Raw genomic sequence first — 57,671 nt, forward strand, 5'->3', positions numbered from 1 at the left:
CCTGCGATAGAGACGCTTTCTTCTCGCAGTTTGGGCAAGTGGATAAACCATTGTTTTATGATCGCATATCCAATAAAAAATCCCTTGTATCGAATACCCTATTACAACAACTCTGTGAACTGACTGCCGCCAACGAAACTGAAATTGCCATAAACAATCCAGACTTTGTTACTCAACATGGGGTGGAGCTGGTGGACTTGTTTAAGCGTATGCAACACTTTTTAAGCCCTTGTTCCCAGCGAAAAATTCAACATGTATTTACCTCCCATATTTAACATAGATTCAATTGTGTAGACTGTTGACCACCTTATATCGGCGTTCAAGTGCCAGCATAGTGATGATGTAGAGACTGACTATAACCACAGGTATTGCTACAAATCTATGTTCTGGAAAGAGAAACCAAACAGCCAAAACCAAAAGGGTGCGACTAATAGTATGAAAGTAACCGGCCCAGTGTTGTATCGCCCATGAAAAAGGCATCCACATTAATCCACTTAATATACCTACAGTCAGTGGAATGGAGGTGTAATCTTGCATCGCGAATGGAATGGCTAGGGAAAATACCAATAGAGCCATTACCAGTCCGACCATAAATAGGTGATTAAAAGCATTATTAGGTGTGTGTTTATTAAAAAAGTCTTCTCCCAAAACTTGGGCAAGAGCCATGCCCAAATAAACAATGCTGCCGCAGCCTATCCATACTGACCAAATCTGCCAAATGGGCGGCATAGTCGCGCCTATTATACCTATGATAGTCCAGACTATGCTGCCAGCTAAAGGCATCGCTAAGAAACGTTTTTTGCTAAAAGCGCGACGCTGTTCTTCTAGTGTTTGAGTGTTGTGTTGAGTCATGCTGAATCCTCATCTTTGAATGTAGGAAAAGTGTAAGGAACAGCTAGATGTAATGTAATGGATAAAAATCATTGTTTTTAAATGACATTTGTCATGAATTTATTATTCAGTCGTATTAATCCAAAAATAATTCGGTGCTAAAGTAACGCTCGGCATTATCTGCAAAAATAGTCACAATATTTTTTCCTTGGTTTTGTATTCTTTGCCCAACCTTGATAGCGGCCCAAGCTGCAGCGCCTGATGAAATTCCAACGGGCAAACCTTCAACTTGTGCCAACATACGCGCGTAGTGAATAGAGTCTTGGTCTGAGACCGGGATGATTTCGTCTAACAACTCTAAGCATAAAACATCGGGAATGTGACCCGAACTTAAGCCCTGAATTTTATGTACACCTTTTAATCCTTTGCTTAAGACCGGGCATGAAGCCGGTTCAACAGCAATTATTTGAATGTTGGGGTTACGTATTTTTAATGCCTTTGCGATCCCTGTGATAGTGCCACCCGTGCCAACGCCAGCAATTAAAATATCCACCTTGCCAGCCGAGTCACGCCATATTTCTTGTGCGGTGCTATTAAAATGCATATCAGGATTAGCTTGATTGGCAAATTGATCCAACATCACAGCATTAGGATTTTCCAATACCATTGAACGGGCTTTGTCTATTGCTCCCTTAGTGCCTAATTCTTTGGCGGTGGTAACAAGTTGGGCGCCGTAATGTTTGATTAATTTTTGGCGCTCAATCGACATATGTTCTGGAATGACTATGGTCAATTTAATGCCTTTCATGGCGCATATCCACGCACAGGCCACCCCATTATTGCCAGATGTGGGTTCAATTATTTCGATTTGGCTGTGAAAGTCCTTTGAGTTTATCAGTGCTTCGATCATTGCCATGGCAGGACGATCTTTAATTGAACCTGCTGGATTAAAGTATTCCATTTTGGCCAGAATATTAGCCTTTAAGGCATATTTTTCAGCTAATCGACTTAGGCGTACCAAAGGAGTATTACCTATTGTTTGGGTGATATTGTCATATATTCTAGGAGCAAAAATAGCTGCAGGGCCGCTGGTCTCAATAGCTGAAATATTGTCAGATAAGGCATTAGTTTGTGCATTCATAGGTTAATACTCACAGTAAATTGTCTGTTGAGTAGTGTGCCATGGGGTGCTTGGAATAAAATTGCATATTATTTCTTATAACTTTGATATGTTAGAAAAATATTCTATTTAGTGCTTTTGGGGTGATATTTAAAATTATGGACAGATTAGATTGTGAAATACTACGGTTGTTGCAAAAAGACGCTACACAATCCGTAGCAGATATTGCTGAACAAATAGGTTTAAGCACTACGCCTTGTTGGCGCAGAATTCAGTCTTTGGAAAAACAAGGCATCATAGACAAACGGGTTGCACTACTGAATCCCGAAAAAATTGGCCTAGGCATGACCGTTTTTGTACAAGTAAAGGCATCGAAGCATAATTCTGTTTGGCTAAAAAAGTTTGCGGAACACGCCATAAATATCGAACAAATAGTCGAATTTTATCGAATGAGCGGTGAATATGACTATATGCTCAAAGTAGTAGTAGCAGACATGCAAGCCTTTGATGTATTTTATAAGAGACTGGTAGACGGAATTGATTTGTCGGACGTGACATCGAGTTTCGCCATGGAACAAATTAAATATACTACCGCACTGCCTGTTTAAGACTGACTGATAGTCCTGCAGCTCCATCTAAATAAAAAAAGTGTCATCAAAATAAGGTTTGTTTATGCATTGGTATTCCATACTCCCCCCCGTTATTGCCATCATTATCGTGTTTTGGCGCAAAGAAGTTATTTTGGCATTAATTGCTGCAATTTTGTCTGCTGAGTGGTTGCTCGCCTATCAAAATAAAACTGAAGTATTATTTACCGGCACTATAGGCTCAATCGAGCGAGTGGTTGAAATCGTGGTTTCGGCGGGTAATAGTCGTATATTGCTGTTTAGTCTTTTGATTGGAGCTTTATTAGCTTACATGCGTTACTCAGGTGGCGTCACCGCCACAGTGGAAATGCTAATCAACAAAGGGGTGGCAAAAAGTAAAAAGCAGGTTGGTTTACTGACAATGTTTACAGGCATTGTGGTGTTCATTGAATCAAATCTCAGTGTATTAGCCTCAGGTATTTTGGCTCGGGGGTTATTTGATAAATTTAAAATGAGTCGCGCTAGGTTGGCTTACGTTATCGATAGCACTAGCGCGCCTATTTGTATTCTTATTTTGCTCAATGGTTGGGGCGCATTTATTCTGGCTCTGTTGAGTAACTACGAATTTGAACAAAGCGCAGTGTCTATTTTATGGGGGACTATCCCTCTTAATTTTTATGCCATTATTGCCCTAGTAATAGTGTTATATACAATATTGGCTGACAAAGTTCATGGGCCAATGAAAGACGCTGAGCAAGAACTCGCCACTATGGAAGGGGAGCAGGTTGCGGTTCCTGCCTCTAAAGCGCGTTTTATGTTGCTGCCTTTGGCAAGTATGATTTTATCTATGGTTGGCTTTATGTTGTGGACCGGAAACGGTGACTTAGCCAGCGGAAATGGTAGTAAATCGGTTCTGTATGCCACGCTTTTTGCCTGTTTTGTTGCCTATGTTTTAATGTTAACTTCGAAACAGTTTTCCCATAAAGAGTTGGTCGATACTGGCTTCAAAGGTATGGGTGAAATACTGCCTTTGGTGACTATAGTGTTGTTTTCATTGACCCTAGGAGCAAGTTTAAAAGAACTTGGCACCGGGTTATTTGTTGCTGGCATGGTAGGTGACTATTTGCCTATTAGTTTAATTGTACCCGTGCTGTTTTTGGCAGGGGCAATGATGTCATTTAGTACAGGCACGTCTTGGGGCACCTTTGCGATACTTATTCCAATTGGGGTTCCACTAATTCAAACCATTGGATTGCCACCCTCATTGGTGATAGCCGCTATTTTAGGTGGGGGAGTGTTTGGTGATCACTGTTCGCCTATTTCTGACACCACAGCTGTCTCTTCTATTGCATCAGGTTGCGATTTATTGACACATGTACGTACTCAAATGCCTTATGCGCTGTTTGGTGGTGTGTTAGCGTTTGTTGGATATTTTATTGCTAGTCTAATAATGATTTAAATATGAAGGAGAAAATATTGATGCCTATAAGAACAATAAGAAATAAAAGCTGGGGGTTGGTCTTTCTCTCGTTAATTAGTATGTGTCTTTTGGCGTGTACGGGTCAGGTTGAACAAAAGCAACTCACAGCTGCAGCACCAGAAAAGCAAGCAGCTGTGGCTATGCCTGATAGCTACAGTGCAGACGTAGCTAGAGATGTTTTACAAAAGGGAGGCAATGCCGTCGATGCCGCCATTGCAGCGCAATTTGTTTTAGCAGTAACCCTACCCGAAGCTGGCAATATTGGAGGCGGCGGGTTTATGTTGGTATACAAAGATAAAAAAAGTGATTTTATCGATTACCGCGAACAAGCCCCTTTGTCTGCACATAGAGATATGTATTTGGATGAAAACGGTGATGTTATTCCTTATCAATCCGTAATAGGTATTTTGTCATCTGGCGTGCCAGGCACAGTAGCTGGTATGTGGTTAGCCCATGAAAAGCATGGCAGTTTACCTTGGAAAGAATTAGTACAGCCGGCAGTCACTTTGGCAGAGCAGGGATTTAAGGTGCATCCCAAACTAGCGTCATCAATTGAAAGGCATATTGCTAGATTGGAAAAACGCGGTTTTGATTTGAACTTCAAAGAGTATTTCGCCGCCGCAAAAGCAGATGAGATCTTTCAGCAATTAGAGTTGGCAGAGACCTTAAAACGTATTCGAGATCAAGGACGAGACGGTTTTTATAAAGGCCAAACAGCGCAAATCATCAGTGATTTTATGCGTCAAGAAAAGGGCTTAGTGACTGAGCAAGATTTATTGTCTTATGAAGCTAAGTCTCGCCAGCCTTTGGATGCACAATGGCGTGAATATCAGTTGCTTACATCCCCACCACCAAGTTCGGGAGGCATCGCTATTATTCAATGGTTGAAAATGTACGATCTGTTGACGCGAGAGCAACAAAAACTGACCCATAACTCTGCGGCTTACCTACATTTATTAGCGGAAATTGGTAAACGAGTGTTTGCGGACCGAGCAGAATATCTTGGCGATCCCGATTTTATTGAAGTGCCAATGGCAAGCTTAATTGCGGATGACTATCTAACAAGGCGCAGTCAGTCAGTTATGATGGACAAAATTTCAGTCACTGAATCAGTTAAACCGGGATTAAAAGAAAGCGAAGAAACCACACATTTTTCAGTGATGGATAAGTGGGGAAATGCTGTATCGAATACCACCACTATTAATCTTGGATACGGCAGCAGTGTGGTGGTCGAAGGTGCAGGGTTTTTATTGAACGATGAAATGGATGACTTTAGTTCAAAACCTGGCGTGGCCAATGTGTTTGGTGCTGTAGGTGGTGAAGCCAACGAAATCCAACCTAAAAAACGTATGTTGTCTTCTATGACGCCGAGTATGGTGTTAAAAGACGGTGAAGTGGTTTTTGTAACAGGCTCGCCAGGCGGTACCACTATTATCAGTTCGGTTTATTTGTCTATTCTAAATGCATTAGAATTTTCCATGAGCGCTGAAGACGTAGTAAACCAGCCTAGGTTCCATCATCAACTATTGCCAAAAGATGTTATTCGTTACCATGATGGAATAGATCCTGCCGTGATCAGTGAATTAGAAAAGATGGGCTACACCATGAGTAATCGCCGTTTTGGAGATATGCATGTTGTGTTAAATAAAGACGGTAAAATTGAAGCCGCTTCTGAAGCTAATGGACGGGGAAAATCTATCGTGTTTTAACTGCAAAAGGGCGCTTCTTAGTTCGTTTATCTAGATTTTTGCGAAAACGCAAAATTTAGTTAAATGACACACTAATTGGCGCTTTTCTTAAATGACCATAGCAACCTACATCGTAACTTATTGAAAATATTGATTAAAAATTTTGGCTTTAGTTTTGCTCTAGAGAGATAAAATATTAATAGTGTATTTATCAACAAGGAGTAGGGCATGTCTAACAAGAAGTTATTTTGGATTGCGTTTTTTATTTTATCATGTTGCGAATTTGGCCAAATTGCGTATTCAAAAAATATAGTAACGAGTGCCAATGTGGTTGAACCTAATGATAAAAAATTACAGTGTTCAATAGACAAAACTACAGATGATTGCCAGATGTTAATTACAAAATTATCCAGTCATAGTTTGCCGCGGTAACTTTTCAGATTCTTACATTTGCTGTATAAAAATTGCCTTTATGTGTGTTTTACAGAGAATTGAACTGGAAAAAAACAGTAGTAACAATTAAGGTTAGCGCCTATGACGCATATGCAAAGATTTTCTTTCCCTGTTATTTTTAAAGTCTCTTTTCTGGGCTTGTTTTTTGTTACCTATTCACAAAGTGTTTTGGCTGACAAAGTAGACGATTTTATTCAAAGTATTCACGTTGCGCCCTATAACTGTCCCGATGATAAATATATGCCACAAGTGGATGAATATATTAAGCGGTCCAGTGTTTTACCGTTACAGCTTGTTAAGTTAAAAATCCATAAGGCGCAATGGTTAACATGTGTGGGTAAGTATGACGAAGCACAAGTGATGCTTGAAAAGCTGTTGTTAGCCCCCGCTATGAATGAGAATTCTCAGAGTTATGCCAGTGTTCAGTATCATTTAGGGTTTATTTTTGATGTGCAGGATAAGCCCCAAAAATGTGATTATTATCGCCAATCAGAACAATTGTCTAAAGGTAAATTTAATGATATCCATTTAAGTTCGCAACTTGGCCTCATTACAGTTTGCGATCAAGATAAGCAAGATATTGGAATTAAGCTAGGGCGTTTGTTTGCGTTGCTTAAATCTTATTCTGATGGCTCGGATTTAGAATCTTTAGCGCACATTCATAATAATATTGGCTTGCTGTATGGCTCTATTGGTCAGCGCGCACTTGCAGCTGAGCAGTACGAAAAAACCTATGAAATTGGTTTAAATGTCTATGAAGAGAAAAACCAACTGGCTCCGTTGATCAGTCTTATTACTGCTTATACCGGAAGTGGTGATTATGAGAAAGCGAACCTGATGATTGAAGAGTTGGGTAGGCGCAACTTAAAAGTGAATACTCCCTTAACCAATAGTTGGTACCATTTTGCCCAAAGTCGTCAAGCTTACCGCACCGAAGACTATGAGGCGTTACGCAAAAGTTTGCGGAGTTGGGATGTTTTCCTTGAACAAATTTCTGATCAAACTATGCGTATGTTATACGAGTGGTATGTTGCTGCGCTTTGTTTACATGATAAAGACAGGACTTGTGTTAGCGATTTTTTAGAAAAACAGAGTGATGCTAATCTTGCTATGCCCTCCAGGCTATCTAAGCATATTTATTACACAGGTTTTTTAGTAAAAGCGCACTTGTTTTTGGGAGACGTTGAAGCGGCAAAAAGGAGTTTTGATAATTACTCGGCCATCGCACTAGAAAAGATTAAAAATCAACAAACCTCTGCCCGTGTTTTGGGGGTAGCTAACCTACACAATGAAATTAGTGGTCTAGAATTGAACTTGGCCAAAGCACAAGAGCAACGCTTACAGATTATATTGTTGGTGTTATTGATTCTTTTGGGCTTAATTGGTTTAGGTTATTTAACCTTAGGTAGAAACTATCTGCGCAAATTAGCCGCTGATCCACTCACGGGACTGGCAAATGAACATTCAGTTTTGGCAAAAATTAAAAAAGTAAAGGCACCTATAGATGACAAAGTTAACGCTCTAGCCCTAGTGGATGTCAGTAACTTTACTGCTGTTAACGCAAAGTATGGTTACAAGGCCGGTGAATTGGCTCTAAAACAAGTTGCGGAATCTCTAAAACAGGTCACCAGAGAAAAAGACATAGTTGGACGGGTTGGGGCCGACCAGTTTATTGTGTGTTTAGTGAATATTGAAGACGTGATTGCCGAAGAGTTATTTTCAAGAGTTCAAAATGTTTTAACCGACATCACCTTTAAAGTTGGAAGTGGCGAAAAGGTGAATGTTTGCGTTAATATGCACATATATAGCTCAGTTACCAGTCTATCCGATGCCGATGAAGTGTTAGCTGAAATTCGTAGTGTTTTGCGTAAGGCATAAGCAATTTTCTTTTCTTACTATCTATAAGTTAACCAAACATTTTCAATGAAAATATTACTGCCCCTAAAATATTACGATGAAGCTGGCAGAGTAAAACCAGCTGTCACGCTCTATATTTGTATTGGATTTTTATGCAGAAGTTTGCTGGTATTAATTGGTTCAGTTACGGTTCGCGATAATGCCGAACAATTGTTGGCATTGTTTTATTCGAACAAACACTATCTCTATATTAGTCTCGCTATTGCGATCCCGGCTTTTTTAACATTGTTGCTTTTAGGCTTTAGAGAAAAAATTTGGAAAGCAGATAGGTGTTGGATGTTTTCATATATTAAGCCGTTATTGATATTTTCTGTTTTAGCGGATTTAGCGTTACATATAGTGCTGGCAACCACGAAACATTGGCAATTTTCATGGGTCATTGCCGTTACATTGATACTTGATTCGTTATTATTGTTTTTTTTGTTAAGAGACAAACATACCCAGCTGATGCTCAAGGACTGGAAAAAAACGATACCAAACACTGCAACTGCAAAACCAATTGTTTAAGCAAGGGGAAACTGGGTTATTGTAAATTGTTTGCCAGAGCTTGGTCGAAATAACTCCTTACACTGATTTGGCTATCGTTAACCAATCTTTGGTAACAAATACCTGCAAATGCATAAGTGGCGCCCGCATAGTTTAGTACCACGTAAGGTGCGTCTGGATCGGATTCGTCATAAGTCCAGTTTCCACCGATCTTATTGCGGAAAATTTCACCAACGTAAGCCCCGTAAATATTACAAATGGTAAAGACGGCGTTTGCTTCTAATGCTTGATCTTTATAGCGCCCCAACCAGCTTAAAATAACATCATCCACTAAATCGATACTTTCATCAGAGCCATCCAAGGTAAGATTAAATTCTTCTTCTGTGGTGGTAACTGCATTTTGTGCGCTATCTATCATTAAATCTGTGAGTTCTGCTGATGTCATTTGCATAGTTTATCTCTGTCTGCTTTTTATGTGACTATTGTGTTGCTTATTGACTAGTTTGTCGATTAGAAATGTAATTTGTGTAAAGTGATTCTTGATTTACATAAACGGTTTGTGAGTGGATGATCTGTTGGCGTTTAAATCCGTATATAATAATAACCATTAAGATAGGTGTTGATATTTTTGAAGTATTCATTTGTTTTACCCTTATCAGCGCTCATAGCGCTGTGTGTATTATCAGCGTTAGTCAGTTATGAGGTGATCCCTTCTGGTTTAGAACAGTTGCAGAGTTTAGAGTCGAATTTTGAGGGGTATTTTTATCTACTGATTCTATTAATCATTTTGTTGGAATCTATTGTCTACGTTGGCTTTTATTTCCCAGGACAGTTTTTTGCCGTGGTGTTGGTTGTCTTAAATAAACCCGAACCGCAGGCTATAGTGTTTTTAACACTAGCCATGGTAGTTGCAGCAACCTTAGGTTCGAGTATTAATTATTTTTTAGGTAGAAATTTCGGTGAGGTAAAAAAAAGACAGCCAAAGTTATCAGTGAAAAGTTTGTTAGTGGCGATGATTCACATCAATTCTTTGGCATTTTTTATGTTTGCTCAAGGGGCAAACCGGCAATCCCCCAAAGTGATATTCTGGGCCGGGTTCCTTAACTTACCCTATTATTTGCTGCTCATTTGGGGCACTTCAGTATTAAGTGAACAAGTCATGCAGTTAGCAGAAAACACTTGGTTTTTAGCCATAGCGGTGAGCACTTGGTTAGCTGTCGCTTTGTTTTTGGACTACAAAAAGTATCGAACCACGAGTTAGCGTGTTTGATTACTTTGAGAATGTTTACTAATCAACTTGTCTATCACCCTTGCTGATGCAACAAAACCAAATGTGGCTGTAACAGCTACTGCAGCGCCAAAACCATTGTTGCAATCTAACTTAACACTGCCATCTGTGAGTGTTTTGTTCATACACACACTGCCATCTGGCTGCGGGTAACGAAGTTGTTCAGTTGAAAATACACAATCAATGCCAAAACGACGTTTGGGGTTGGTACTGAAGTGATAGAATCTACGTAGTTCTGAACGTAATTTTGCTGCTAGAGGATCTTGAATGGTTTTACTCAAATCAGAGACGGCGACTTGAGTGGGGTCGATCTGTCCTCCCGCTCCACCTATGGTAATGATGGGGATTTTATTACGCTTGCAATGGGCTACCATGGCGGCTTTTGCTTTGATGCTGTCGGTCGCGTCTACTACATAATCAAAGGCATTATTGATCAGGTCTGAGACATTGTCGGGGGTCACAAAGTCTTCAATTATGGAAACATCACAGCTGGGATTAATCTGTGAAATTCGTTTCGCCATCGCTTCTACCTTTGCTTCACCAACAGTGTCCTGAAGTGCATGGATTTGTCTGTTGGTGTTGGTTACGCAGATGTCATCTAGGTCAATTAAAGTGATTTTACCAACTGCCGTTCTGGCTAAACTTTCAGCAACCCACGAACCTACGCCACCAATACCAACAACACACACATGGGATTGCCGTAAAATATCGGTTCCTGATAATCCATATAGGCGTTGGGTGCCACCAAATCGTTGCTCAGATACTTGCTGCTGATCCATAAACTCACATTTCTAATACATTTTATACTGAAGGGTATTGTATCAGTGGCGTGGCATATAACTCCATTAGAGTCTGTTAACTTTTTAGAGGTATCCTTTTTTTATTAAATTGCCAATAAAGTTACCTTGTTTGCTGTTCTTGATTGAATAAGCCGCCAAGCTTTAATACTATTCATGAAGATAATTTAGCAACAACAACGTTGTTTTGTGAAATAAAAATAATCAAAAAGGAAGGTGTGATGAAACCTGTTGTTTTAGCTGGAGGAAGTGGAAGTCGTTTATGGCCAAAATCAAGAGCTGCGTTACCTAAGCAGTTTCTAAGTTTGACAAGTGATCTGACTATGTTGCAAGACACTATTGTCAGACTAGCCGGCACGGAAGCGGACCAACCCATAGTAATTTGTAATGATGCCCATCGATTTTTAGTCGCAGAGCAACTTCGTCAACAAGATATCCAGCATGGTGGTATTTTACTCGAACCCATGGGTCGTAATACCGCGCCGGCAATTGCTTTAGCAGCATTACATGCTTCTTTAAATGGTGAAGATCCGGTTTTACTTATTTTAGCTGCCGACCATTTAATCAATGACGCGCCTGAATTTCATAAAGCCATCTCACAGGCAGAAGTGTTAGCTAAACAAGGTAAATTAGTCACTTTTGGCATAGTGCCAGATTCAGCGCATACGGGTTATGGATACATCAAACGTGGCGACAAGGTTAGCAATGTAGATGTGGGTTTCGATGTGGCTAGCTTCGTTGAAAAGCCAGATTTAGCCACGGCACAACAATATGTTGATTCAGGAGAATTTTACTGGAACAGCGGCATGTTTATGTTTAAAGCCAGTCGTTACTTGCAAGAGTTAGAAAAATACGCACCTGAGATGTTGGAGATTTGTAAGAAGGCAATCGCAACTGAATCTGCCGATTTAGAATTTGTGCGAGTTGATGCCGACGTTTTTGTGACTTGTCCTGATGATTCTATCGATTATGCCGTGATGGAAAAAACCGACTCGGCTTGTGTGGTGCCTCTCGATGCTGGTTGGAGTGATGTGGGCAGTTGGTCTTCATTATGGGAAACAGCTAAGCAAAAGGATACCCAAAACAATGTAGTCATAGGCGACGCTATTCTTGATGGTGTAACCAATAGTTATATCAACTCTGAACAACGGCTGATATCAGTGGTGGGCTTAGACAATATAGTGGTGGTAGAAACTAAAGATGCAGTATTGGTCGCACACAAAGATAAAGTGCAAGACATCAAAAATGTGGTGAATCAACTTAAGACAGAACAGCGCCCAGAATGGGAATTCCATCGCGAAGTGTTTAGACCTTGGGGCAGTTATGATTCTATTGATAACGGCGAAAGATTCCAAGTAAAACGTATCACGGTAAAACCTGGCGAAAAACTCTCAGTGCAAATGCATCATCACAGAGCTGAGCATTGGATAGTTGTTTCAGGTACTGCAAAAGTCACTAATGGTGACCAGACCTTATTGTTGTCCGAGAATCAATCAACTTATATTCCAATTGGTGTTGTGCATGCATTGGAAAATCCTGGTCGTATTCCGCTAGAACTTATCGAAGTGCAATCTGGCACCTATTTAGGTGAAGATGATATTGTGCGCTTTTCTGACCGATATGGTCGTGTTGAAGCCAAGTAGGCTTACTGATACTCCTCGCTAAATAAGAGATTTTATGAAGATTACATGTTTTAAAGCCTATGACATACGTGGCAAGTTAGTGGCGCAGCTTGATGAAAAAGTAGCCTATCGTATTGGCCGTGCTTTTGCAGAATTTATGCAGGCTAAAACGGTTGTGGTGGGTGGTGACGTAAGATTAACTTCCAAGCCACTGAAATTAGCATTGTCGGCAGGTTTGATTGATGGTGGAGCAACAGTCACAGATTTAGGGATGACAGGCACTGAAGAGATTTATTTTGCCACTAAACATCTCAAGGTTGATGGTGGTATTGAAGTGACTGCCAGTCACAACCCTATTGATTATAATGGCATGAAGTTAGTTAAAACTGACTCAAAACCTGTCAGTGGCGATACTGGCTTGTTTGCAATTCGTGATTTGGCCGAAACATACGCAGATGACGATGTTCAAGCAAGACTTGAGTTTTATTCTAATGGTTTGGTAACTGAACAAGCCTTTATTCAAGGCGAAGCCTCAGTGGCAGTGGATAAACTCACGTCCACATCACAATATAGTGTTTTGGATAATATGCAGGCGTATGTGGACCATATGTTGTCGTATATTGAGACTGATAACATCACTCCTTTAAAGTTGGTTGTTAATGCTGGTAATGGTGCGGCAGGTGACGCATTAGATGCGATACAAAGTGCGTTAGAAGCGGTCAAAGTGCCTGTAGAGTTTATTAAAGTGCATCATAAGCCCGATGGTTCATTCCCAAATGGGATTCCTAATCCATTATTGCCAGAGAGTAGGGCAGATACAGCCAATGCCGTTATCGAGAATAATGCCGATATGGGGATTGCTTGGGATGGTGATTTCGACCGCTGTTTCTTATTCGATGAGAAAGGCGATTTTGTTGAAGGTTATTATATTGTTGGTTTGTTAGCGAAAGCCTTTTTGGATAAAAAACCAGGCTCTAAGATCATTTATGACCCAAGAGTTTACTGGAATACCGAAGATATTGTGTTATCTGCTGGTGGGGTGCCTATCAAAAGCAAAACTGGCCATGCCTTTATCAAAGAGCGTATGCGCGCTGATGATGCGATCTATGGCGGCGAAATGAGTGCGCATCATTATTTCCGTGACTTTGCTTATTGTGATTCGGGCATGATCCCATGGCTTTTAGTGGCAGAATTGTTATGCACCACGCAAAAACCTTTGTCGCAGTTAGTGAAAGAACGCATTGCGGCTTTTCCATCTTCAGGTGAAATCAACAGTACATTGGCTGATCCAGACGCCTCTATAAAGGCCGTACTGGATAAATATGAAGCAAGTGCCACAGTGGTGGATTACACCGATGGTATTGGTTTAGAGTTTGGCAATTGGCGCTTTAATTTACGTAAGTCTAATACTGAGCCTGTTGTGAGACTTAATGTTGAATCTAGGGGCGATATTGCATTGATGCAAGAAAAAACAGCTGAGTTGTTGGCCTTGTTGAAGTAAATCATCATTCTAAAAACTAAAAGCCCAGCTAATTGACTGGGCTTTTTAATGTCTGTTTTACACTAGGCTAAACAAAACTTATTTCACTTCCTCACCCGCAGCTTGTTTATCTGCATGGTAACTGGATCGCACCATTGGGCCAGAAGCTGCGTGACTGAAGCCTAATTCTTTTGCAACATCACCTAGCTCGTTAAACTCGTCTGGGTGTACATAACGCTTTAATGGGAAGTGGTGTTTACTGGGCTGTAAATATTGGCCTAGGGTCAGCATTTCCACATCGTGTGAGCGTAAATCTTTTAATACCTCGGTTATTTCGTGTTTGTCTTCGCCCATACCCATCATTAAGCCTGATTTGGTAGGAATATCCGGATGTTGCAGTTTGAATTTTTTCAATAGGTCTAGTGACCATTGATAATTCGCCCCGGGGCGGCATTCTCGGTATAAACGTGGAATGGTTTCAAGGTTGTGATTAAACACATCGGGTGGGCTTTGCTTGAGTATTTCAAGGGCTCTGTCCATACGACCTCTGAAATCGGGCACTAAAACTTCAATTTTGGTGGCAGGGCTGTGTTCGCGGATAGCGCTAATACAATCAACAAAGTGCTGAGCGCCACCGTCGCGCAAATCGTCACGATCTACTGATGTGATCACCACATACTTTAACTTCATTTCGGCTATCGTTTTCGCTAACTTGATTGGCTCTTCTGCACTTGGTGGTAAAGGTTTACCGTGAGCCACATCACAAAATGGGCAACGACGGGTACAGATATCACCCAAAATCATAAAGGTTGCAGTGCCATGATTAAAACATTCGGCTAGGTTAGGGCAACTGGCTTCTTCACACACAGAATGTAAATTGTTTTTGCGCAAAGTCTTTTTGATATGATCAATTTTATCTGTGTTACGTGGCAGCTTTATTTTGATCCACTCAGGTTTACGCAACATCTCTGCCTTTTCAGTAGGCATTATTGTGATAGGAATATGTTTAACTTTTTCGTCATCCCGAAGTTTTACTCCGGCCTGCGGGCGTGCGTTAGTCATTGAAGCCTTCTCTGTATTCTGGATTTTTTATGCCTAATAAGGCAGATAAATTTTCAATCAGTTTAGTGCCTGCTGCATCAAGCGAATCAGGACCGTTAAGTTGTGCGCAATCTACCATTTCCAGGCCGGCATAACCACAGGGATTTATGCGTTTAAAGGGGCTTAAATCCATATTGACGTTTAAGGCCAGTCCATGAAAAGAACAACCTTTGCGAATTCTTAAACCAATAGAACACACTTTTTTACCATTAACATATACACCTGGGGCATCTGCTTTAGGGTAGGCACTTATTGAATATTCTTTAAGTGTGTTAACCACAGACTCTTCCAGTGCAGTGACTAAGTCTCTTACACCTAGTTGATTACGTTTAAGGTTTAGCAAAACGTACAACATTTGTTGTCCGGGTCCATGGTAGGTGACTTGACCACCTCTATCCACTTTGACCACCGGAATATCGCCGGGCATAAGCAAATGTTCTTCTTTACCCGCTTGTCCTTGAGTGAAGACCGCTGGATGCTCCACTAACCACAATTCGTCGGCTGTGGCAGCGTCTCTACTATTGGTGAAGTCTTGCATTGCTTGCCAAGTAGGCAAGTATTCCTGAAGGCCTAATTGCCTGACGATTAATGTAGGTGACATTATATGAGGCAAATGCTTTCTACAGTACCACTTTCACTAGCTCTAATTTTGCTAGTTCAACATAAAGGGTTTCCATGTGTTCTTTGCTGGTCACGGTAACACTCAGTGAAATGGAGTGATAAGTGCCTTTCGAACTGGGTTTTACCTTAGGCATATAGTCACCAGGTGCATGGGCTTGTAGACAAGAAATGACATCTTCTGGTAATCGTTCATGGGCTATCCCCATGATTTTAAAGGTTTGCTGGCACGGGAAGTCCAGCAGTTGATCAAATTGTGTATCCATCTCTCTCTCGAATATTGAATAAAAGGGCAGTGTATTAATTAACTGTCAAAGCCAAGTTGTAATTTGACAAAATCAACCATGCGGTCGATGAAACCACCTTCTTTTACTTCCTGTAAAGCAACCAAGGGATATTCAGCAATATCCTCGCCTTCAATTTGCAAGTAGAGTTTGCCAACAACTTCACCTTTGGAAAGGGGGGCTTGTAAGTTCTTATCTAACTTAAAGTTAGCTTTCAAATTTTTACTTTGGCCTCGAGGAATATTAATTGGGGTATCTTGTAAAATACCAAGGTCGACAGTTTCTTTGTCACCCATAAAAATACGATGGGACACAAAACTATCTCCGGCTTTATAAGGCGTGATAGTTTCAAAAAAGCGGAAACCGTATTTCAGTAACTTTTTGTTTTCAACTTTACGAGCCCGTTCACTGTCTGTACCCATTACAACTGATATTAAACGCATATCACCTTGGTAAGCAGAAGTAATCAAGCTATAACCCGCATCCGAAGTATGGCCGGTTTTTATCCCATCAACATTCAGGCTTTTATCCCACAATAAGCCATTACGGTTATATTGTTTAATATCGTTGAAGGTAAATTCTTTTTCAGCATAAATGGCATATTCTTGTGGAACGTCACGTATCAGTGCCGCTGACAAAATTGCCATGTCTCTAGGTGTGGTGTAGTGCTGAGCATCATGTAAGCCATGACTATTCACAAAATAAGTTGAGGTCATGCCGAGTTTAGATGCATGCATATTCATCATACTAGCAAAGGCATCTTCGCTACCTGCTATATGTTCTGCCATTGCGACACACGCATCGTTACCTGATTGCACAATAATACCGCGATTTAGATCAGCAACGGATATCTTTTTGCCTACTTCAATAAACATTTTTGAAGAGTCTGGAAAATTTTTGGCCCACGCATTTTCAGAAATAGTGACCATATCGGTTTCTTTGATATTACCGTTGGCGAGCTCTATGCCAATCACATAACTTGTCATCATTTTCGTCAAGCTTGCAGGCGGTATCTGAATGTCGGCGTTTTGCTCTGCGATGACATTACCGGTTTGGAAGTCCATTAATATGAAACCTTTGGCTGCGACACTTGGCGCAGGTGGGATTACCACAGCAGCAGAAACTGAAAAAGTGCATATACACAGGACTAAGCTGTTTATGAGAGATCCGAAATACGTTTTTGGTTTAAGCATTAAACTACCGTTTTTGAAAATGTTGTAAGAATAGATGTCTTAGTTACGCCTTATTCGACATAATTTATGACCTCAAATTTTGCCCAGCAATATAGCACTTTGCGTGTTAAATTGCTGCTCTACTACTAACTAATCCTCAATAATATGGAGATTTTTGTCAGCTTCAATGATGTGAGACTTAAATTTATACAAAAAGTTTAAGTTTATCCATGAAGAGGCTTTAATCAGCGTAAACTTTATAGGCACCTGGGTAGTCGTTACTTTTAAGCACGTTGAGCAATTTATCTGCTTCAAACTCGTTTGATAGAGGTCCAAGGTGTAATTTATAAATGCCTTTTTCGAGTCTGGTTTTGTGTGGGCGTTGATACAAAGAGGTTAAAGTTTTGGCCAATTTATCTATTTGGGTTTTGTTTTGTAAGGCCGCCACTTGAATAAACAGCCGTTGGTCATTTGTATTAGGGGCATCTTGGATGATTGGATTACGACCTACTGTGATATTTCCCGTCTGATCTACATGGACGACGTCGATTTTTACCTCTGCCACCCCTGTCTTTAACATATCAAGCTTTAATGCTGCAGCGTATGATAAGTCTATTACTCGACCTCTGTGAAAAGGTCCTCTGTCGTTCACTCTAACGACAACTTGTTTGCCATTTTTTAAGTTAGTGACACGTACAAAAGAGGGTAATGGCAAGGTTTTGTGTGCGCCTGACATTTGGTACATATCGTAAATTTCACCGTTAGCGGTCTGGTGACCATGAAACTTCTGTCCATACCAACTGGCGTGACCTTTATCACTGAAACCTTTGCCTGTGCTGAGTGGTTGGTATCGTATTCCTCTAACGATATAAGGACGCATGTTGGCTTTTGCGTAAGACTCGTATTTAGCAACGGCATCATGGCTTGTAACTTTGCTCGGCACCACTTTAGGTGCCGAGTCTTGATGCTGATAATAACGACCTTTGGGCGCACACCCCACTAAAGTAAGGAATATAATGGCTAAACTAAGATAACGAGCGGAATTTATCATGGCAGCACTAATTGCCCACTTTCGCTGTTATTGCTGTGTTAAAACCTTCTTTAAGTTGTTGGCTAAATTGAAATACTGCCATGGCGTATAAGGGACTGTGATTGTAGCGAGTGATCACGTAAAAATTTGGTAAGCCTACCCAATATTCTTTTTTGTTTGGTTGTGAAAATTCGAACAGCTTAACCTTCATATCTTCGCTCAAGTAGGGTTCATCAATACTGACCCCAGCTTGTTGCAATTGCGCCCACTGATGGGAGTATTTCAAAGATTTTGACAGCAATTTTGTATGTTCAGTGCCACTAACTTGTGCTTTAAAAGCAATATCGGAATCAGCTTTCCAATGATGTTTTTTAAAATAATTCGCAACACTGCCAATGGCGTCCTCAGGATTGTTTAAAAGGTCCCTGATACCGTCGCCATCAAAATCTACCCCATAATGACGATAACTAGAGGAGATAAATTGGCCCCAACCCATAGCCCCAGCATAAGACCCTTTAAGCTCGGTGATCTCAAACTTTTCTTCTTGGGCTAATAAAAATAATTGTTCTAATTCACTGCGAAAAAACTTTGCTCGCGGCGGATAATGAAATCCTAAGGTCACCAGTGCATCGAGAACTGAGTATTTGCCAATATAAGTACCATAAAACGTTTCAACACCTATGATGGCAACGATAATTTCTGCTGGTACACCACTTTCCTGTTCAGCGCGAGCTAAGGTTTTTTGGTGAGTTTGCCAGAATTCTATACCTTTGGTTAAACGTTTTTCGGTTAAAAATATCGGGTAATATTGGTGCCATGGTTTCGCTTCCCAAGGCTTGGAAATGGACTTAAGTATGGCTTCATTTTTGTTGGCTTTTGCTAAAGTTGACTCAATCACTTCTCGATCAAATTGATGTTTTTCGACCATTAAATCTATAAATTGCTGTTGCAATCCCAAAGGGGTCGCGTGAGCGCTAAAGCCGCTAATACACAAGCTCAATACTAAAAATGATCTAAACAACTGCATGGTTTCTCCTTGTAAGTTAAGTTTTTACTTAACTCAGTATCTAGGGACAGCAAACCCCATTATTCTCGGGACATGATTCTTTTTTGAGTGCTTATTGCCATCAAAATGCCAAAACCAGCCAACAGAGTCACCATTGAGGTTCCCCCGTAACTGACTAAGGGTAAAGGCACACCCACCACAGGTAAAATACCAGAGACCATGCCCATATTCACAAATACATAAACAAAAAAAGTAAGGGTAATGCTACCGGCTAAAATTTTACTAAATGCATCTTGCGCTTTTACCGCTATCAACATGCCTCGAATAACAATAAAGGCGTAGATTGACAACAATGCGACCACACCCCAAAAACCAAATTCTTCGCTGAACACAGCAAAGATAAAATCGGTGTGACGTTCGGGTAAAAACTCGAGTTGTGATTGTGTGCCTTGCAACCAACCTTTGCCTTGGGATCCGCCTGAGCCAATAGCAATTTGTGACTGAATAATATGATAACCCGAGCCTAGGGGATCACTTTCTGGATTAAGAAAGGTGAGTACTCGTTGTTTTTGATAATCCTTCATCAAAAAAATCCACATAATAGGTGTAAAAGCTGAGGCCGCTACCGCTACAAAAGAGATAAAGCGCCAGCTCATGCCCGCTAGAAACAGAGCAAACACACCTGAGCTTGCGATGAGTAGCGAGGTGCCTAAGTCTGGCTGACGAGCAATTAACAAGGTGGGTATGGCGACTAATACAAAACCAACGAGTATATGCCACGTTTTTGGTGGCAAATTAAATCGACTGATATACCAAGCTACCATCATAGGTACGGCTAGTTTCATTATTTCAGAAGGCTGAAAGCGAAATACGCCTAAATCTAACCAGCGCTGTGCTCCTTTACTGGACACGCCTATTACTAATACAGCAACTAACATTGCCACGCCAATGACGTAAAAATAAACCGACAATTTTTGATAGGCCATGGGAGGGATTTGTGCCACCACTAACATAACGCCCAAAGCCAGTGCAAGGCGTGTTAATTGTCTTTGAATGAGGGCTAAATCTTGGCCTCCGGCAGAATAAATAGTCACGAGTCCCACTGCCATTAGCACTAATAAGCCTAATAATAACAAACCATCACAATGTATCCGATCCCAAAAAGAGCGGCTGTTAGGCGCCAGTTTAGTTCTTAGCATCAAGGTTGTTCCACCTCAGGTTTAAGTTCGGTTTGAGTGAGCTCGGTACTCTGTGGTGTTTGGCCAAAATGTTCAATCACTTCATGTGGTGGAAACGTTTGATCTCTAAAATAATTATCCATCATTTTGCGGGCGATAGGTGCCGCCTCTGCACCGCCATGGCCTGCATTTTCTAATACAACTGTGACAGCAATTTGCGGCTTGTCATAGGGAGCATATCCTACATACATCGCATTATCGCGGTTTTTCTTGGAGAGCTTTTCAGCATCATATTTTTCGTCTTGTGCGATAGTCACTAATTGCGCAGTACCGGTTTTTCCTGCTGATATGTAATGCGCACCTTTGAATGCTGCACGGGCAGAGCCTTTTCGATTGACGGTACCGTACATGGCATCTAATACAATATCCCAGTTGTATTCGTCTTTAATAGCAATAGGGCGCCTCTCTCTTATGCCTTGTAATACTATGGCGTCATTTTGCATATTACCTCGAATAATTTGCGGGATAATTCGTTTACCTTTATTGACTAAAGTAACCACTGCTTGGGCCAGCTGAACAGGTGTTGCAGTCCAGTAACTTTGTCCAATGCCAATGTTGATAGTATCACCTATGTACCAAGGGCGATTAAACAAGGCTTTCACTATGCCTCTGCTGGGCATAATGCCATCCGCTTCTTCATGCAAGTCAATACCTGTATAGTCACCAAAGCCAAATTCGTTCATGCTTTCACTGATACGATCTATGCCTAGTTTATAGGCCATGTCATAGAAAAAAATATCACAGGATACTTCAATCGCCTTTGTGACATCCACCCATCCATGACCCCATGGATTATGATCTCGCCATATACGTTCAACATTTTTTAACTGGTATTTACCCACGTCATAAACTCGGCTTTCGGGTGTAATTACTTTCTCTTCAAGTCCAGCTAATGCCAAAAGAGGTTTAATTGTTGACGCAGGAGGGTATTGCCCCTGAGTGGCACGGTTAAATAAAGGCCGGTCAGAGGTGAGTAGTTTTTTATAATTCTTACTGCTGATACCATGCACAAATAGGTTGGGATCGTAGCTTGGACTGCTATATAAGGCGAGTACACCACCGTCATTAGGATCGATGGCGACTACCGTTCCTTTTTTACCATTGAAAGCCTTTTCAGCTTCAAGTTGCAAGTTCATGTCTATATTTAGGACTATATCTTGACCAGGAGTGGGTGGGCTGAAGTTTAATATACGAATAATTCTACCCTGATTATTCACTTCTACTTCTTGAAAACCTACCGCGCCGTGTAGCTTCTCTTCATGGTATTTTTCTATGCCCCTTTTACCAATGTCATAGGTGGCCGCGTAGTTGGCTTCAACCCCTGCTTCACTGAGTTTCTGTAAGTCTTTTTTATTTATCTTGGCAACATAACCTAATACATGAGTCAGCGCACTGCCATAGGGGTAATAGCGTGCCAACCTCGCTTCGACAGACACACCTGGATACTTATGTTGTTTAGCAGAAAATAGCGCGACTTCTTTAGGCGTTAAACGGTTGACTAAATTAACAGGCTTAAAACGTCTATTACCTTTTAAGTCTTTATAAAAGTCACTGACATCTTCTTCATCAATTTCTAATAAATGGCTGAGTTCGTTGATGGTGACTTCTAAGTCATCAATTTCTTCTGGAATAATTTGTAAACTGAAAACCGGGCGATTTTCTGCTAACAATATGCCATTTCTGTCGTAAATTAATCCACGATTCGGTGCTACAGGTAAAACTTTTATGCGGTTACCGTTTGCCCGTGTTTGATAATCTTCGAAGCGACTGACTTGCAAATAATATAAATTGGTCAATACCATGGCGATCATTAAAAATACCACTAACAGCCCAATAAAAGTGCGCCTTGCAAAAAGGTTGGCTTCCGCTGAATGGTCTTTTATGAGGATACGCGGAGTTGGCAAATTTATTCTCTATGGTAAGGATGATTATTATTAATTGACCAAGCCCGATAAAGGCTCTCTGCTACAATTATGCGTACTAATGGATGTGGTAGTGTAAGACTCGATAATGACCACTTTTGTTCCGCAATTTTTATACATTCAGGTGCTAAACCTTCTGGGCCGCCAATTAACAAGCTGACGTCTCTGCCGTCCATCAGCCAAGCTTCCATGGTTTTCGCTAATTTAGGTGTGTCCCAAGGTGCGCCTGTTACTTCTAAGGTTACTACTCTATTGCCTTTAGGAATGGCAGCTAGAGTCAATTCACCTTCTTTTTGTAAGATACGTTTAATATCGGCATTTTTGCCACGTTTACCCGCATTGATTTCAGTTAGCTGTAAAGGCATATCGGCAGGAAAACGTCTGCAATATTCTGAAAAACCCTGCTCAACCCATTTGGGCATTTTCATGCCCACTGCAATCATTTGAATACGCACTGGTTTAGCCCCAGAGCTTTTCCAGCTGATAGAAATCTCGGGCTTCCTCTTGCATCACATGCAAGACCACGTCGCCTAAGTCAACTAGCACCCAATCTCCAGTTTCACGTCCTTCAATACTCAAAGGTGCGTTACCTGCTTGTTTGGCTTCAACTACCACATTTTCGGCAATTGAAATAACATGACGTTTAGAGTTACCTGAGCAAATTAGCATGGTTTCGGTAACCGAAGATTTTTCTGCAACATCTAAATCAATAATGTCACGACCTTTTAAGTCTTCGACTTTTTCTATTACAAACGCTTTTAATTGTTGGTGATCCAAAGGTTTTCCTTTTGGTTGAAATTTATACGATATGAATTTGCCATAGTTTAACAGAAATCAGCACTAGGCTGATAGAGCTTATGCTGATGAATATAATCTATTATTTGAGGCGGTAAAAAATCTTTAACCGACTGATTATTAAGAAGTTGCTTTCTGATTTCAGTGGATGACACCGTAAAAGTTTGCGTATTGGCAAGGTAAATATGCCCTGCGAGACTATTATGCAGAGCCATTGGATCAATAATTTGCCTTTTGTTTAGCAGTGCTTGCAGATTCTCAGAACGCCCTTTTAGGTTTGTTACCGAATCACCTTCTCTTGTGCATACTACAAAATGACATAGAGAAAACAGTTTTTCCCAGTTGTGCCATGTAAACAAATTTTGTAACGAGTCTGTACCTATGAAAAAACACAGGGGGGTAGTGGGCATTGCTTGGCGCATTTCAGTTAAAGAGTCGACGCTAAAGGTAGGCTTTTGGCGATGAATGTCTCTTGCGTCAGCATAAAATAATGGATGCTCAGCACAAACCAGTTCTACCATCTTTAGCCTGTCGTTACTCGATGCTGTGGCAGGATCTTTATGGCTTGGTATATAACAAGGCATTAACGCTACTTTTTTGATATTGGCTTTATTTGCGCCCTCTAGCACGGGTAATATATGCCCATTGTGAATGGGGTCAAAAGTACCACCTAAAATACCTAAGGGAGGAGCGAGTTGCATAACAGCCCTAGTCTAAAATGCCATAATCTAAAGGCAGGTTATTAAGTGAACAGGGGATAAAAAGTAGACATAAATGGCATAATTCCACATAAGGACGAACCACTTGGGATTGTTTAATGGCGTTATCGAATTCAGTTAGTTTTTGCTGCAAGTCGCGCATATGTTCTAGAGATAAACGTTGCAATGCCGATTGATAGAAGGACTGCCTACTTTTCCAAATGCGGTGTTGATTCCAGTTAATTGATTTGCCTTGTTGGCGATCAAATAATAGGGATTGCAGGGTTTGCCACTCCCGTGTCAATGCCCAGACAATTATATTGGGTTCAACGCCTTCGCTTTCTAAGCGATAAAGCATTTTGACCGCTTTTTGCGCCTCACCGCTGAGTAACACATCGATTAAATGAAACACAGTGAATCTGGATTGATCCACTACCGCTTCTTCTACCTGTTCGAGGCTCGGATTGCCTTGTGGGTAGAGCAATATTAACTTTTGAATTTCTTGTTTGGCTGCAAGTAAATTACCTTCACAATAGTCGACCAGCAACTGTACAATGGGTTGCGAGGCTTGCATGCCTGCAAGGCGCATTTGGTTGTTTAACCATTGATATAAGGCATTACCTTCCAGCGGATAACAAGGTACATATACGCCGTGTTTATCCACAGCTTTAAACCATTTGGTGTTTTGAACATCTTTACCAATTTTACCGCCGTGTATCACTATCAGTACATCGGGATTCACCTTTTGTGCTATGGCAGTTAATACTTTGCTACCTTCAGCGCCAGGTTTTCCTGTTGGTAATTCGAGTTCGATAATTTGTTTGCTAGAAAACAAAGATAAGGTTTGGGTGGCTTCAATCAGGGTGTCCCAACTAAATTGTGGATCCGCAACCAAAGATTGGCGTTCATCAAAACCTTGGGCTAAGGCAGCCACTCTGATTAACTCAATAGAGGCGAGTTTTTGTTGTGGCTCATCACCAAAAATCAGATAAAAAGGTTTTAGTTCTGAGGAAGCATCAACATTAAATCGGTTTGGATAAACCTGCATTAGCCACCTGCAGTCTGTTGCCAACTACTATGGGAACTGGCAATCTGACGAATGATGCGATTCGCTGCTTCTTGACGCATTTCATTTTGAATTAAGTCTAATTCTCGAGACTTAGCTAATACCGCATTTGGGTCGTCTTGGTATTCCCTAGTGACATCAAACTCGATTTCTTGGGCATCCTGACCGGGAAATTGGATTTGATACCTTATGGTATACACCAATTCGTATTCTGCCACTTGTCCCGTTGAAAACAATGATAATAAACGTCTTTCAAGTTTGTCTGAGGTTAAATAAACAATGGCGTCAATTTTTGCGGCGATTTGGCTCGAACTCGCGGTGTTATCTAACACCTCTATGTTGAACCCTTGCAGTTGTTTCCACAAAATTCGATACAGCGGAGTGTTTTTTTGCGATGCCAGTAGTTGCAGTTGTTCAATACCCACCGGTAGCCCATAGTCGCCACGTAGCTTAAAGCCACATCCCACTATTGTTAACACAATAGTGAGGATGCATATTTTTAAGCTTAGAGGTTTTAACACCTTAATTTGCCACTATGTTGAGCAATTTACCGGGAATGTAAATCACTTTTCGGATAGTTTTGCCGTCTATATGTTGTTGCACATTTTGTTCGGCCAATCCTAAGGCTTCAACCTGCTCTTTAGTGGCGTCAGCAGAGACAGTCATTTTAGCCCTGACTTTGCCGTTGACTTGTACTACAACCAGCTTTTCATCTTCAACCATAGCGTCTGCTTCAGCTATTGGCCATGGTGCGGTTTCAACTTGATCTTTGTGACCTAAATCTCTCCACATAACATGACAAATGTGTGGGGCGATAGGTGCAAGTAACAATACTATTGCATCAATACCTTCACGCATAATGGCCAAATCTTGTGGTGATGTTTTTTCCGCTTTTTGTAAGTTGTTGAGTAATTCCATTGTGGCGGCAACAGCGGTATTAAATGTCTGACGACGACCAATATCATCACTGACTTTTTCAATGGTCTTGTGGATCAAACGTCTAAGGTTTTTCTGCTCGCTAGATAAACTGGTTTTATCTAGCGGGGCAATTTCACCCGCTTCAATGTGTTCTTGTACTAAGGTCCAAAGACGTTTTACAAATCTATGTGCCCCTTCCACACCTGAGTCTATCCACTCTAAAGTTTGTTCAGGTGGAGCCGCAAACATAGTAAAAACTCGAATGGTATCAGCACCATACAAATCAATAACTTGCTGCGGATCGATGCCGTTATTTTTCGATTTGGACATTTTGATCATGCCGTGATGAATCACGTCTTTGCCGTCAGACTCAAGTACTGATTTTATAATCCTACCTTTATCGTCTTTTTCACTGATGACATCGGCAGGAGAGTACCACACCTTTTTACCTGCTTGGTCTTCACGATAGAATGAATCGGCTAACACCATACCTTGACATAACAAGCGTTTGTACGGCTCATCAGATTGTACTAATCCTTCATCTCGCATTAATTTGTGGAAAAAGCGTGAGTACAATAAATGTAATATGGCATGTTCAATGCCACCTACATATTGGTCAACAGGTAACCAGTAATTGGCTTGTGCCGGATCCAACATGGCTTGGTCATTTTGTGCGCTACAATAACGGGCGTAATACCACGAAGATTCCATAAAAGTATCAAAGGTATCCGTTTCACGTAATGCAGGTTGTCCGTTATAGTCTGTTTTTGCCCATTCAGGGTCGGCTTTTATGGGCGAAATGACCCCGTTCATCGTTACGTCTTCTGGTAATTCCACGGGTAATTGTTCACTAGGAACAGGCACCGACTCACCATTTTCTAAATTTAACATTGGGATTGGGCTGCCCCAATAACGTTGCCTTGATACTCCCCAATCTCGTAAACGGTAATTGACTTTCTTTTTACCTTTGCCTTGTTCACTCAAGGCTTGTGCAATTTGTTCGAAGGCTTGCTGCGATGTTAGCCCATCAAATTCACCTGAGTTAACCAATACCCCTTTTTCGGTAAAGGCTGCTTGGCTTAAATCACACTCAATAGTGTTTTGTGCGTCACCTTGAATAACTTGTTTTATGTCAAGGCCGTATTTAGTGGCAAATTCCCAGTCACGTTGATCGTGGCCTGGTACCGCCATCACTGCGCCTGATCCGTAACCCATCAAGACAAAGTTAGCTACCCATACTGGTACTTTGTCGCCGGTTAAAGGGTGGATAGCGTAATAACCAGTTGCACAACCTTTCTTTTCCATGGTGGCCATGTCGGCTTCTGCGACTTTAGTGGTTTTACACTCTTCAATAAATTCAGCTAACTCACTGTTAGTTGCGGCGGCTTCTAATGCGATGGGGTGTTGAGCCGCAACGGCTACATAGGTCACACCTAATAGTGTATCTGGGCGTGTGGTATACACATCAAAACTGCTTTGCTCTGCAACTCTATGTTCAAGTTCAAAGGTTATTTCTACACCTTCTGAACGACCAATCCAGTTTTTCTGCATGGCGCGAACTTGCTCTGGCCATTCTTCTAGTTGTTCTAAGTCGTTGACCAGTTCTTCCGCATAATCAGTGATTTTTACAAACCACTGTGGGATCTCTTTTTGTTCAACTAAGGCACCAGAGCGCCAGCCGCGACCATCAATGACTTGTTCGTTAGCCAGAACCGTATGATCAACTGGATCCCAATTAACAGTGGCGTTCTTTTTATACACTAAACCTTTTTCGAACAAACGCGTAAAAAACCATTGTTCCCAGCGGTAATAGTCTTTTTTACAGGTGGCAATTTCGCGATCCCAATCGTAGCCAAACCCTAAGGTTTTTAATTGGGTTTTCATATACTCAATATTTGAGTAGGTCCAATTGGCCGGAGCTGTGTTGTTGTTGATTGCCGCGTTTTCAGCTGGAAGACCAAAAGCGTCCCAACCCATAGGTTGCAGCACGTTTTTGCCTAACATTCTTTGATAACGGCTAATTACATCGCCTATGGTGTAATTGCGAACATGACCCATGTGCAAACGGCCACTAGGGTATGGAAACATAGAGAGACAATAAAACTTTTCTTTATCAGCATCTTCAGTTGCTTTAAAGGTTTGCTGAGTTTCCCAATAGGCTTGAACCTCTTTTTCTATTTCTTGAGGTTGATATTGTTTTTCGGCCATTAACAAAGATTTCCGTGACTAGAGGGATAAGGTCAACACGACCTTACACAATGATATAAAAATTAGCTTGTTAGAATACCTTAGCGCATCCCATGCAAACAATAGTAAATGCGTGATTTATCGCGCTTAATCTGAAGTTTTTGAGTGTATTAACTCATTTATTTCCAAATGAACGAAAATTGTACGATTTAAATCTTCCACGGTGTGAATCACTTATTCGCTGTAATTGTATTAAAAATAGTCACTTTGCCACATTCTTTCCGTATCCGTTTGACAGCTTGCTGAATACAGGTTTCACTAATTGATATATTCCTAATTTGTTGTCATTAAGCCTTTTAACATGCAAAGCCAATATGCCTTACATCTGCAGCAGTTGACTGCAAAACCTAGTAGGCGCTTGATTAATCAAGCGTTAAAAGATCAGCATGCGTTAAATTCCACTTTTATCGGTCAGGATAGGGCGCGTGACGCATTATCTTTTGGTTTAGGTATAGAAGCGCGAGGTTATAATTTATATGTCATGGGGGAACAAGCCACTGGGCGTTTTACTTTAGTACATGAATTTATAGATAAATATGTCAGTAAAACCTTCACACCTGATGATTGGTGTTATATCAATAATTTTGAAGATGAGCGAGAACCCTATTCATTAAAATTACCAGCTGGCGAAAGTAAAAAATTGGTCAAAGATATGGAAAATCTAATTGATGAATTATTAGACACTTTTCCTGCGGCATTTGATAACCCTGGATATCAGCGTAAAAAAGCCGCTATCACTCGGGAGTTTGACCAAGGCTACGACAAGGCCATTGATGCAGTTGAACAACAAGCACTACAACAGAGCGTTTCCCTGTGTGAAGACGGCGGCACCATTACCTTTTCGCCGATTATTGACGGCAAAGCAGTGACTGATGCTGAGTTTTCAAACGTTTCAGACGAGCAGCGCCTAAACTATTATCAATTAATTGATGAGCTTGAAGACAAACTAAGTGAAGCCTTAATAGAATTGCCTAAATGGAAACGAGCGACCGCTGAAAAGCTCAGAACCTTGAAGAAAGAAACGGCGGAGCAGGGCATTAAACCCTTGTTAAAGGATTTAGAGCATAAGTACTCCTCTGATCTGGCGATTTTAAAATTTTTAAGACAGCTGAAACCACACTTGGTAGAAACAGTAGTAGAAGTATTAGCTGACGAAAAGAAAGACGACAAACACGACGAATACGACAAACGTTCTATTTTAGAAGAACAGTATTTACCGAATATTATTGTATCTCATGAGTTAAACAGCGGCTCTCCAGTTATTTATGAACCTAACCCAACCCATCAAAATTTGTTTGGTAGAGTTGAATATACCAATATCCAAGGATCGGTTTTTACTAACTATCGTATGATCCGCCCGGGTGCTATGCATAAAGCCAATGGTGGCTATTTACTGCTTGATGTAGACAAACTGATTGAGCAACCTTATGCATGGGAAACACTCAAATTAGTGCTTAAATTTGGTTCTTTAAAAATGGATTTGCCCCAGCATGATGTGGGTATGGTGAATTCTATTACCCTTAATCCACAGCAGATACCAATAGATGTAAAAGTCATTTTGTTGGGGTCTCGTGACCTTTACTACACCTTGCAAGATTACGACGACGAATTTTATGAATTGTTTAGAGTATTAGTGGATTTTGACCATGAAATCCCATTAGATAAAAAAACACTATTTGATTTTGTTGGTCGAGTGCGAGTTCAAGTCAAAGAGCTTGGTTTGCAAAGTATTTCAGCAAAAGCCATGTACCGATTAGTCGAATACAGTTTACGACTTGCAGAACATCAACAGCGACTCTCAGCGCGTTTTTCTGATGTACTCGAGTTACTTCATGAGTCCGAATATTTTTGCAGACAACAACTGTCACAAGAACTTGATGTCACTCACATTGAATCGGCTTTGGCAGCGAAAACCCATCGTACTGGCCGCGTAAGTGAGGCTGTTTTAGATGATATCAAACAAGGCCAGATCTTGATTGCAACACAAGGGGTCGATGTAGGTAAAGTGAACGGTTTAACTGTACTGGAAATCGGCGACAGTATGTTCGGTACACCTGCACGTATTACCTCTACCGTGTACGCAGGCGCTAATGGTGTAGTAGATATTGAGCGAGAAGTAGAACTTGGCCAGCCTAGTCACTCAAAAGGAGTGATGTTATTAACTGGGTACTTGGGTCACAAATATGCACAGTTATTTCCATTAACCTTGTCAGCTAACATTGCCATTGAGCAGTCTTACGGACACATAGACGGAGACAGTGCGTCATTAGCAGAATTGGTAGCGCTAATTTCGGCTCTTACTAAAATACCTGTTCGTCAAGATTTAGCCATAACCGGTTCAATCAACCAATACGGACAAGTGCAGTCTGTAGGTGGTGTGAATGAAAAAATCGAGGGTTTCTTTAAGCTGTGTCAACATCGAGGTTTAACTGGTACACAAGGGGTGATTATTCCTAAGTCTAATCAAGTGAATCTGATGCTGGATAAAGAAGTATTAGCGGCGGTGAAAGCGCAAAAATTCCATATATGTGTGGTTGAAACAGTAGATGATGCCTTAACCTTGTTGATGGATAAAGAGGCAGGCGCTCACAATACCAAAGGCCGTTATCCAAAAGGTTCAGTTAATTATATGGCCGTGTCTAGTTTGCTGAATATTGCCAATATAGTGGCGGGTGAAGATGATGATTAAGTTCATAACAGCTCAAAAGGTGTGTTTCAAATTGTCTTAGTTTTGGGGAATAGATAAAGCAAAATATGTTGAACCACAGAGGACACAGGGAGCACAGAGGAAAAACATTGATAACCTCTGTGTGTAGCGAAGCGGTTCATGCTTGACGTTCGGCGCTCCGTGTTCACTGTGGTTTAAACGCTTTTCAAATATATTGAGTTTTAATTCTCAACAGTAAAACAAGTTTCTGTTACGATCTTGTCATTATTTGCTTATTAAGATCAGTTTATGAAAATTTCAAAAGGTACAGTTGTACAATTTCACTATCGAATCAAAGATTTAGATGGCAAAGAGTTAGAATCTAATTTTGGCGATCAAGCGGTAGCTTATTTGCATGGTTATAACAATATGATGCCGGGTATCGAAAAGTCTTTAGAGTCTATGTCAAAGGGTGATGTACTCGAAGCTGAATTAGAAGCGGCAGAAACGTTTGGTGAAATCCAAGCAGACAGTGAACAACGAATATCCGTTAAACACTTGGCCAGTGCTGAAAAAAAACCAAAATGGAAAGTGGGTATGACAGCGGTAGTGAACACTGAGCAAGGTCAACGTGAAGTCACAATTGTTAAAGTGGGCAAGTTTATGGTCACCATAGACACCAATCATCCTTTAGCCGGTAAAACCTTACAGTTTGAATTTCAGGTAGAAGATGTGCGCGCCGCTAGTGACGAAGAAATTGAACATGGTCATGCCCATGGTGTGGGTGGCCATCACCACTAAGTAATAATGGGTTTATAGGCTGCAATATTAGATTTGAAAACTAGCGGTTTCTTTCTGATATTGCACCACCCTGTTTCGCCCCATATCTTTAGATTGATATAATGCAAAATCAGCACCTGCAAAGAGTTTTTCGAAATTGTAGTCGCAATTGCTAGAATCAGCGATACCAAAACTAGCAGTCACCTCTAAGTCATGGCCAGAACAGCTGAAATCAGCACGTTCGATAGCTTTACGACATTTTTCAGCAATAAATGAGGCTAAATGGCTCGCACAACCTGGCAACAAAATCCCAAATTCTTCACCACCTAAACGCCCTACAATATCGTTTTTACGACAGGCTGATTTAGCGGCTTCTACTGCAATTTTTAATGCTATATCGCCAGTTTGGTGACCAAACTTATCGTTAATACGTTTAAAATAATCTAGGTCAAATATGATAAAGCTAACCGGCTGATTAGTGCGTCTGCAGTATTGAATAGCGGTATTGGCTTGCTGAGTAAAATAGTGGCGGTTGGCAATACCAGTGAGTTCATCTGTTTGGGCGTTGTGTTGCATTCGCAGGTAGTTTCTGCGGTTTTTATAGGTCCATAATACGAACATGACTAACACCATTGTCATTAAGGCTAAGGCTAGGCGTTTGTTTTGGGCTGACTCGCTATCTAAGAGTGCTTGGGTCCTTAAAAGCATATTCTCTTTATCAAGCAGAGCAATTTGTACATTTTTCTCTGCTGCATCAAATTCAGCTTTTTGAATGGCTAAGTTCTTAGCCAGTTTATCATCAAGCTGAACATTGAGCGCTTCTGTGTATTCTTTATAAAAGTAGTAAGCTTTTTCATAACTTCCCTGTTTTTCAGATGTGGCTGCTAGTACCTTAAAAGCGGTCGTAATAGATTGCTGGTATTGATGCTGATCTTTAGTTTCAAGAATAATGTTGGCATTATATTCTGCATTTTCATAATCACCGTATTCAAGATAACTTTGTGCTAGCAACTCATAATAGGCTGCTAGCATAGGTGCATATTTAATCGCTTCAACATCCGCAATCTTATTTTCTAAAAGCTCGATTGCCTCTGAATACTGTCGGTTTTTAATAAAATATTCTGCTAGAAAAGAGATGATTCCCTTCTCCAAAATCTTTTCGTTTGCATCTTTGCAATCTTCAATTGCGCTATCGAAATTTGATTGCGTTAGGCTTTGTCCAGACTGCAATTTTGAATAGAGTGACTCCGCCATAGCAAAACATTTGTATCTTTGATTTTGGGTGATTGCTAGGAGATCATTCGCAAAACTTTGAGCCAACTTGTACTCACCTAAATGATTGTAAAAAACAATAAAGGTAGAAAGTAAATTTTCACGAGTTTCTTGTGACTGTACTTTCTCAAAGTTTGCTTTTATATTTACTAATTTTTCTAAGCCCTCAGTCCATTTTCCAACACCAGCGTACATTGTAATAAGTGACGCAATAGATCTATGTCGTATATTTAAATCTGCGTTTTTTTCTAATTGTTCAAATAACAAAATAGCATCTGTAAGTTTACCCGACATAGATAAACTGTACGCTGAAAGGTATTCAAACAACTCTCTGTCTGACTTACTCAAGGTATTGGGTGTAATTGTTTTTAATATGCTTCTTAGTCTTTCTGGGTCAGAACTGCGAATTTTATCTGCATGGTTTAGTACAGACGTTGCATTTTCTTGTGCGCAAACAGCAAAGGTACAGAAACAAAAAAAGACAACTAAGGCTTTTTTTTTCAAGGCAATCAAAGTCTCAATTTACAATTTAACTTGCAGATTTATCATCTTCAGCCTCTTGTTCTTTATCTTCAGATTCATCATCTTCTTCGGCAGGAGAGTGGTGAAGCGCTGCATTGAAATGTTCACTTGTCTCAGAAAGCTGAATAATCTCTGATTTGTTTAAGTCCGTTAAATTATTAGGATTAAACGAAGCATCAGCTCCAAGCTTTTCTAATATTTGAATTGCAGTCATCGTATTTCCTTTAGGTTATTGAAGTTTTTTATCTAGCGCCGATAGTCTATCTAAAATTTGTTGGTTTTTAAGCATTTTTTTAACCGGAGGGATAACCATAGTGGTAATAAGTGAAATATCAGCCTCTGCAAAGTCTTTAAGTGGTATCCAATCTATCCTTGGAGGCTCTACAGCTAAAGTAGGGCATTCGTATAACGCGACTTTATGCTCTAGTGGGTAATATTCGTTTAGTAATTCAACCAATAATTGCCGATAAGCCTTACCCGTACTAAAGCGCTTAATGGATTTATCACCTGCAATAGCTATTTGCCATAATATTAAATAAGCTGAAGGATCGATATTACGCTGGTAAAACATAAATTGGCTGGCTTCAAAATTTTGACTGCCCACTCTACCGGGATCGATTCCCAGGTGGGCATACAAACAATCTTCAGCAGAAACGCCTGCCTCCATATGGGCTGAGTAACCTTCCGCTCTGGCTTCTTCGATGACTTTATGGGGAGACCAAGCAAATACACCAGGGTGACCATAAAAAGCACCTACTACTTTTTTACCCGCTCTCACTTCGGTCATCATCGCATCAACCATTTCACGGTAAGTAATACGTCGGTCTTTTCCTTCCGCGTATAATCTTTGCAGAGTACGGACATTAGCGTTCATAGTTTGTACCCATTGCTCTATCATAGGATGGGCACTAGTAAACACTACGTCGGCTTGTTCAATATGGCTTCTACAAATGGGGGTGATATGTGCACCAAGTGTCATACCTGTGCCAACACAAACGATACTGCCAACTTTTTCGACTTCTTTCATTGCGTTCACTTACGGCTATTATTTTTATCAATAGAAAGACATAAAACCTGTTTACAACAAATCGGCAACCACAAGATACCCAAGTTAAGTTTCTTTCATTCAAGACTTTATTTTTTAGGAAGCTCGATCTTTTTCTCATCACTTTGTTTAAACAATACCAATACATGGCCAATTGTTTGTAATTTGAATGCGCCAGTCTCTCTGACAATGGCATCTATAATGAGGGATTTTTCTTCCTTATCATCAGTGGGAATTTTAACTTTGATTAATTCATGGTGATTAATCGCGCCATCTATTTCTGCTAAAACGCCTTCGGTAAGGCCGTTATTGCCTAACTGCACCACTGGTTTAAGAGAATGGGCTAAGCCCTTAAGGTATTGTTTTTGTTTGTTTGATAATGTCATTGATTAGTTTTTCTTACAAATATATTGAGGATGAATGGTTGAAAAGCGCTATTCTAGCGCCATCTCCCATTTATTCCTAATTTGAATACAGTGTTTTTTACAGGTCGATGAGTAAAAATAAACAATCTGTTAGTAGCCAGCGTTGGTTAAAAGAACATTTTGACGATAAATTTGTGCAAAAAGCGCAAAAACAGGGTCTAAGATCTAGAGCTGGCTTTAAGATTGAAGAAATTCAACAAAAAGACGGTTTGATTAAACCTTCAATGACAGTGGTGGATTTAGGTGCTGCGCCCGGTGGTTGGTCTCAATACGTGGCTAAAGTGGTGGGTGATGATGGTCTAGTCATAGCTTGTGACATTTTACCTATGGATCCTTTGATGGGGGTGTCGTTTCTTCAAGGTGATTTTCGTGAAGAAAATGTTTTAAACGAATTATTGAACAAAATAGGCGGCAAAAACGTAGACGTAGTTATGTCTGATATGGCGCCTAACATGAGTGGTAACGATGCCATAGACCAAGCTAAATCAATGTATTTGAGTGAATTAGCTTTAGACATGTGTCACCAAGTTTTGAAGAAAAATGGCAGTTTTGTGATCAAAGTATTTATGGGGGAGGGGTTCGAACCGTTTATGAAAGCGTTGCAAGCTGCTTTTAAAACAGTCAAGACTCGTAAGCCTGAATCATCCCGAGCACGCTCAAGAGAGGTTTATCTGGTGGCGACAGGATACAAATTATAGTAGTCTCAACGTCACTTAGTAATAGGGCGCAAGACGCAAATCATAGAGTCACATTGACTTTAGCAACAACAGAGGTTTAACAACTTGAGCGACATGGCAAAAAATTTAATCTTATGGCTGGTTATCGCTGTCGTATTGATGTCGGTTTTCCAAAATTTTTCGGGCAACGAATCTAAATCATCCAACACTGATTACACGTTATTCTTGCGTGATGTGAGTAATGGTGTGGTTAGCAGTGCCACAATTGACAGAAATACAGGGCAAATTAATGGTGTGAAACGTAATGGTGAGTCATTTACCACTATCATTCCCTACACTGACCTTGCGTTGATGGACGAGTTAATCGAAAACAATGTAGCGGTTTTTGGTAAAGAGCCAGAAGAGTCATCTTTGTTAACTTCGATATTTATATCTTGGTTCCCAATGTTATTGCTGATAGGTGTGTGGATTTTCTTTATGCGCCAAATGCAAGGTGGTGGCGGTAAAGGCGCCATGTCTTTTGGCAAAAGCAAAGCGCGCTTGTTAGGTGAAGACCAAATTAAAACCACTTTTGCCGATGTGGCAGGTTGTGATGAAGCGAAAGAAGATGTATCTGAATTAGTAGATTTTCTTCGTGACCCAAGTAAATTTCAAAAATTAGGCGGTAGGATCCCTACAGGTATCTTAATGGTAGGTCCTCCTGGAACCGGTAAAACCTTGTTAGCCAAAGCGATAGCTGGCGAAGCAAAAGTACCTTTCTTTACGATTTCAGGCTCTGACTTTGTAGAAATGTTTGTGGGTGTGGGTGCTTCCCGGGTTAGAGATATGTTTGATCAGGCTAAAAAGTCTGCGCCTTGTATTATTTTTATCGATGAAATTGATGCCGTAGGCCGTCAACGTGGTGCTGGAGTAGGTGGTGGCCATGATGAAAGAGAGCAAACCCTTAACCAAATGTTAGTTGAGATGGATGGCTTTGAGGGTAATGAAGGGATTATCGTTATTGCCGCTACTAACCGTCCCGACGTTTTAGACCCTGCACTATTGCGCCCTGGTCGTTTTGACCGCCAAGTAACAGTTGGTTTACCGGATATTCGTGGCCGTGAACAAATCGTTAAAGTGCATATGCGTAAAGTGCCTTTAGGCGACAATGTTGAAGCCAGCTTGATTGCCCGTGGTACCCCTGGATTTTCTGGTGCTGATTTGGCTAACTTGGTCAACGAAGCCGCTTTGTTTGCCGCTCGTACTGGCAAAAAAGTGGTGTCGATGGAAGAGTTTGATAAAGCCAAAGACAAAATCATGATGGGTTCTGAACGTAAAGGCATGGTGATGTCTGAAGAAGAAAAGACCAATACTGCCTATCATGAAGCTGGACACGCAATAGTCGGCCGTATGGTGCCTGAACATGATCCTGTTTATAAAGTATCGATTATTCCTCGTGGTAGAGCCTTAGGTGTGACTATGTATCTGCCGGAGCAAGACAGGTACAGTCACAGTAAGCAGCACCTAGAAAGTATGATCTCTAGTTTGTTTGGTGGACGAATTGCTGAAAGCATGACCTTAGGTGAAGAGGGCGTCACCACTGGAGCCTCGAACGATATAGAACGAGCGACCGAAATTGCTCGTAAGATGGTGACTCAGTGGGGTTTATCCTCGAAAATGGGGCCTATGTTATACGCCGAAGAAGAAGGTGAGGTATTCTTAGGTCGCAGTATGTCAAAATCGAAAAATATGTCTGACGATACTGCTCGAGCAATAGATGCTGAAATCAAATCTATCATTGACCGCAATTATGAGCGTGCTGAAAAAATACTCGCTGATAACCGCGATGTGTTGGAAGCAATGAAAGATTGTTTAATGAAATATGAAACCATTGATGCCAAACAGATTGATGATTTAATGGCTAGAATAGACCCCAGACCCCCAGCTGATTGGGAGCGTGATAATAAAGATGATGGCGGCAAACCTTCGGGTGGTGCGCCTGTAACGGACGACAAAAAAGACGATAAACCAGTGAAGCCTAAAGTCGGCACGCCTGGTGACGCAACCAGCTAGATTAATTGGTTGTAATGAAAACGCTTTGTTGATTGTTCAGCAAGGCGTTTTTTTATAATGGCTTGTTGAGCACAGCATAAAAATATTGAGCGCCTATGCAGTTTAAAGATAAGTGTTTAGATTTATCCACACCTAAAGTAATGGGGATATTAAATGTCACTCCGGATTCATTTTCCGACGGTGGGGCGTTTAACATGCTCGAAAATGGGATGACTCAAACCGCTTTAATGTTAAAGGAAGGCGCTGACATTATTGATATAGGTGGAGAGTCCACTAGGCCAGGTGCTCAAGATGTGTCTGTGCAGCAAGAATTAGACCGCGTTATCCCAGTGATTGAAGCAATATCTCAGCGTTTTGATACCTTAATCTCCATAGACACCAGCAAAGCCCAAGTGATGACAGCAGCAGTAGATGCAGGGGCTAGGTTAATTAATGATGTACGTGCTTTGCAAGAAACTGGCGCTTTAGAAGCGGCAGTTACTGCTAAGGTGCCCGTTTGTTTGATGCACATGCAAGGGCAACCTCGAGTGATGCAACAGAATCCACATTATGAAGACGTTGTAAAAGAAGTGATGGCTTTTTTACAACAACGTATTTCAATATGCATTAACGCGGGTATGGCTATAGAACAAATTATTGTTGATCCAGGTTTTGGTTTTGGTAAATCACTTGAACACAATTACCAAATGTTAGCGAACTTTGAAGTGTTTCAGCAATTAGGTGTGCCTGTTTTGGCAGGCATGTCACGTAAATCTATGATTGGTAATTTGTTGCAACGGGATATAGGACAGCGCTTGGCGGGTAATGTTGCTGTTGCCACTATCGCGGCCCAAAAGGGGGCGCAAATAATTAGAGTACATGATGTAAAAGAGACAGTAGATGCTGTTAAAGTAGTCAATATAATTAACGCTTACAGGAGTAGCAATGAGCGATAGAAAATATTTTGGAACAGATGGGATCCGTGGAAAAGTGGGTGAAACCATCATTAATCCCGAATTTGTGATGAAACTAGGTTGGGCCGCAGGAAAGGTTCTGGCTGGTCAGGGAACAAATAAAGTATTGATTGGAAAAGATACCCGTATTTCAGGTTATATGTTGGAGTCGGCGTTAGAAGCCGGTTTATCAGCTGCGGGTATTAATATCGGTTTACTTGGCCCCATGCCAACTCCCGCAATTGCTTATCTGACTAAAACATTTCGCTCTGAAGCCGGTATAGTTATCAGTGCTTCACATAATCCTTACTACGATAATGGCATCAAATTTTTCTCAGCCGATGGCATGAAGTTAGACGATGCCATTGAAATAGCTATTGAAGAACAAATGGATAAACCCATGGAGTGTGTTGCTTCAGATAAACTGGGTAAAGCAGTGCGCATTGGTGATGCTGCAGGTCGATATATAGAATTTTGTAAAGGCAATTTCCCTTCTGCATTGTCTCTAAAAGGATTAAAGATAGTAGTCGACTGCGCTCATGGCGCAACCTATCACATTGCGCCAAATGTCCTCAGTGAATTAGGTGCCGACGTGATAGAGATTGGTACTGAACCTGACGGTTTGAACATCAACCGTAAAGTCGGTGCCACCTCAATGAAGGCGGTTACTGAGAGTGTGCTCGAAAATAAAGCTGATTTAGGTTTTGCCCTTGATGGCGATGGCGACCGCTTAATGTTAGTTGATCACAAAGGTAATGTGATTGACGGTGATCAAATCGTGTATATTATTGCCAGAGATGCCCTTAAAAGTGGTCGTTTGCAGGGCGGCGTAGTAGGCACAGTAATGAGTAACTTAGGCTTAGAGGTGGCACTTGGAACCTTAGGCGTACCTTTCTTACGGAGTAAAGTAGGTGATCGCCATGTTATGGAGTTACTCAAGAAAAAAGGTTGGTCAATCGGTGGCGAAGGCTCTGGCCATGTCTTGAACTTAGCCGCAGCCTCTACAGGTGATGGTATAGTAGCTGGGTTGCAGGTTTTAGCGGCAATGTTAAATGCTGATATGACCTTAAATGAGTTGAGCCGTGGCATGACTAAATACCCACAAACTCTAATTAATGTACGGTTTTCTGAAGGCTCCAATCCACTTGAAGATGCAGGCGTTAAACAAGCGGTGATTGATGCAGAAAAAGCATTGGATGATAGAGGGCGAGTATTGTTACGTAAAAGTGGCACTGAACCCCTTATTAGAGTAATGGTAGAAGCCAATGATGCACAAGATTCTAGCACCTGGGCCGAATATATTGCAGCAGCTGTGCGTAAAGTAACCGATTAGTCAGGTTTACAGGGCAATATTAAGTGAAGCCACTTGTATATTGTTATAGGGTTAGTTAATATCTCGCGCGCTTTTTTATTGGTGCGACAAGGAGCAGAAAGTGCAAGCAAATAGTCGTAGACAGTTAGTTGCCGGAAATTGGAAAATGAATGGTGACAAAGCACTAGTTGAACAAATGCAGAAGCAGTTGTGTGCTGCTAGTCTGGATAATATGGATGTGGTGATTTGTCCACCTTTTCCTTATTTTTCACTGTTTGACAGCAAATTAAAATTAGGCTCGCAAAACATCAGCCAATTTGATTCGGGGGCACATACTGGTGAAGTATCTGTGTCCATGCTGAAAGAATTTAACTGTGATTATGTGATACTTGGACATTCTGAACGTCGTGCAGACAATTTTGAATCTGATGACTTAGTCGCGAGTAAAGTTGAACAGGTTTTAAAGGCTAATTTAACCCCTATTTTATGTGTAGGTGAACCAGAAAGTGTGCGAGAAGACGGCACATTATTCGATTATATCGCCGCACAGTTAGATGCAGTGTTAGGTAAAGTTGGCGTCAGTCAATTTGCAAATATTGTATTAGCCTATGAGCCGATTTGGGCAATAGGCACAGGTAAAACTGCTAGCCCAGCGCAAGCACAAGAAGTGCATGCTTTTATACGTGGGCATTTGGCAAAACAAGATGACAAGATTGCGGCCAATATAGTGATTTTATATGGCGGTAGTGTTAAAGGTAATAATGCCCAAGAGTTGTTTTCTCAGGCAGATGTAGACGGTGGTTTGATTGGCGGTGCCAGTTTAAATCCAGAAGATTTTTTAAGTATTTGCCAAGCGGCAAATCAGTAGAGGCAGCACATGGTTTTTTACGAAATATTAGTTATTGTTTATTTGATTGTAGCGGTTATGTTGATTGGATTTGTTCTTATCCAACAAGGTAAAGGCGCCGGTATGGGAGCCTCTTTTGGTAGTGGTGGCTCAAATACTGTATTCGGTTCAACAGGTTCAGGTAACTTTTTAACTAGAACAACTGCGATACTTGCGACGTTATTTTTTGTTATTAGTCTGATTTTGGGTAACCAAACAGCCGACAAAGAAAAAGCCGTAGATGATTGGCAAAACATTGAAGTACCAGTTGTTGAACAAGCTGTTGATTCTGACGTACCAGTGACAGAACAGGCTTTGCAAGAAGCGGCGACAGATTCTGATGTACCAGCAACAGAAACGCCTAAAGAAGACATACCTAATTAAAACGAATTTGCGGATGTGGTGGAATTGGTAGACACGCAGCCTTGAGGGGGCTGTGGCTTAGGCCGTGGGAGTTCGAGTCTCCCCATCCGCACCAATTTTGAAAAAAAGGTCTTGGGTTATACCAAGGCCTTTTTTTATGGGCATGTAAAAGCGGGGGATTAAATTTTTTGTAGCTAGAAGCTAGAGCCCGCTTAGTGTTTTTGTAGCTATAGCAAAGTAAAATTAAGAGCAGTGTTCACCGTTTCTTTCACTGCATCTAGAGCAGCATTGAGTGCTTGTTCGGCCATGAGTGTGGTCATGCCTTGCACTGATAAGAGTACTGCTTTAGTCGCATTATTTTGCATTTTGTGCATGATGACGGCTTGTTCTTCGGTGATCTGTTGAGTGAGTTTGAGCTTTTCTATGAGAACAAAATTTTCAGCCAATTTTTTGGCTTCTTGTTTTGCGTAATCCTTAATTTGTGGCCATTTATCGGCTACTTGACCTTTTGCAGCATTCACCATAGCTTGGCTGAGTTGTTCTAGATTTAGCGACATGGTATTCCTCGTTATTTAACTTGGCGTTTTTTGGCGAGTTCAAATTTTAAAATGGCGATGAATATACTTTCAAAATTCGAACGGTTAAAGGTGATCATTCCAGGTGCCATGCAGCTATTAGATCTGTCTTGTGTTTGGTGGAGTGTCAACATCAGTGATAAGTTTTCTTCTAACAAATTCAGTTGTTGTAAGGTTATGTCATTATTGGGAATGGCTTTAGCGCGTACCTTTAACGCCCGCACATCCACTAAACTTTGTTGATAAAACAAACCATGCTCAGTTGATAAACACTCTGGTACCTGTTGTTGCTCTAACGCTGTTAAAAAGGTTTCCATCTCACGATGTAATTGCGTTATTCCTTGATCTATTTGCGCATCGTATTCGCTGACCCACCTGACATTACAGGCACTAATTAAGATAAATAGACTAAATAAACTACTAGCTCGAACAAGTGTTTGATACATAAGGATGGGTCACAAATGGTGGTTAGGCAGCCTTTAGCATAGAACATATTGGATGAGGTATGGGGATTAATATTTGCCTGTGTACTCAGTATATAGGGAATAATATCTAGCGCGCTAGTAGAAACAAGAAACAGGTTTTAGAAAAAACATCTTTATATTCACTAGTGATGAGCACTAAACATAACAATCCAAGTAATTTCGTTTTTGAAATTTTGAAAACGAGTAGCCCTGTGTTGTAAGGCATTCCATTTTAATTATAGATCTCCAAAGACAATCATCCAGTATTTGTAACTTCTAGTAAAAACTAGGGCTTATTCATACTCTGATTTATCAGTTTCGCCCAAAGCGGTGCCAATATCACTCGTGGAGTAATTTGCTTATTTCACTGTTATTCGAATCGTTGGCATTAGTTTTTCATACATCGCTTGCGTCGACATTGCCTGTTAATGTTTTTAATCAAGTTCTGAATAATAGGTGTTTCACAAAACCATCTGTATCTAATTTAGATACGAGTGGTTTCTTTTCTACTGTAAATACATTTGGGAAAGGCTATTATTCGTTAGTATGTTATTTTTATGTAAAAAAATATGTTTACATGCGTATCTTTATGAGAAACAATTGCTGTGTGGATTCAGTACTTCATATGCCAAATTATAACAATGTCTGAAGTACACTTTTTAATACGCAGTATTTATTTAATCGTAATCATAAGGGAGAGTAAGAATGAGTTATTGGAAAAATTTAACCGTCGTCCTAGTTGTTATTTTTGTGAGTTACTTTAGTTCGAGCAATATCGCAAAGGCTGGTTTGTTATATCAAAATATTGAATTAGGTGGCGAAACAATCGGACTAGTTGAGTATGACGAGTTGGCAATTGATCATACTTTAGGATTGACTAGCTTATACGAAGATCCGCTTGCCAATATTGAATTTACTATTGATGGTGTTTTTCAATCCTCTTTAGACGATTTATTTTTCACCTTTTTCTTTGATGTCACCGATATCGCCAAAGGCGTTACAGGCATACTGTTTTGGAGTGGTGAATTCCAAATTAACGCGACCACTATCCATAACAGCTCCTTTGACCACTTGGGTACATTGTCTTTCAGTCCACCAAGACTTGAACAATCAATACAGGTTCCAGAAGCCTTATCATTGGCCACTTTTATAGTTGGTTTATTCACGGTATTTGGAATGTTTCAACACAATAAGGTTTGCGGCGTTAATCGTTCAAAGTTAAATGGCTTTGTAGCTAAATAAGCTCTCATATGTAGTGCCAATTTTATCCATAAAATTCAACGGAGAGTTTTTAATGAAACGACTATCAAATAAAATGTTGCTGGGCCTATTTTCAACTTATCTTGTCAGTTATCAGGCAATGTCTGATGATGTAGTCTCTATTACTTCGATGACCCCTGAAGTGTGTGAGAATGTGGCAGCCAAAAATGCCCAATGTACCGGCAGACCCTATGGTATTTTTAAACTATTTAGAAGTGGCAGTCTGGCCCAAGCATTAACCGTTAACTTAGTGCACCAAAGTGCGGTTAATATCGATCCGTACATTAACCCCCTACCAACTTCCATTACTTTCGCGGCTAATCAAAATAACTATTATCTGCGGGTAACGCCAATTAATGATGAAGAGGGGAGAGGAGTTAAGTCAATCGAACTTAGCCTTGCCGATTCCGAAGATTATGCGGTAAGTGCTAATCGATCAGCGTCCATGTTGTTAAATGACGATGACCCGTTTGTGAGCCAATTTCAAGGTTATGTCATCGATAATGAAGACGCTGAGCTTGTTGGGGGCTGGGCGTTTTCATCCTGGGAAAGTAATTATTACCATAATAACTACGCCTTTGTACAAGGCAACGGTGGTGAAGCGTCAATTAAATGGAATTTGAACGTGCCTCATTCGGGAGATTATCGAATTTATACTTTGTTACCGGATAGCGGCACGCAGCGAGTGACTGATGCCAAATATGTGGTTCAACATTCTCAAGGGACGGATGAGTATTTTGTAGATCAAACCATCGAAGAGGGAGGGAAGTGGCATTACCTTGGCACCGAATATTTTGAGCAACAAATAGGAGGATCTGTCACCCTAAGTAATACCAGTTCAGCTTCTAACTCAAACTCGTTTTTCATCGCTGACGCGATTCGCATCGCCCCGGTACAAAATATTATCGACAATACCCAAAGCATAAAGTCGGGCAATTGGCATTCTTCTACCGCTAAAAATAATTATTACGGTGAGGATTACGAATATATCTCCACAGCGTTGGGGGGAACGGCAAATAGTGTATGGCAACCTAATATGCCGGCTACCGGAGATTACCAAGTACTTTATTGGCTGCCTGATGGTGACAGCACTAGAATGTCAGACGCAAAAATCACCGTTAAGCATGCAGCTGGTGAAACGCAGTATACCGTCGACCAAACACTTACGAACCAAGGGCAATGGCTTACATTAGGTACCCATCAGTTTCTGGGTGGGTTGTCTGGTTCAGTTACGCTTAACAATGATAATTCCTCCGGGTCTAAAAATGCAATAGCTGACGCATTTCGATTTGATTTGTTAAGTGTCAATGAGGCTGCCTTTAATGTTGCGCTCAACGCAAATACTACGGCTGACTCTGTTACTGAACCCTACGCTGCAATTAATGCAGTTGACGGCGTCGTTTCAAATGACTCGCGATGGCTAAGTGATACTAGTGCTAGCCAGCATTGGTTAGAGATCGACTTGAAAGACACTTTTATTATTCAATGCGCTGCCATACATAATGGTTATCACAATGAACCTGGTATTTATAACTTCTCGTTGCAATACCAATCTTCTGGAAGTTGGTTGGATATCCCTGGAGCTAGCGTTTCGGGTAATGACAACAACGTGGTGATGATAGAATTTGACAATATTATTACTACGTCAAAAGTGCGTTTGATGTCGACTGATACTCAGCGCCTAAAGATAAAAGAAATTGAAATTTATAATAACTCCGGTCCATGCCCATTAAGTAGCCAGATAGCTGGTCCACCTGAGATTTACCTTAATCAAAGTGGATTTAATATTAATGAAAGCAAACGTTTTACAGCACCCACTGTGGACAACGGGACCGCCTTTAATCTGCTTAATGCTAGTGATGATCAAATTGTATTTAGTGGTACAGTGCAAAATAACATTGGTGACTTTAGTAGTGTTAACCTAATGACCCCTGGTACGGAATATTACATTCAGATTAATGACATTCGTTCGGTTAACTTTTCCATGGGGTATTTCTGGAATGAAAAAGTGTCGTACCAGAATGCTGTTGATTTTATGGCTTCATCCCGCTGTTACTTTGGTAGCCATCCGAGCTGTAACACTGGTATAGCCTGGCGTGATGCTCATCAGTTCAGCTTTGAAATACCAACATTGGTCGCTCAGTACCTATCTAATCCTTCAGCTTATGAGCGCATGCCACATAAGGTCGATTACCAAACAGTATATAATGGCACCGATTATGGAAGTAGTGAGATAGGAACCCCCGACATTAATGCACCTGATGTGGTTAAGTTAGTGCATTTTGCGATTAACTTTTACAAAAAAACTGGGGTAAATCATCCTCTGTTTAAAGAACAAATTGCCTTTTTCTTACATGCCTATCCCGATATTGCGGACTATATTTCGGTAGCTGATTATCAGGTTATGCTAAATTATCTAACTGAAGATCTATGGAGTAATCCAAGCCGTAGCAATAAAGGTTGGTACGAAAATACGGTTCCAACTTATACCGGAGACCTATTTCAAACTTATACACAAGTTGGATCGGGAAAAGGCTCGTTTCCGCCAGGGCATTCAATTATGCCGAATTTATTAATGTATCAAGTGGCGCTTAGAGAAGGTATGCCTGCGGTAACAGTACAGCGTTTTCTTAATGCTGCAATTGCGCAAACAAATGAGATTATTAACAACGTAGACTGGCTAGATCCAACTACAACCAAGGGGCAACGAATGAGCGAACATGTCACCATGGAAGGGTTAGCCTATTTTATGCGAGTGTATCCTCAGTTTGCTCCCGCAGGCCTGCAGCAAAAAATTGAGCAATGGTCTGACGTTGTTATATCGCGGTCTTCCAATCTCTGGGATTTTAGAAAATACGGTGATGGGGCAAATGAATGGGTGATCCCAGAATTTAATGAGCCTGGCAATGTTGTTGGCTTGCCAGCGGCAATTTATGCCGCGATACAGGTGTTAGATGATGCCTCTAAAATAACGCGACTGCGCGAAATTGCCACTGCACATTTTGATGCGATGTTTGGGCGAAATCCAACTGGGTTGCACTTTTCGTATAAAGGACCCAACGAGTTTCAAGGTGTGGAATTTGGTTGGTATAGTCAACATGATGGCTTTGGAAAACTTAACGATGTAATTGCGGTAATAGATGGCTCGCCGAAACCACAGCATTATCCCTATAATCCTGATGCGGGTAATGTGGGCTGGACTGAAGGATGGATTGCGTTTAATACCGCTTGGAATTCCAGTTTAGCTTATAGTGCTTTTGATAAAACCACTATCAAGGTGTTGGATCAGAATTTCATCAGTGAACTATCAACTATTACTAATTTAACTCAGCAAATTGGTATTGAGCTGGTAGCTCCGCTTAATTTCAATTACGTTCAGGCCGAAACCGGTAAGGTTGTAATTGAAACTTCTGGTGGCGATAGAGAAGTGCTCGAAGTAACAGAAATGAGCCAAAATGCAGATAAATTCCGAGGACTCATTAGTTTAGCCAATTCTGCTGCAGTGGCTAATGACGGGATTGTTCAGGTTAATAGCGGCGATACAGTGCATATTTCTTATGGGTTAAGCTATTTCAAAAAAGAAGTTGTTTATCAGGAAGAGCAGGGGCAACTCAATCTTCAGTAAAGTCAAAGAACCGTGTTGGGTTTTGCTGGCAGACAATGAGTTTTTAACATGGGCGCTCCAGAGTAGTAATGGGGTCAAAATACGCCAAACTGAATGTGCAAACAACAGTTAATTACTAAAGAGCGTCCATCTAATCATCCCTGTGCTTCATCTGTTGCTCTGGGTAGATAAAGCTGTTTTAGGTTACTCCTGCAATATTGGTGGCCATGGGGCTTTCAGCTTGGTCGCGACGCTTCGAAACACGGAAACGTATTTGCAATACCGGAAGGCCGAACAGAACTTCGATTTTAGTATGGATCAAAGTGAGGCTGCTTTGTGTTTGTTGTACTTCTCGGAATCAACCGAAGTCATTCCAAAAATGTCAAACAACTCATTGGCATTAAAGCGGTTGTTGAATCAAGTTAATATTAATTTGTCCCGAATCATTGCCTGAAAATGTGCCGTTCTATAGCGCAATATGCAGGACTTATATTGTTGCTTGTCTATTTCGCTGTTAATCTAGAGGCTAAGATTAAGCGGTACTAGATATGTCAGATACAGAAGATCCATCTGCAATCGATGAAATAACAAATTTTCGCGCTAAGCGTTTACGGCAACTGCTGTATATCACACTGGCTTGCTTGAATTTGGGGGTTGCGCTTATCTATATTTTTGCATATCACTTGCCGACTTTATTGACGCTTGTTGGGTGCGATATCATGATGTTATATGCCCTTCACACTCTGTTGCTCAATAAAGTTGACAAAGCCGCTTCCATTTTGCTGTGGTCTATATCAGTAGGGTTGACAATCGCGGTGCTGTTAAATTCTGGACTGCGAGATCCCGCTATCCTTTCATTTCCTGCCATACTTTTTTTTGCTGCATTAATGTGTTCTCGTCGAGAGTTCACACTTTTGTATGTTTATTTTTGTACAGCGACTGTGTTGATCGGCCTGACCCACTTGAGCGGTTTAAGAAATGAAGGATACGATCCAGTAAATATTCCTAATATAGCCATTATTTTACTGATATTGACGGCTGCGAGTTTGAGTATTAGAACTATTTCTCATGATTTGCGCAGTGCACTGAGTAAACTAGAAAAAGGCAACCGCCAACTCAAAATTTCCAAAGCAAAGGCGCAATACATGGCGCAGTATGATGAATTGACGGGGCTGCCAAACCGTTCTTTATGTCAAGATAGGTTTAATTATCAAATGAAGCTCATACAACGTCATGGTGGTCAAATTGCGCTTTTATTTATTGACTTGGACAACTTCAAAACTATTAATGACTCTCTAGGTCACTCAGTGGGTGATCAAGTGTTAAAAACAGTAGCAGGCAATCTTGCCCAATGCCTACGTAAAGTCGACACGGCTGGACGTTTTGGCGGAGACGAATTTATCGTCTTGTTGACTGAAGTAAATCACATAAGAGATGTTCAAAAGACTTGTAATAAAATTCTCAATGCAGTGAACCAGAATATCGTTTTGGATAGTTACTCAATTCAAACATCCGCCTCTATAGGCATTGCCATGGCGCCAAAGGATGGGGCTGACTTCGACAGTTATTGCAAAAAAGCTGACATTGCTATGTATCAAGCCAAAGCCGATGGCAAAAACTTATTCCGCTTTTTTGATGCAAGCATGAATACCGTTAGCCAAGAGCGTTTTGTGTTGATTAAAGACTTACGCGATGCACTGAAACAAAACCAGTTAACCCTTTTTTATCAACCTAAAGTCGATTTGCGCACAGCTAGACTAGTGGGAGCGGAAGCACTAATACGCTGGCAACATCCAGAGCGTGGTTTGATTGCCCCAAGGCAGTTTATTGAGTTAGCGGAAGAAACCGGCTTGATCGTGGAGATTGGCGATTGGGTATTAGAAGAAGCCTGCCGACAATGCCGGTCTTGGCATGAGGCGGGCTATCCCGATTTTGAAGTCGCGGTCAATCTTTCATCGGTACAATTTGCCAGAGGTAACCTCACCGAACAAGTTGAAAAAGCGCTAAGTCAATCGGGACTTGCGGGTAAATATCTGGAGTTGGAATTGACTGAGTCTCTTTTACTCGGTGAGGGGGAGCATATTCTAACGCAACTGAGTAACATCAAAAATCTCGGCGTAAGTTTTTCTATAGACGATTTTGGTACGGGGTATTCTAACCTGAGTTATCTGAGTAAATACAACTTAGATGCGTTAAAGATTGATCAATCTTTCGTATTTAAAATGCTTGAATCAAAGCAAAACCTGAATATTATTATTGCCATTATTAATATTGCAAAAAGTCTTGATTTGACCGTTGTCGCTGAAGGAATTGAATCTGCAGAAACCCTAGAAAAACTAACCCAACTAGGCTGCGAATTTGCTCAAGGTTATTACTGGGCCAAACCTCAGTCTTCAGCTGATTTTCTAAAATATGTGGAGCAAAATAATGTAAATTGTTAGGTGACGAACTATTGGGGCAGCTTCTTTGCCAGCAACCAATATCTGTGTTTATAACAGCAAAGTCCTTTTTCAATTATCAAGAAGACAATATGCATGCTCTAGCCATGTATATTAAACCAAGCTGTTTTACTATCTTTTCTCTCTGTTCTGTGTGCCCATTTGGTGAATCACGTTTATTTTTCCTCTATTAACTGCCTCATTCTGCTCAACCTGCAGTATTCTGTTTTTCTTAGCTCTAGCTATTTTTAATCTTTATTGTCGATAAACCTTGTCCCATCAAAAAATATAGTAATAATCGTGCGTGGTTTTTTTGTAGAGTTTAAATAGTGCAATTATTAGCAGTAGAGTGTTTGGGTAAAACACTTAAATTAGAAGGATCAATGGCTGGGTGGCAACGACTATTTTGGGGGGATGACTGCGTTTCGCAAATTAGTGCCAATACCGACAGTAGTAATTTTTTACATCAATTTACCCTACAAAGTGAGCAGGGCGATCTTCAAGTGGAGCTAGATGGCTCTTTGCAATGGCAGCCTTTTGAACTGCAATTCAAGCTTTTAGTTAATGATGAGCTATTGCATGAAAACACCCTTACTGAAAAAGACATAGAGCAAAGGCAAGTCATTCAAGGTGATAAGCAACCTATGAAGTTTAGTTTCATTGGTATGGCGGGTCTGGGGTTAAAACTGTTTAAAAGCGCCAAGGTAATTAAAGTGCTGTTTGCTGCAGGCAGTTTAGCGGCTTATAGCTGGTTGTTTTCAATTGAGTTTGCGATTGCCCTGATATTGTGTCTGGTGTTTCATGAATATGGTCATATTAAGGCGATGAAGTACTTTGGTTTAAAAACCAAAGGTATTTACCTTATTCCTTTTGTGGGTGGTTTGGCCCTCAGCGACGATAAAATTAATACTCGCTGGCAAGATATTGTGATTTCAATCATGGGGCCATTTTTTGGCTTGATATTGTCTATTGTTTGTTTAATAGGGTATTGGCTTACCGATATAGAAGTACTCGCAGGCTTAGCGGTATTTAATGCGCTGCTGAATTTATTTAATATGTTACCTGTATTGCCTTTAGATGGTGGGCATGTATTAAAAAGTATCGCTTTTTCCATTAACTCCCGGGTAGGTATAGCAGCCTGCGTTTTGGGCGCCATCTTAGGTGTGTATGTCAGTTATCACTTTGGTTTGGCTTTGTTAGGTTTTTTACTTGCCATTGGTAGTGTAGAAATATTCTTTGAATACAAACGCCGCCACTTAAGTCAGCTATTGCCTCTTAACCGTTACGCTCAAGTCATATCGATTTTGTGGTATGTGCTCACTTTGGGTGGCTTAAGTGCGATTATTTGGTTTGTAGGTCAAACTGATAACGGTGCGTTGTCATTGCCTCTTAAAATATTGAGCAGTTAGTGTGATCCCGTCTTTTAACTATTTGGGAGTAGTAGCTAAAGTGATTGTTTTTACAGCAAATTATCGAGCCGTAGGGGAGGTTGATAATATTTGATTTGTCATTGCAGCTAATTGAATGGATTAATGTCTTCTTTTCTAGAAGACATTAGCAATAGTTAGCCAAATGGTTACTACAAAAAAATGTGACTTTTTTTGCCCATTCTAGAGCACACTTGGCTATAAATAGGAAAAGGTACCAGCAGTGACTGCGGCATAAATTAATGCGTCAAGCATATACCTAATGCAGTTTGACCAGGGGGGGCCCATCCAAATACTGTAGGGAATTTGAGCCCAGCCGTAAGTTAGGAATGAGGCGATGAATACGTGTCTGAACACAGTCATAAATTCAGCGTTGACTACAATAGATAAGCTTGCCAAGTATCCAATTAAGAATGAGCCGAAGATAAAAAAGAGTATTTGTTGTGTTAACAGTTTGCCCATTGGAGGCATGCCATTAGGCATAATTGTAATCATAGCGACAGGACCGTCATTAAACTTTTTTTGCATATGGGCTTCGCCCATTGTTTTCATGTCACTACAATATGGAAGGGTATAGAGTGCAGGCTTTAGATGTTTTTCGGCCAGTGCAGCTGACACATCCTCCTCATTAGCAAGGGCTTTATAATCGGCGTTGTGATACTTAATAAGCATATGAACTAAGGCACTTGCGACCCAAGTTAACAAACCAGCCAGTACTATAGCCAGCCACAATTCAGTCACTGATACAGCCATAGAGAACTCCCTAAATTTCTTCTTAGTGTAGTAAAAGTAGACAACAATCCAGAACTATTCAATTGCCTTAATTGGTTTTAAGCAGATTAAAAAGTGGTTTAACTTCATGATGTTAATCTGCAATTAGTGGATAGCAACAAAAATAATTGGAGTATTCATATTCTAAATATTGGTGTGCTTAATCATTATTATTCTTATATTCCTCAAGCAAAAAGTGTCATTTGTCTGTATTATCTTGCGCAGAAAAAATAACAGGTTCGTTTAATGAGTTATTTAGCATTAATTAAAGAAAACCATATTTACGTTAAATATGCAGGCGTAATCGATGGCTTGGATATGGTACAAATCACAGCGGATGAAAACTTTATCAATAACATGAGGCGTTTACAGAACGTGATCCATGATTTTTCATTTTGTGACGAGGTATCTTTAGGCGTTGAGGATATGCAAGAGATTGCCCTGATGTCTAATTTGGAATCTAACTTCACAGAAAAAGCGAAAATGATGATTATTCCAAGAACACCTCAAGGTTTTGCCCGTATTAGTGCTTTTAGCCAAGCAATTAAATCACCTGATTGGAGAGTATTGGCAGCGCAAAATTATGAAGAAGCCCTCACTAAACTCTAATAAAAGTATCCATAAATTATAGTTTTGCTTATGGAATAAATAATCCAAATTATTGAATATCAATATGCAAAATTACTTCGTAAAAATTTACTTATACATCACATCTTTCACTCAGACTAAATTATCTTACTTCTAATGGTAATTAAACTTGCATAACTGCTGCAGATCCGTAAAATACGGCGGCCTTTTATCTGGCTAAAAACAGTCAGAATTTAAGGTAAATTAAGTTAACGTTAACGCTACAACGAGTCTGAGGCATATATGGTTACTATTCGTTTACAGCGTGGTGGCGCTAAAAAGCGTCCATTTTATCAAGTAGTGGTTGCAGACAGTCGTCGTTCACGCGATGGCCGTTTTATTGAAAACATTGGTTTTTTCAATCCAACTGCAATGGGTCAAGAAGAGCGTTTACGCTTAGACTTGGGCCGTGTTGAGCATTGGGTTGGGGTAGGCGCAGGCTTATCTGACCGTGTTGCACGCTTGGTAAAAGATGCACAAAAGGCAGCTGCTTAATTGCAGTTGCAACAAAGGGTTTAAAAAATGAGTGTTGCGTCTGACACATTAGTGATTGGCATAATCGGAGCACCTTATGGTGTCAAAGGTTGGGTCAAAATCACCTCTTATACCCATGATTTAGACGGCGTGTTTGCCTACACTCCTTGGCTTTTGGGTCAAGTGCAAGAAGGCAATGAGTATGTCGTAGACCAATGGCGAACCCACAATAAAGGTTTAGTTGCCAAACTGGTTGGGGTGGATAATCGAGACGATGCTGAAAGTATCAAAAATCTTGAGATTTCCATTAAAGCAGAGATGCTACCTGAATTAGATGACAACGATGTTTATTGGCGTGAGTTAGTCGGCATGCAAGTAGTCACCGATAAAGGTTACAACTTGGGTGTAATTAAAGAGTTATTCGAAACTGGTGCTAATGACGTTATGTTAGTCAAAGCCAATTTGAATGACGCTTTTGGTCAGAAAGAACGCATGGTTCCTTACTTGTTAGACCAAGTGGTTAAACAAGTGGACCGGCAGGCGAAAACGGTCACAGTGGATTGGGATCCTGCATTTTAATGCAAGAACCTAGTCAGGCACACAAGCGTTGGTTTGGGGTGATTAGTCTTTTTCCAGAAATGTTTGAGACTTTTACCCAGCAGGGAGTAGTAGGGCGAGCGGTGAAAACCGGTTTGTTACAAGTAGAGTGTTTTAATCCAAGAGACTTTACCCACGACAAACATCGCACTGTTGACGACCGGCCATACGGTGGTGGACCTGGCATGCTGATGATGGTTCAGCCATTAAAAGACGCTATTTTGGCAGCTAAAAAAGCGGCCGGAAGAAAAACAAAAGTGATTTACCTTTCTCCCCAAGGGAAAAAGCTGGATCAAGCAGGGGTGAAACAGCTTTCTGAAAATGAAAGTATGATCCTAGTAGCCGGTCGGTATGAAGGTATCGATGAACGGGTAATACAAACACAGGTTGACGAGGAATGGTCAATTGGTGATTACGTGTTAAGTGGCGGCGAACTCCCTGCTATGGTCTTAATGGATGCAGTTTCAAGGTTTGTTCCCGGTGTGTTAGGGCATCAACAATCTGCCGAGCAAGACTCTTTTAGTCATGGCTTGTTGGATTGTCCGCACTACACTCGGCCAGAAAACTTGGACGGTGAGCTGGTTCCTAAGGTGTTGTTAAGTGGTGATCACGACAAAATCAGGCAGTGGCGGTTACAACAGTCGTTAGGTAGAACCTGGCAACGACGCCCTGAATTAATAAACGATCTAGCTCTGACTGAGGAGCAGCAAAAGTTGTTAGATTTATATCTACAATCTTTGCCGCAGCATAATGACAGTTAATCTAGTATGAGAGGATATGATGAGTAAAGTAAATCAAGACATCATCAAGAAAATTGAAGAAGCGCAGCTAAAAACTGACGTTCCAGCATTCGGTGCTGGTGACACAGTTGTTGTGCAAGTACGCGTTAAGGAAGGCGAAAAAGAACGTCTTCAGGCTTACGAAGGCGTTGTAATCGCTAAACGTAACCGTGGCCTACACTCTGCTTTTACAGTTCGTAAGATTTCTAACGGCGAAGGTGTTGAGCGTATATTCCAAACACACAGCCCGGCAATCAGTTCTATTGAAGTGAAACGTCGTGGTGCTGTTCGTCGCGCTAAACTTTACTACTTGCGTGAACGCTCTGGTCGTTCTGCACGTATTAAAGAGAAGCTAGGTTAATTTAATTTTTGCGTTACCGTTAACTTATAAGAAAACCCGCCTTTTGGCGGGTTTTTGCTATCTAAGACTTAAATAAATCAGCGTAAACTATACCAATTCATTTTAATTTCTGTTCGCCTAGCTTTATCCGCATTTTTGCTCTGTGTAGTGAAGCGGCCGTGGCTCGGTGCCCCGTGTTCTATATGCTGAAAAGCATTTCATGTTATAGCAGGCAAAGAAAAAAATATTGCACCACAGAGGGCGCAGATATCACAGAGAAAGGCTAAGCCACTTGATTAAGAAAATCTTAACTGATCTCAGTATTATTAGTTGCGAACCACAGCTTGGGGTTGATTCAACGCAGTGTGTTTTTGAATCGCATCAAAAGTACTGCCGTAAGCAGGGCGTTTCACATTTTTGCCAGCACCTTTGACTGTGCGTAACTCGCCATTAGTCCATACCAAATTACCTTGACTTAAGGTATGTACAGCCACACCTTGTACAGTGCGTCCTTCAAAGATATTAAAATCAATATTTTGATGATGGGTTTTCACTGAAATTGTGCGTGTGCCTTCAGGATCCCACAAAACTATATCCGCATCTGCGCCTACTGAGATGGACCCTTTGCGTGGGTAGATATTAAAGATTTTTGCCGCATTGGTGGAGGTGACACCCACAAACTCGTTAGGCGTGAGTTTGCCCGAGGCCACGCCTGAATCCCATAACACTGACATCCTGTCTTCTATGCCCGCAGTACCATTAGGGATCATGCTAAAGTCTTTTTTACCCATGGCTTTTTGATCGGCGCAGAAGCAGCAGTGGTCTGTAGCAGTCGTTTGCAAGTTACCTGATTGCAAGCCTTTCCATAGGGCATCTTGATGTTTTTTGGAGCGGAATGGTGGGCTCATCACATGGGCCGCCGCATATTCCCAATTTTCACTTTGATACACAGATTCATCAATTTCCAGATGCCCGGCTAATACTTCGCCATAGACTCTTTGCCCTTCGTTGCGGGCGCGTGTGATGGCTTGTAATGATTCTTCACAAGACACATGTACACAATAAAGCGGCACTTCTAGGGCCTGAGCGATACGAATGGCGCGGTTGGCGGCTTCACCTTCCACTTCAGGGGGGCGAGAAAGAGGATGGCCTTCCGGGCCGGTGATGCCGCGTTCTAGGATTTTTTTCTGTAAGTGAAACACTAAATCGCCATTTTCTGCATGCACTGTAGGCATAGCGCCTAACTCTAGGCAGCGAGAAAAGCTGTTCACTAGGGTTTCGTCCTCACACATGATGGCGTTTTTGTAGGCCATAAAATGTTTAAAACTGTTGATCCCATGTTCATGTACTAAAGTGCCCATGTCTTTGTAAACAGAGTCATCCCACCAGGTTATAGCCACGTGAAAGCTATAGTCAGTGGCTGATTTCTGTGCCCAATCCATCCATTGATGATACGCATCTATTATAGGTTGCTGTGGGCTAGGGATCACAAAATCTATAATTGAAGTCGTGCCGCCAGCGGCACCCGCACTAGTGCCTGTAAAAAAATCTTCACTGGCCACTGTGCCCATAAAAGGCAGTTGCATATGAGTATGAGGATCGATTCCGCCAGGCATGACTAGTAAGTCACCCGCATCCACTACTTGGCAACCAGCTGGAACATCAAGATTTTCACCGATAGCTTGAATTTTGCCTTCTTCACAATAAACATCGGCTCTGTAGCTAAGATCAGCGGTGACAACTGTTCCACCTTTGATAAGAATTGACATGTTAGTTTCCTCTCTTTGCCATTATTAAATAAAGTATGCCTGCAACAAAACAACCTACAAACCAAGCATAATTATATACAGTATCAAAAATTTCAGGCACAGATTCGACAATTCCTGCAGCGTGTAAAAATCCAGGTAAGTTGGGTAATATCCCCACCACTAAAGACACCATTCCGGCTACATTCCAGCCATTTGTAGCGCCATATTCACCATTATGCTGAAACAGAGCGTCTATGTTTAATTTGCATTTACGTAAGATAAAATAATCTGCTATCAGAATACCTGCAATTGGACCGAGAAGTGCCGAATACCCTATCAACCAAGTAAAGATGTAACCGCCAGCACTTTCTAATAATTTCCAAGGAAATATTGCCACACCAATTCCGGCGGTAATATAGCCACCCATTTTGAAGTTTATTTTACTTGGGTTGAGATTTGAAAAACCATAGGCTGGAGCCACCACGTTTGCGGCCAAGTTAGTGGTAAGCGTGGCTAATGCAAGTGTACCTAGGGCGACAATTATCCCCATTCCCCCCATTTTACCAGCGAGCTTCACAGGATCCCAAATGGCTTCGCCATATATAGTCACAGTTGCAGAGGTGACCGCAACACCAATAAACGCAAATAAGGCCATGGGAATAGGTAAACCTATGGCTTGACCTAACATCTGATCTTTTTGCGATTTAGCAAAGCGGGTGAAATCGGGAATATTCAATGCCATTGTTGCCCAAAAACCCACCATAGCGGTTAACCCAGCGATAAAGGTGGGCAAAAACAAGCCTTCTTTTGCTGCGCCAGGACCAAATTGTGAAGGAGCGGAAAGCATTTCACCAAAGCCGCCTGCAGTATCGTATGCCCAATATAATAAGGCTAATCCCATGGCAATAAGAAAAGGTGCGGCATAACTTTCCAACCAGCGAATAGAGCCAGTTCCAAAATGAATAAAGACTAAATGTAATGCCCAAAAGGCAAAGAAACATAAGGTTTGGCTAATATCTATGCCAAGAAAAGGCAAAGGGGAACCTTGAAAGCTGTTATTTGTAAGGCTATTTAAAATAACATAAATAGCACTCCCTCCGACCCATGTTTGGATCCCAAACCAGCCACAAGCTACTAGCCCTCTAGCAAGAGCAGGAATTTTGGCACCTTTGGTTCCAAATGCACTGCGTAATAACACAGGAAAAGGGACCCCGTATTTAGCGCCAGCATGGCCTATTAGAAGCATAGGTACCAACACTATAGCGTTGCCCAATAGTACTGTAATTATCGCTTGGTACCAGGTCATGCCTTCGGAAACTAAACCTGCGGCTAACATGTAAGTGGGAACACATACCACCATAGCTACCCACAAAGAGGCAAAGTGGATCCAATTCCAAGTACGGGTTGCCTCAGTAGTTGGCGCTAGGTCTGGGTTCCACAGATCGGCATCAAAGTGCGTTGGTTTCACGCTGTTATTATTATTTTCCATGACATGCTCCGTTATAAAATGATGTGTAATGAAATACTTAAGTATTTTTAAATACCACACCACCTTTAAAATACAACCAAATTTCCCTTAAAAATCAAGTGAATGAGCAGAAACTCATTCACTTTTTTGCGCTACATGTACTGCCATTGTGGGTAGCGAGTGACAATACCGTTAAAAATGTCAGGGTTACCAAACACATTTAACGGCAGGTATTATTATTCACCATCGGTCAATTTTGTATAGGTGCTTGGGCGACGATCACGGAAGAACTGCCAATTATTTCGCACTTCTTTGATCATATCCATATCCATATCATGGATG

Annotated in this window: 54 protein-coding genes and 1 tRNA gene (2 of these 55 cut by a window edge); 27 read left to right on the forward strand and 28 right to left on the reverse strand. The window is 41.0% G+C overall.

The genetic code is table 11. The features are described 5' to 3' along the window. A protein-coding gene (locus AAC000_RS07600; RefSeq protein ID WP_339721520.1) for a DUF6817 domain-containing protein crosses the window boundary here: on the forward strand, positions 1-275 show its 3' portion. 262 nt of this gene lie to the left of the window's left edge; 275 of the gene's 537 nt are visible here — the last part of the coding sequence; its start codon lies off the left edge, out of view; it ends in the stop codon at positions 273-275. 7 nt (positions 276-282) lie between these two features. On the opposite strand, the gene AAC000_RS07605 is transcribed toward AAC000_RS07600, so the two are convergent. Together AAC000_RS07605 and cysK are read right to left on the reverse strand one after the other, a co-directional pair. Next, positions 283-852: a hypothetical protein gene (locus tag AAC000_RS07605; protein WP_339721521.1), complete on the reverse strand. Its 570-nt coding sequence runs from the start codon at positions 850-852 to the stop codon at positions 283-285. A gap of 115 nt (positions 853-967) precedes the next feature. Beyond that, entirely contained in the window at positions 968-1,972 is a 1,005-nt protein-coding gene (gene cysK, locus AAC000_RS07610) for a cysteine synthase A (protein ID WP_339721522.1), read from the reverse strand. A 137-nt stretch (positions 1,973-2,109) separates the two neighbouring features. On the opposite strand from cysK, the gene AAC000_RS07615 reads away from it, so the two are divergent. The 5 genes from AAC000_RS07615 (at position 2,110) to AAC000_RS07635 (ending at position 8,583) form a co-directional block, all read left to right on the forward strand. After that, a complete protein-coding gene (locus AAC000_RS07615; RefSeq protein WP_339721523.1) occupies positions 2,110-2,559 on the forward strand; it encodes an Lrp/AsnC family transcriptional regulator in 450 nt (149 codons plus the stop codon). Between the two features lie 64 nt (positions 2,560-2,623). Beyond that, positions 2,624-3,997: a Na+/H+ antiporter NhaC family protein gene (locus AAC000_RS07620; protein WP_339721524.1), complete on the forward strand. Its 1,374-nt coding sequence runs from the start codon at positions 2,624-2,626 to the stop codon at positions 3,995-3,997. A 20-nt stretch (positions 3,998-4,017) separates the two neighbouring features. Continuing rightward, positions 4,018-5,727, forward strand: coding sequence for a gamma-glutamyltransferase (gene ggt / locus AAC000_RS07625; RefSeq protein ID WP_339721525.1), 1,710 nt, complete (start codon positions 4,018-4,020; stop codon positions 5,725-5,727). Between the two features lie 513 nt (positions 5,728-6,240). Continuing rightward, positions 6,241-8,037 carry a GGDEF domain-containing protein gene (locus AAC000_RS07630; protein WP_339721526.1) on the forward strand — a complete coding sequence of 599 codons (1,797 nt, stop codon included), beginning with the start codon at positions 6,241-6,243 and terminating at the stop codon, positions 8,035-8,037. Between the two features lie 45 nt (positions 8,038-8,082). Then, on the forward strand, positions 8,083-8,583 hold the full coding sequence (locus tag AAC000_RS07635) for a DUF2919 domain-containing protein (protein WP_339721527.1): 501 nt from the start codon (positions 8,083-8,085) through the stop codon (positions 8,581-8,583). 16 nt (positions 8,584-8,599) lie between these two features. Here AAC000_RS07635 and AAC000_RS07640 read toward each other — a convergent pair whose 3' ends face one another. Next, positions 8,600-9,013, reverse strand: a complete 414-nt coding sequence (locus AAC000_RS07640; protein WP_339721528.1) for a hypothetical protein — start codon at positions 9,011-9,013, stop codon at positions 8,600-8,602. Positions 9,014-9,190: 177 nt separating this feature from the next. Here AAC000_RS07640 and AAC000_RS07645 point away from each other — a divergent pair, with 177 nt between their 5' ends. Next, the gene (locus tag AAC000_RS07645; RefSeq protein ID WP_339721530.1) at positions 9,191-9,823 is read left to right on the forward strand and encodes a hypothetical protein; all 633 of its coding nucleotides are present in this window, start codon (positions 9,191-9,193) and stop codon (positions 9,821-9,823) included. On the opposite strand, the gene tcdA is transcribed toward AAC000_RS07645, so the two are convergent. Next, positions 9,820-10,629, reverse strand: a complete 810-nt coding sequence (gene tcdA / locus AAC000_RS07650; protein ID WP_339721532.1) for a tRNA cyclic N6-threonylcarbamoyladenosine(37) synthase TcdA — start codon at positions 10,627-10,629, stop codon at positions 9,820-9,822. The two genes, AAC000_RS07645 and tcdA, sit on opposite strands and share 4 nt — an antisense overlap. Before the next feature lie 239 nt (positions 10,630-10,868). Here tcdA and AAC000_RS07655 point away from each other — a divergent pair, with 239 nt between their 5' ends. Both AAC000_RS07655 and AAC000_RS07660 read left to right on the forward strand, forming a co-directional pair. Beyond that, the gene (locus tag AAC000_RS07655) at positions 10,869-12,290 is read left to right on the forward strand and encodes a mannose-1-phosphate guanylyltransferase/mannose-6-phosphate isomerase (RefSeq protein WP_339721534.1); all 1,422 of its coding nucleotides are present in this window, start codon (positions 10,869-10,871) and stop codon (positions 12,288-12,290) included. A 34-nt stretch (positions 12,291-12,324) separates the two neighbouring features. Beyond that, entirely contained in the window at positions 12,325-13,770 is a 1,446-nt protein-coding gene (locus tag AAC000_RS07660; protein WP_339721536.1) for a phosphomannomutase CpsG, read from the forward strand. A gap of 78 nt (positions 13,771-13,848) precedes the next feature. Here AAC000_RS07660 and lipA read toward each other — a convergent pair whose 3' ends face one another. The 14 genes from lipA to leuS all read right to left on the reverse strand — a co-directional run bounded on the left by lipA (position 13,849) and on the right by leuS (position 27,805). Further along, positions 13,849-14,811: a lipoyl synthase gene (lipA, locus tag AAC000_RS07665; protein ID WP_339721537.1), complete on the reverse strand. Its 963-nt coding sequence runs from the start codon at positions 14,809-14,811 to the stop codon at positions 13,849-13,851. Beyond that, positions 14,804-15,451, reverse strand: a complete 648-nt coding sequence (gene lipB / locus AAC000_RS07670; RefSeq protein WP_339721539.1) for a lipoyl(octanoyl) transferase LipB — start codon at positions 15,449-15,451, stop codon at positions 14,804-14,806. The genes lipA and lipB overlap by 8 nt, the downstream gene beginning before the upstream one ends. A gap of 19 nt (positions 15,452-15,470) precedes the next feature. Next, entirely contained in the window at positions 15,471-15,734 is a 264-nt protein-coding gene (gene ybeD, locus AAC000_RS07675; protein WP_339721541.1) for a DUF493 family protein YbeD, read from the reverse strand. Positions 15,735-15,772: 38 nt separating this feature from the next. Beyond that, the gene (locus AAC000_RS07680; RefSeq protein WP_339721543.1) at positions 15,773-16,945 is read right to left on the reverse strand and encodes a serine hydrolase; all 1,173 of its coding nucleotides are present in this window, start codon (positions 16,943-16,945) and stop codon (positions 15,773-15,775) included. 220 nt (positions 16,946-17,165) lie between these two features. Next, entirely contained in the window at positions 17,166-17,975 is an 810-nt protein-coding gene (locus tag AAC000_RS07685) for a septal ring lytic transglycosylase RlpA family protein (RefSeq protein ID WP_339721545.1), read from the reverse strand. 7 nt (positions 17,976-17,982) lie between these two features. Then, a complete protein-coding gene (gene mltB, locus AAC000_RS07690; RefSeq protein ID WP_339721547.1) occupies positions 17,983-18,981 on the reverse strand; it encodes a lytic murein transglycosylase B in 999 nt (332 codons plus the stop codon). A 59-nt stretch (positions 18,982-19,040) separates the two neighbouring features. Beyond that, positions 19,041-20,159, reverse strand: coding sequence for a rod shape-determining protein RodA (gene rodA / locus AAC000_RS07695; RefSeq protein WP_339721548.1), 1,119 nt, complete (start codon positions 20,157-20,159; stop codon positions 19,041-19,043). Next, on the reverse strand, positions 20,159-22,102 hold the full coding sequence (gene mrdA, locus AAC000_RS07700) for a penicillin-binding protein 2 (RefSeq protein ID WP_339721549.1): 1,944 nt from the start codon (positions 22,100-22,102) through the stop codon (positions 20,159-20,161). The genes rodA and mrdA overlap by 1 nt, the downstream gene beginning before the upstream one ends. Before the next feature lie 2 nt (positions 22,103-22,104). Continuing rightward, positions 22,105-22,575, reverse strand: coding sequence for a 23S rRNA (pseudouridine(1915)-N(3))-methyltransferase RlmH (gene rlmH, locus AAC000_RS07705; RefSeq protein ID WP_339721550.1), 471 nt, complete (start codon positions 22,573-22,575; stop codon positions 22,105-22,107). 4 nt (positions 22,576-22,579) lie between these two features. Continuing rightward, positions 22,580-22,897 carry a ribosome silencing factor gene (gene rsfS / locus AAC000_RS07710; RefSeq protein WP_339721552.1) on the reverse strand — a complete coding sequence of 106 codons (318 nt, stop codon included), beginning with the start codon at positions 22,895-22,897 and terminating at the stop codon, positions 22,580-22,582. 47 nt (positions 22,898-22,944) lie between these two features. Next, entirely contained in the window at positions 22,945-23,616 is a 672-nt protein-coding gene (gene nadD / locus AAC000_RS07715; RefSeq protein ID WP_339721554.1) for a nicotinate-nucleotide adenylyltransferase, read from the reverse strand. A 7-nt stretch (positions 23,617-23,623) separates the two neighbouring features. Then, a complete protein-coding gene (gene holA, locus AAC000_RS07720) occupies positions 23,624-24,661 on the reverse strand; it encodes a DNA polymerase III subunit delta (protein WP_339721556.1) in 1,038 nt (345 codons plus the stop codon). Next, the gene (gene lptE, locus AAC000_RS07725) at positions 24,661-25,200 is read right to left on the reverse strand and encodes an LPS assembly lipoprotein LptE (protein ID WP_339721557.1); all 540 of its coding nucleotides are present in this window, start codon (positions 25,198-25,200) and stop codon (positions 24,661-24,663) included. The genes holA and lptE overlap by 1 nt, the downstream gene beginning before the upstream one ends. Position 25,201: 1 nt before the next feature. Continuing rightward, on the reverse strand, positions 25,202-27,805 hold the full coding sequence (gene leuS, locus AAC000_RS07730) for a leucine--tRNA ligase (protein WP_339721558.1): 2,604 nt from the start codon (positions 27,803-27,805) through the stop codon (positions 25,202-25,204). A 340-nt stretch (positions 27,806-28,145) separates the two neighbouring features. Here leuS and AAC000_RS07735 point away from each other — a divergent pair, with 340 nt between their 5' ends. Beyond that, positions 28,146-30,533: an AAA family ATPase gene (locus AAC000_RS07735; protein ID WP_339721559.1), complete on the forward strand. Its 2,388-nt coding sequence runs from the start codon at positions 28,146-28,148 to the stop codon at positions 30,531-30,533. A gap of 267 nt (positions 30,534-30,800) precedes the next feature. Next, positions 30,801-31,292, forward strand: coding sequence for an FKBP-type peptidyl-prolyl cis-trans isomerase (locus tag AAC000_RS07740; protein ID WP_339721560.1), 492 nt, complete (start codon positions 30,801-30,803; stop codon positions 31,290-31,292). A 27-nt stretch (positions 31,293-31,319) separates the two neighbouring features. Here AAC000_RS07740 and AAC000_RS07745 read toward each other — a convergent pair whose 3' ends face one another. The 4 genes from AAC000_RS07745 to yhbY all read right to left on the reverse strand — a co-directional run bounded on the left by AAC000_RS07745 (position 31,320) and on the right by yhbY (position 34,496). Continuing rightward, a complete protein-coding gene (locus AAC000_RS07745; RefSeq protein ID WP_339721562.1) occupies positions 31,320-33,047 on the reverse strand; it encodes a diguanylate cyclase in 1,728 nt (575 codons plus the stop codon). 25 nt (positions 33,048-33,072) lie between these two features. Continuing rightward, positions 33,073-33,279 carry a hypothetical protein gene (locus tag AAC000_RS07750; RefSeq protein ID WP_215928525.1) on the reverse strand — a complete coding sequence of 69 codons (207 nt, stop codon included), beginning with the start codon at positions 33,277-33,279 and terminating at the stop codon, positions 33,073-33,075. Positions 33,280-33,294: 15 nt separating this feature from the next. Next, positions 33,295-34,092 carry an SAM-dependent methyltransferase gene (locus AAC000_RS07755; protein ID WP_339721565.1) on the reverse strand — a complete coding sequence of 266 codons (798 nt, stop codon included), beginning with the start codon at positions 34,090-34,092 and terminating at the stop codon, positions 33,295-33,297. A gap of 107 nt (positions 34,093-34,199) precedes the next feature. Further along, the gene (gene yhbY, locus AAC000_RS07760) at positions 34,200-34,496 is read right to left on the reverse strand and encodes a ribosome assembly RNA-binding protein YhbY (RefSeq protein WP_339721566.1); all 297 of its coding nucleotides are present in this window, start codon (positions 34,494-34,496) and stop codon (positions 34,200-34,202) included. 107 nt (positions 34,497-34,603) lie between these two features. Between yhbY and rlmE the strand changes: the two genes are divergently transcribed. From rlmE to AAC000_RS07795, 7 genes are all read left to right on the forward strand, one after another. Further along, positions 34,604-35,233, forward strand: a complete 630-nt coding sequence (gene rlmE, locus AAC000_RS07765; RefSeq protein ID WP_339721568.1) for a 23S rRNA (uridine(2552)-2'-O)-methyltransferase RlmE — start codon at positions 34,604-34,606, stop codon at positions 35,231-35,233. 84 nt (positions 35,234-35,317) lie between these two features. Then, a complete protein-coding gene (gene ftsH, locus AAC000_RS07770; protein ID WP_339721569.1) occupies positions 35,318-37,264 on the forward strand; it encodes an ATP-dependent zinc metalloprotease FtsH in 1,947 nt (648 codons plus the stop codon). A 95-nt stretch (positions 37,265-37,359) separates the two neighbouring features. Continuing rightward, on the forward strand, positions 37,360-38,199 hold the full coding sequence (gene folP / locus AAC000_RS07775; protein WP_339721570.1) for a dihydropteroate synthase: 840 nt from the start codon (positions 37,360-37,362) through the stop codon (positions 38,197-38,199). After that, complete coding sequence (gene glmM / locus AAC000_RS07780; protein ID WP_339721571.1) at positions 38,189-39,529, forward strand: phosphoglucosamine mutase; 1,341 nt, start codon at positions 38,189-38,191, stop codon at positions 39,527-39,529. Before folP ends, glmM begins: the two co-directional genes overlap by 11 nt. A gap of 100 nt (positions 39,530-39,629) precedes the next feature. Then, entirely contained in the window at positions 39,630-40,376 is a 747-nt protein-coding gene (tpiA, locus tag AAC000_RS07785) for a triose-phosphate isomerase (protein WP_339721573.1), read from the forward strand. A 9-nt stretch (positions 40,377-40,385) separates the two neighbouring features. Beyond that, positions 40,386-40,778, forward strand: a complete 393-nt coding sequence (secG, locus tag AAC000_RS07790) for a preprotein translocase subunit SecG (RefSeq protein ID WP_339721575.1) — start codon at positions 40,386-40,388, stop codon at positions 40,776-40,778. Between the two features lie 9 nt (positions 40,779-40,787). Continuing rightward, positions 40,788-40,872, forward strand: a tRNA-Leu gene (locus AAC000_RS07795). Between the two features lie 112 nt (positions 40,873-40,984). Here AAC000_RS07795 and AAC000_RS07800 read toward each other — a convergent pair. Next, positions 40,985-41,314, reverse strand: coding sequence for a hypothetical protein (locus tag AAC000_RS07800; RefSeq protein WP_339721576.1), 330 nt, complete (start codon positions 41,312-41,314; stop codon positions 40,985-40,987). Between the two features lie 11 nt (positions 41,315-41,325). Next, entirely contained in the window at positions 41,326-41,778 is a 453-nt protein-coding gene (locus AAC000_RS07805) for a hypothetical protein (RefSeq protein ID WP_339721578.1), read from the reverse strand. A gap of 723 nt (positions 41,779-42,501) precedes the next feature. On the opposite strand from AAC000_RS07805, the gene AAC000_RS07810 reads away from it, so the two are divergent. From AAC000_RS07810 to AAC000_RS07825, 4 genes are all read left to right on the forward strand, one after another. Continuing rightward, positions 42,502-43,038 carry a hypothetical protein gene (locus AAC000_RS07810; RefSeq protein WP_339721580.1) on the forward strand — a complete coding sequence of 179 codons (537 nt, stop codon included), beginning with the start codon at positions 42,502-42,504 and terminating at the stop codon, positions 43,036-43,038. A gap of 52 nt (positions 43,039-43,090) precedes the next feature. Beyond that, positions 43,091-46,681, forward strand: a complete 3,591-nt coding sequence (locus tag AAC000_RS07815) for a discoidin domain-containing protein (RefSeq protein ID WP_339721582.1) — start codon at positions 43,091-43,093, stop codon at positions 46,679-46,681. A 527-nt stretch (positions 46,682-47,208) separates the two neighbouring features. Next, positions 47,209-49,101, forward strand: coding sequence for an EAL domain-containing protein (locus AAC000_RS07820; protein WP_339721583.1), 1,893 nt, complete (start codon positions 47,209-47,211; stop codon positions 49,099-49,101). A gap of 326 nt (positions 49,102-49,427) precedes the next feature. Next, positions 49,428-50,507 carry a site-2 protease family protein gene (locus tag AAC000_RS07825; protein WP_339721585.1) on the forward strand — a complete coding sequence of 360 codons (1,080 nt, stop codon included), beginning with the start codon at positions 49,428-49,430 and terminating at the stop codon, positions 50,505-50,507. A 216-nt stretch (positions 50,508-50,723) separates the two neighbouring features. Here AAC000_RS07825 and AAC000_RS07830 read toward each other — a convergent pair whose 3' ends face one another. Beyond that, positions 50,724-51,278, reverse strand: coding sequence for a hypothetical protein (locus AAC000_RS07830; protein WP_339721586.1), 555 nt, complete (start codon positions 51,276-51,278; stop codon positions 50,724-50,726). Positions 51,279-51,542: 264 nt separating this feature from the next. Here AAC000_RS07830 and AAC000_RS07835 point away from each other — a divergent pair, with 264 nt between their 5' ends. The 5 genes from AAC000_RS07835 to rplS all read left to right on the forward strand — a co-directional run bounded on the left by AAC000_RS07835 (position 51,543) and on the right by rplS (position 54,134). After that, positions 51,543-51,905 carry a hypothetical protein gene (locus AAC000_RS07835; protein ID WP_339721588.1) on the forward strand — a complete coding sequence of 121 codons (363 nt, stop codon included), beginning with the start codon at positions 51,543-51,545 and terminating at the stop codon, positions 51,903-51,905. 261 nt (positions 51,906-52,166) lie between these two features. Further along, positions 52,167-52,418 (forward strand): 30S ribosomal protein S16, encoded by a 252-nt coding sequence (rpsP, locus tag AAC000_RS07840; protein WP_007639666.1) that lies wholly within the window; start codon positions 52,167-52,169, stop codon positions 52,416-52,418. Between the two features lie 27 nt (positions 52,419-52,445). Further along, positions 52,446-52,976 carry a ribosome maturation factor RimM gene (rimM, locus tag AAC000_RS07845; RefSeq protein ID WP_339721595.1) on the forward strand — a complete coding sequence of 177 codons (531 nt, stop codon included), beginning with the start codon at positions 52,446-52,448 and terminating at the stop codon, positions 52,974-52,976. After that, positions 52,976-53,755 carry a tRNA (guanosine(37)-N1)-methyltransferase TrmD gene (trmD, locus tag AAC000_RS07850; protein ID WP_339721597.1) on the forward strand — a complete coding sequence of 260 codons (780 nt, stop codon included), beginning with the start codon at positions 52,976-52,978 and terminating at the stop codon, positions 53,753-53,755. The genes rimM and trmD overlap by 1 nt, the downstream gene beginning before the upstream one ends. A 19-nt stretch (positions 53,756-53,774) precedes the next feature. After that, a complete protein-coding gene (gene rplS / locus AAC000_RS07855) occupies positions 53,775-54,134 on the forward strand; it encodes a 50S ribosomal protein L19 (protein WP_215928779.1) in 360 nt (119 codons plus the stop codon). 305 nt (positions 54,135-54,439) lie between these two features. Here rplS and hydA read toward each other — a convergent pair whose 3' ends face one another. The 3 genes from hydA to AAC000_RS07870 form a co-directional block, all read right to left on the reverse strand. Beyond that, the gene (hydA, locus tag AAC000_RS07860; RefSeq protein ID WP_339721599.1) at positions 54,440-55,882 is read right to left on the reverse strand and encodes a dihydropyrimidinase; all 1,443 of its coding nucleotides are present in this window, start codon (positions 55,880-55,882) and stop codon (positions 54,440-54,442) included. Between the two features lies 1 nt (position 55,883). After that, on the reverse strand, positions 55,884-57,350 hold the full coding sequence (locus tag AAC000_RS07865; RefSeq protein ID WP_339721601.1) for an NCS1 family nucleobase:cation symporter-1: 1,467 nt from the start codon (positions 57,348-57,350) through the stop codon (positions 55,884-55,886). Between the two features lie 215 nt (positions 57,351-57,565). Next, positions 57,566-57,671, reverse strand: partial view of a nitrilase-related carbon-nitrogen hydrolase gene (locus tag AAC000_RS07870; protein ID WP_339721602.1) — the final stretch only. Its footprint extends 776 nt past the window's final position; 106 of the gene's 882 nt are visible here — the last part of the coding sequence; the start codon falls outside the window, past its right edge — the gene reads right to left on this strand; the stop codon is at positions 57,566-57,568.

It is taken from the genome of uncultured Paraglaciecola sp., assembly GCF_963977085.1.
Lineage (GTDB): Bacteria > Pseudomonadota > Gammaproteobacteria > Enterobacterales > Alteromonadaceae > Paraglaciecola.

What these genes read in the sequence shown, in the direction of transcription:
- AAC000_RS07605 (WP_339721521.1), bottom strand. Translation starts at nt 852, where the DNA reads ATGACTCAACACAACACTCAAACACTAGAAGAACAGCGTCGCGCTTTT.
- cysK (WP_339721522.1), bottom strand. Translation starts at nt 1,972, where the DNA reads ATGAATGCACAAACTAATGCCTTATCTGACAATATTTCAGCTATTGAG.
- AAC000_RS07615 (WP_339721523.1), top strand. Translation starts at nt 2,110, where the DNA reads ATGGACAGATTAGATTGTGAAATACTACGGTTGTTGCAAAAAGACGCT.
- AAC000_RS07620 (WP_339721524.1), top strand. Translation starts at nt 2,624, where the DNA reads ATGCATTGGTATTCCATACTCCCCCCCGTTATTGCCATCATTATCGTG.
- ggt (WP_339721525.1), top strand. Translation starts at nt 4,018, where the DNA reads ATGCCTATAAGAACAATAAGAAATAAAAGCTGGGGGTTGGTCTTTCTC.
- AAC000_RS07630 (WP_339721526.1), top strand. Translation starts at nt 6,241, where the DNA reads ATGACGCATATGCAAAGATTTTCTTTCCCTGTTATTTTTAAAGTCTCT.
- AAC000_RS07635 (WP_339721527.1), top strand. Translation starts at nt 8,083, where the DNA reads ATGAAAATATTACTGCCCCTAAAATATTACGATGAAGCTGGCAGAGTA.
- AAC000_RS07640 (WP_339721528.1), bottom strand. Translation starts at nt 9,013, where the DNA reads ATGCAAATGACATCAGCAGAACTCACAGATTTAATGATAGATAGCGCA.
- tcdA (WP_339721532.1), bottom strand. Translation starts at nt 10,629, where the DNA reads ATGGATCAGCAGCAAGTATCTGAGCAACGATTTGGTGGCACCCAACGC.
- AAC000_RS07655 (WP_339721534.1), top strand. Translation starts at nt 10,869, where the DNA reads ATGAAACCTGTTGTTTTAGCTGGAGGAAGTGGAAGTCGTTTATGGCCA.
- AAC000_RS07660 (WP_339721536.1), top strand. Translation starts at nt 12,325, where the DNA reads ATGAAGATTACATGTTTTAAAGCCTATGACATACGTGGCAAGTTAGTG.
- lipA (WP_339721537.1), bottom strand. Translation starts at nt 14,811, where the DNA reads ATGACTAACGCACGCCCGCAGGCCGGAGTAAAACTTCGGGATGACGAA.
- lipB (WP_339721539.1), bottom strand. Translation starts at nt 15,451, where the DNA reads ATGTCACCTACATTAATCGTCAGGCAATTAGGCCTTCAGGAATACTTG.
- ybeD (WP_339721541.1), bottom strand. Translation starts at nt 15,734, where the DNA reads ATGGATACACAATTTGATCAACTGCTGGACTTCCCGTGCCAGCAAACC.
- AAC000_RS07680 (WP_339721543.1), bottom strand. Translation starts at nt 16,945, where the DNA reads ATGCTTAAACCAAAAACGTATTTCGGATCTCTCATAAACAGCTTAGTC.
- AAC000_RS07685 (WP_339721545.1), bottom strand. Translation starts at nt 17,975, where the DNA reads ATGATAAATTCCGCTCGTTATCTTAGTTTAGCCATTATATTCCTTACT.
- mltB (WP_339721547.1), bottom strand. Translation starts at nt 18,981, where the DNA reads ATGCAGTTGTTTAGATCATTTTTAGTATTGAGCTTGTGTATTAGCGGC.
- rodA (WP_339721548.1), bottom strand. Translation starts at nt 20,159, where the DNA reads ATGCTAAGAACTAAACTGGCGCCTAACAGCCGCTCTTTTTGGGATCGG.
- nadD (WP_339721554.1), bottom strand. Translation starts at nt 23,616, where the DNA reads ATGCAACTCGCTCCTCCCTTAGGTATTTTAGGTGGTACTTTTGACCCC.
- holA (WP_339721556.1), bottom strand. Translation starts at nt 24,661, where the DNA reads ATGCAGGTTTATCCAAACCGATTTAATGTTGATGCTTCCTCAGAACTA.
- leuS (WP_339721558.1), bottom strand. Translation starts at nt 27,805, where the DNA reads ATGGCCGAAAAACAATATCAACCTCAAGAAATAGAAAAAGAGGTTCAA.
- AAC000_RS07735 (WP_339721559.1), top strand. Translation starts at nt 28,146, where the DNA reads ATGCAAAGCCAATATGCCTTACATCTGCAGCAGTTGACTGCAAAACCT.
- AAC000_RS07740 (WP_339721560.1), top strand. Translation starts at nt 30,801, where the DNA reads ATGAAAATTTCAAAAGGTACAGTTGTACAATTTCACTATCGAATCAAA.
- AAC000_RS07750 (WP_215928525.1), bottom strand. Translation starts at nt 33,279, where the DNA reads ATGACTGCAATTCAAATATTAGAAAAGCTTGGAGCTGATGCTTCGTTT.
- AAC000_RS07755 (WP_339721565.1), bottom strand. Translation starts at nt 34,092, where the DNA reads ATGAAAGAAGTCGAAAAAGTTGGCAGTATCGTTTGTGTTGGCACAGGT.
- yhbY (WP_339721566.1), bottom strand. Translation starts at nt 34,496, where the DNA reads ATGACATTATCAAACAAACAAAAACAATACCTTAAGGGCTTAGCCCAT.
- rlmE (WP_339721568.1), top strand. Translation starts at nt 34,604, where the DNA reads ATGAGTAAAAATAAACAATCTGTTAGTAGCCAGCGTTGGTTAAAAGAA.
- folP (WP_339721570.1), top strand. Translation starts at nt 37,360, where the DNA reads ATGCAGTTTAAAGATAAGTGTTTAGATTTATCCACACCTAAAGTAATG.
- glmM (WP_339721571.1), top strand. Translation starts at nt 38,189, where the DNA reads ATGAGCGATAGAAAATATTTTGGAACAGATGGGATCCGTGGAAAAGTG.
- secG (WP_339721575.1), top strand. Translation starts at nt 40,386, where the DNA reads ATGGTTTTTTACGAAATATTAGTTATTGTTTATTTGATTGTAGCGGTT.
- AAC000_RS07800 (WP_339721576.1), bottom strand. Translation starts at nt 41,314, where the DNA reads ATGTCGCTAAATCTAGAACAACTCAGCCAAGCTATGGTGAATGCTGCA.
- AAC000_RS07805 (WP_339721578.1), bottom strand. Translation starts at nt 41,778, where the DNA reads ATGTATCAAACACTTGTTCGAGCTAGTAGTTTATTTAGTCTATTTATC.
- AAC000_RS07810 (WP_339721580.1), top strand. Translation starts at nt 42,502, where the DNA reads ATGAGTTATTGGAAAAATTTAACCGTCGTCCTAGTTGTTATTTTTGTG.
- AAC000_RS07815 (WP_339721582.1), top strand. Translation starts at nt 43,091, where the DNA reads ATGAAACGACTATCAAATAAAATGTTGCTGGGCCTATTTTCAACTTAT.
- AAC000_RS07820 (WP_339721583.1), top strand. Translation starts at nt 47,209, where the DNA reads ATGTCAGATACAGAAGATCCATCTGCAATCGATGAAATAACAAATTTT.
- AAC000_RS07830 (WP_339721586.1), bottom strand. Translation starts at nt 51,278, where the DNA reads ATGGCTGTATCAGTGACTGAATTGTGGCTGGCTATAGTACTGGCTGGT.
- AAC000_RS07835 (WP_339721588.1), top strand. Translation starts at nt 51,543, where the DNA reads ATGAGTTATTTAGCATTAATTAAAGAAAACCATATTTACGTTAAATAT.
- rpsP (WP_007639666.1), top strand. Translation starts at nt 52,167, where the DNA reads ATGGTTACTATTCGTTTACAGCGTGGTGGCGCTAAAAAGCGTCCATTT.
- rimM (WP_339721595.1), top strand. Translation starts at nt 52,446, where the DNA reads ATGAGTGTTGCGTCTGACACATTAGTGATTGGCATAATCGGAGCACCT.
- trmD (WP_339721597.1), top strand. Translation starts at nt 52,976, where the DNA reads ATGCAAGAACCTAGTCAGGCACACAAGCGTTGGTTTGGGGTGATTAGT.
- rplS (WP_215928779.1), top strand. Translation starts at nt 53,775, where the DNA reads ATGAGTAAAGTAAATCAAGACATCATCAAGAAAATTGAAGAAGCGCAG.
- hydA (WP_339721599.1), bottom strand. Translation starts at nt 55,882, where the DNA reads ATGTCAATTCTTATCAAAGGTGGAACAGTTGTCACCGCTGATCTTAGC.
- AAC000_RS07865 (WP_339721601.1), bottom strand. Translation starts at nt 57,350, where the DNA reads ATGGAAAATAATAATAACAGCGTGAAACCAACGCACTTTGATGCCGAT.